This is a genomic window from Nocardioides sp. YIM 152315 (assembly GCF_029210375.1).
Classification (GTDB): Bacteria; Actinomycetota; Actinomycetes; order Propionibacteriales; family Nocardioidaceae; genus Nocardioides.
In genome coordinates this window covers 1-56,844 of record NZ_JARGER010000023.1, presented here as the reverse complement: position 1 = coordinate 56,844, position 56,844 = coordinate 1, and the positions used below count along the sequence as shown (strand labels likewise).

At 72.4% G+C, this 56,844-nt stretch carries 51 protein-coding genes; 24 read left to right on the top strand and 27 right to left on the bottom strand.

The annotated features are described in order from the left end of the window. The first annotated feature begins 19 nt into the window (after positions 1 to 19). Entirely contained in the window at positions 20 to 2,071 is a 2,052-nt protein-coding gene (locus tag PZ894_RS07195) for a VWA domain-containing protein (protein ID WP_275743812.1), read from the top strand. A gap of 181 nt (positions 2,072 to 2,252) precedes the next feature. On the opposite strand, the gene PZ894_RS07190 is transcribed toward PZ894_RS07195, so the two are convergent. Continuing rightward, positions 2,253 to 2,642: a DUF2695 domain-containing protein gene (locus PZ894_RS07190; protein ID WP_275743811.1), complete on the bottom strand. Its 390-nt coding sequence runs from the start codon at positions 2,640 to 2,642 to the stop codon at positions 2,253 to 2,255. 154 nt (positions 2,643 to 2,796) lie between these two features. Beyond that, on the bottom strand, positions 2,797 to 3,483 hold the full coding sequence (locus PZ894_RS07185) for a hypothetical protein (protein WP_275743810.1): 687 nt from the start codon (positions 3,481 to 3,483) through the stop codon (positions 2,797 to 2,799). Positions 3,484 to 3,628: 145 nt separating this feature from the next. Here PZ894_RS07185 and PZ894_RS07180 point away from each other — a divergent pair, with 145 nt between their 5' ends. From PZ894_RS07180 to PZ894_RS07160, 5 genes are all read left to right on the top strand, one after another. Beyond that, positions 3,629 to 4,411: a TSUP family transporter gene (locus PZ894_RS07180; protein WP_275743809.1), complete on the top strand. Its 783-nt coding sequence runs from the start codon at positions 3,629 to 3,631 to the stop codon at positions 4,409 to 4,411. Positions 4,412 to 4,478: 67 nt separating this feature from the next. Continuing rightward, a complete protein-coding gene (locus tag PZ894_RS07175) occupies positions 4,479 to 4,793 on the top strand; it encodes a pyridoxamine 5'-phosphate oxidase (RefSeq protein WP_275743808.1) in 315 nt (104 codons plus the stop codon). Next, on the top strand, positions 4,790 to 5,530 hold the full coding sequence (locus PZ894_RS07170; RefSeq protein WP_275743807.1) for a VOC family protein: 741 nt from the start codon (positions 4,790 to 4,792) through the stop codon (positions 5,528 to 5,530). The genes PZ894_RS07175 and PZ894_RS07170 overlap by 4 nt, the downstream gene beginning before the upstream one ends. Further along, a complete protein-coding gene (locus PZ894_RS07165) occupies positions 5,523 to 6,047 on the top strand; it encodes a DinB family protein (RefSeq protein ID WP_275743806.1) in 525 nt (174 codons plus the stop codon). Before PZ894_RS07170 ends, PZ894_RS07165 begins: the two co-directional genes overlap by 8 nt. Positions 6,048 to 6,066: 19 nt before the next feature. Then, positions 6,067 to 6,540, top strand: coding sequence for a GNAT family N-acetyltransferase (locus tag PZ894_RS07160; RefSeq protein ID WP_275743805.1), 474 nt, complete (start codon positions 6,067 to 6,069; stop codon positions 6,538 to 6,540). Here PZ894_RS07160 and PZ894_RS07155 read toward each other — a convergent pair. Beyond that, positions 6,533 to 7,378 (bottom strand): winged helix-turn-helix transcriptional regulator, encoded by an 846-nt coding sequence (locus PZ894_RS07155; RefSeq protein ID WP_275743804.1) that lies wholly within the window; start codon positions 7,376 to 7,378, stop codon positions 6,533 to 6,535. The two genes, PZ894_RS07160 and PZ894_RS07155, sit on opposite strands and share 8 nt — an antisense overlap. 54 nt (positions 7,379 to 7,432) lie before the next feature. Here PZ894_RS07155 and PZ894_RS07150 point away from each other — a divergent pair, with 54 nt between their 5' ends. Continuing rightward, complete coding sequence (locus PZ894_RS07150; protein WP_275743803.1) at positions 7,433 to 8,593, top strand: MFS transporter; 1,161 nt, start codon at positions 7,433 to 7,435, stop codon at positions 8,591 to 8,593. Position 8,594: 1 nt separating this feature from the next. On the opposite strand, the gene PZ894_RS07145 is transcribed toward PZ894_RS07150, so the two are convergent. The 3 genes from PZ894_RS07145 to msrA form a co-directional block, all read right to left on the bottom strand. Then, a complete protein-coding gene (locus PZ894_RS07145) occupies positions 8,595 to 8,978 on the bottom strand; it encodes a VOC family protein (protein ID WP_275743802.1) in 384 nt (127 codons plus the stop codon). A gap of 66 nt (positions 8,979 to 9,044) precedes the next feature. Then, complete coding sequence (locus tag PZ894_RS07140; protein ID WP_275743801.1) at positions 9,045 to 10,385, bottom strand: AarF/ABC1/UbiB kinase family protein; 1,341 nt, start codon at positions 10,383 to 10,385, stop codon at positions 9,045 to 9,047. Between the two features lie 42 nt (positions 10,386 to 10,427). Further along, on the bottom strand, positions 10,428 to 11,072 hold the full coding sequence (gene msrA / locus PZ894_RS07135; RefSeq protein ID WP_275743800.1) for a peptide-methionine (S)-S-oxide reductase MsrA: 645 nt from the start codon (positions 11,070 to 11,072) through the stop codon (positions 10,428 to 10,430). 141 nt (positions 11,073 to 11,213) lie between these two features. On the opposite strand from msrA, the gene PZ894_RS07130 reads away from it, so the two are divergent. From PZ894_RS07130 to ilvA, 3 genes are read left to right on the top strand one after another with little or no spacing between them, the layout of a single operon-like run. After that, positions 11,214 to 12,377 carry a cystathionine gamma-synthase gene (locus PZ894_RS07130; protein WP_275743799.1) on the top strand — a complete coding sequence of 388 codons (1,164 nt, stop codon included), beginning with the start codon at positions 11,214 to 11,216 and terminating at the stop codon, positions 12,375 to 12,377. A gap of 25 nt (positions 12,378 to 12,402) precedes the next feature. After that, on the top strand, positions 12,403 to 13,740 hold the full coding sequence (locus tag PZ894_RS07125; protein ID WP_275743798.1) for an AI-2E family transporter: 1,338 nt from the start codon (positions 12,403 to 12,405) through the stop codon (positions 13,738 to 13,740). Beyond that, positions 13,733 to 14,947: a threonine ammonia-lyase gene (gene ilvA / locus PZ894_RS07120; protein WP_275743797.1), complete on the top strand. Its 1,215-nt coding sequence runs from the start codon at positions 13,733 to 13,735 to the stop codon at positions 14,945 to 14,947. Before PZ894_RS07125 ends, ilvA begins: the two co-directional genes overlap by 8 nt. A gap of 51 nt (positions 14,948 to 14,998) precedes the next feature. Here the strand turns inward: ilvA and greA are convergent, their stop codons facing one another. Both greA and PZ894_RS07110 read right to left on the bottom strand, forming a co-directional pair. Continuing rightward, complete coding sequence (gene greA / locus PZ894_RS07115) at positions 14,999 to 15,508, bottom strand: transcription elongation factor GreA (protein ID WP_275743796.1); 510 nt, start codon at positions 15,506 to 15,508, stop codon at positions 14,999 to 15,001. Positions 15,509 to 15,698: 190 nt separating this feature from the next. Next, on the bottom strand, positions 15,699 to 16,097 hold the full coding sequence (locus tag PZ894_RS07110) for a DUF4307 domain-containing protein (RefSeq protein ID WP_275743795.1): 399 nt from the start codon (positions 16,095 to 16,097) through the stop codon (positions 15,699 to 15,701). 223 nt (positions 16,098 to 16,320) lie between these two features. Between PZ894_RS07110 and mca the strand changes: the two genes are divergently transcribed. The 4 genes from mca to PZ894_RS07090 all read left to right on the top strand — a co-directional run bounded on the left by mca (position 16,321) and on the right by PZ894_RS07090 (position 21,571). Continuing rightward, on the top strand, positions 16,321 to 17,172 hold the full coding sequence (mca, locus tag PZ894_RS07105) for a mycothiol conjugate amidase Mca (RefSeq protein ID WP_275743934.1): 852 nt from the start codon (positions 16,321 to 16,323) through the stop codon (positions 17,170 to 17,172). 12 nt (positions 17,173 to 17,184) lie between these two features. Then, entirely contained in the window at positions 17,185 to 17,481 is a 297-nt protein-coding gene (locus tag PZ894_RS07100) for a hypothetical protein (RefSeq protein ID WP_275743794.1), read from the top strand. Positions 17,482 to 18,087: 606 nt separating this feature from the next. Next, a complete protein-coding gene (locus PZ894_RS07095) occupies positions 18,088 to 20,058 on the top strand; it encodes a thioredoxin domain-containing protein (RefSeq protein ID WP_275743793.1) in 1,971 nt (656 codons plus the stop codon). Positions 20,059 to 20,077: 19 nt separating this feature from the next. After that, entirely contained in the window at positions 20,078 to 21,571 is a 1,494-nt protein-coding gene (locus PZ894_RS07090) for an aldehyde dehydrogenase family protein (protein ID WP_275743792.1), read from the top strand. 9 nt (positions 21,572 to 21,580) lie between these two features. Here the strand turns inward: PZ894_RS07090 and PZ894_RS07085 are convergent, their stop codons facing one another. Next, the gene (locus PZ894_RS07085) at positions 21,581 to 22,558 is read right to left on the bottom strand and encodes a DUF5937 family protein (protein ID WP_275743791.1); all 978 of its coding nucleotides are present in this window, start codon (positions 22,556 to 22,558) and stop codon (positions 21,581 to 21,583) included. Between the two features lie 56 nt (positions 22,559 to 22,614). Between PZ894_RS07085 and PZ894_RS07080 the strand changes: the two genes are divergently transcribed. Then, the gene (locus PZ894_RS07080; RefSeq protein WP_275743790.1) at positions 22,615 to 23,871 is read left to right on the top strand and encodes an MFS transporter; all 1,257 of its coding nucleotides are present in this window, start codon (positions 22,615 to 22,617) and stop codon (positions 23,869 to 23,871) included. 4 nt (positions 23,872 to 23,875) lie between these two features. Here the strand turns inward: PZ894_RS07080 and PZ894_RS07075 are convergent, their stop codons facing one another. Continuing rightward, positions 23,876 to 24,427: a YciI family protein gene (locus PZ894_RS07075; RefSeq protein WP_275743789.1), complete on the bottom strand. Its 552-nt coding sequence runs from the start codon at positions 24,425 to 24,427 to the stop codon at positions 23,876 to 23,878. Positions 24,428 to 24,456: 29 nt separating this feature from the next. Then, positions 24,457 to 25,176, bottom strand: a complete 720-nt coding sequence (locus PZ894_RS07070) for a VOC family protein (protein ID WP_275743788.1) — start codon at positions 25,174 to 25,176, stop codon at positions 24,457 to 24,459. Between the two features lie 81 nt (positions 25,177 to 25,257). Between PZ894_RS07070 and PZ894_RS07065 the strand changes: the two genes are divergently transcribed. Together PZ894_RS07065 and PZ894_RS07060 are read left to right on the top strand one after the other, a co-directional pair. Continuing rightward, complete coding sequence (locus PZ894_RS07065) at positions 25,258 to 25,752, top strand: SigE family RNA polymerase sigma factor (RefSeq protein WP_275743787.1); 495 nt, start codon at positions 25,258 to 25,260, stop codon at positions 25,750 to 25,752. Next, positions 25,749 to 26,585, top strand: coding sequence for a hypothetical protein (locus tag PZ894_RS07060; protein ID WP_275743786.1), 837 nt, complete (start codon positions 25,749 to 25,751; stop codon positions 26,583 to 26,585). The genes PZ894_RS07065 and PZ894_RS07060 overlap by 4 nt, the downstream gene beginning before the upstream one ends. 12 nt (positions 26,586 to 26,597) lie before the next feature. Here PZ894_RS07060 and PZ894_RS07055 read toward each other — a convergent pair whose 3' ends face one another. The 12 genes from PZ894_RS07055 to PZ894_RS07000 are packed head-to-tail and all read right to left on the bottom strand — an operon-like array spanning position 26,598 to position 38,975. Continuing rightward, the gene (locus PZ894_RS07055) at positions 26,598 to 27,170 is read right to left on the bottom strand and encodes a hypothetical protein (protein WP_275743785.1); all 573 of its coding nucleotides are present in this window, start codon (positions 27,168 to 27,170) and stop codon (positions 26,598 to 26,600) included. Continuing rightward, positions 27,167 to 27,754, bottom strand: coding sequence for a phage tail protein (locus tag PZ894_RS07050; protein ID WP_275743784.1), 588 nt, complete (start codon positions 27,752 to 27,754; stop codon positions 27,167 to 27,169). The genes PZ894_RS07055 and PZ894_RS07050 overlap by 4 nt, the downstream gene beginning before the upstream one ends. Continuing rightward, complete coding sequence (locus PZ894_RS07045; protein WP_275743783.1) at positions 27,751 to 29,700, bottom strand: putative baseplate assembly protein; 1,950 nt, start codon at positions 29,698 to 29,700, stop codon at positions 27,751 to 27,753. The genes PZ894_RS07050 and PZ894_RS07045 overlap by 4 nt, the downstream gene beginning before the upstream one ends. 9 nt (positions 29,701 to 29,709) lie before the next feature. Further along, the gene (locus tag PZ894_RS07040) at positions 29,710 to 30,153 is read right to left on the bottom strand and encodes a GPW/gp25 family protein (RefSeq protein WP_275743782.1); all 444 of its coding nucleotides are present in this window, start codon (positions 30,151 to 30,153) and stop codon (positions 29,710 to 29,712) included. Beyond that, positions 30,153 to 31,925 (bottom strand): phage baseplate assembly protein V, encoded by a 1,773-nt coding sequence (locus PZ894_RS07035; RefSeq protein WP_275743781.1) that lies wholly within the window; start codon positions 31,923 to 31,925, stop codon positions 30,153 to 30,155. The genes PZ894_RS07040 and PZ894_RS07035 overlap by 1 nt, the downstream gene beginning before the upstream one ends. Positions 31,926 to 31,938: 13 nt before the next feature. Continuing rightward, the gene (locus PZ894_RS07030; protein WP_275743780.1) at positions 31,939 to 32,595 is read right to left on the bottom strand and encodes a LysM peptidoglycan-binding domain-containing protein; all 657 of its coding nucleotides are present in this window, start codon (positions 32,593 to 32,595) and stop codon (positions 31,939 to 31,941) included. Continuing rightward, positions 32,595 to 35,684 carry a hypothetical protein gene (locus PZ894_RS07025; protein ID WP_275743779.1) on the bottom strand — a complete coding sequence of 1,030 codons (3,090 nt, stop codon included), beginning with the start codon at positions 35,682 to 35,684 and terminating at the stop codon, positions 32,595 to 32,597. Before PZ894_RS07025 ends, PZ894_RS07030 begins: the two co-directional genes overlap by 1 nt. After that, the gene (locus PZ894_RS07020) at positions 35,681 to 36,160 is read right to left on the bottom strand and encodes a phage tail protein (RefSeq protein ID WP_275743778.1); all 480 of its coding nucleotides are present in this window, start codon (positions 36,158 to 36,160) and stop codon (positions 35,681 to 35,683) included. The genes PZ894_RS07025 and PZ894_RS07020 overlap by 4 nt, the downstream gene beginning before the upstream one ends. After that, the gene (locus tag PZ894_RS07015; protein ID WP_275743777.1) at positions 36,147 to 36,326 is read right to left on the bottom strand and encodes a DUF6760 family protein; all 180 of its coding nucleotides are present in this window, start codon (positions 36,324 to 36,326) and stop codon (positions 36,147 to 36,149) included. Before PZ894_RS07015 ends, PZ894_RS07020 begins: the two co-directional genes overlap by 14 nt. 42 nt (positions 36,327 to 36,368) lie before the next feature. Further along, the gene (locus PZ894_RS07010; protein WP_275743776.1) at positions 36,369 to 36,872 is read right to left on the bottom strand and encodes a hypothetical protein; all 504 of its coding nucleotides are present in this window, start codon (positions 36,870 to 36,872) and stop codon (positions 36,369 to 36,371) included. Further along, positions 36,869 to 37,351 carry a phage tail protein gene (locus PZ894_RS07005; protein ID WP_275743775.1) on the bottom strand — a complete coding sequence of 161 codons (483 nt, stop codon included), beginning with the start codon at positions 37,349 to 37,351 and terminating at the stop codon, positions 36,869 to 36,871. Before PZ894_RS07005 ends, PZ894_RS07010 begins: the two co-directional genes overlap by 4 nt. A gap of 49 nt (positions 37,352 to 37,400) precedes the next feature. Further along, positions 37,401 to 38,975 (bottom strand): phage tail sheath subtilisin-like domain-containing protein, encoded by a 1,575-nt coding sequence (locus PZ894_RS07000; RefSeq protein ID WP_275743774.1) that lies wholly within the window; start codon positions 38,973 to 38,975, stop codon positions 37,401 to 37,403. A gap of 158 nt (positions 38,976 to 39,133) precedes the next feature. On the opposite strand from PZ894_RS07000, the gene PZ894_RS06995 reads away from it, so the two are divergent. Next, positions 39,134 to 40,123, top strand: coding sequence for a helix-turn-helix domain-containing protein (locus tag PZ894_RS06995; protein ID WP_275743773.1), 990 nt, complete (start codon positions 39,134 to 39,136; stop codon positions 40,121 to 40,123). 34 nt (positions 40,124 to 40,157) lie between these two features. Here PZ894_RS06995 and PZ894_RS06990 read toward each other — a convergent pair whose 3' ends face one another. From PZ894_RS06990 to PZ894_RS06980, 3 genes are read right to left on the bottom strand one after another with little or no spacing between them, the layout of a single operon-like run. Then, complete coding sequence (locus PZ894_RS06990; protein ID WP_275743772.1) at positions 40,158 to 40,547, bottom strand: DUF4280 domain-containing protein; 390 nt, start codon at positions 40,545 to 40,547, stop codon at positions 40,158 to 40,160. A gap of 24 nt (positions 40,548 to 40,571) precedes the next feature. Further along, positions 40,572 to 41,063, bottom strand: a complete 492-nt coding sequence (locus PZ894_RS06985; protein ID WP_275743771.1) for a septum formation family protein — start codon at positions 41,061 to 41,063, stop codon at positions 40,572 to 40,574. Further along, positions 41,056 to 41,619: a DUF4255 domain-containing protein gene (locus PZ894_RS06980; RefSeq protein ID WP_275743770.1), complete on the bottom strand. Its 564-nt coding sequence runs from the start codon at positions 41,617 to 41,619 to the stop codon at positions 41,056 to 41,058. Before PZ894_RS06980 ends, PZ894_RS06985 begins: the two co-directional genes overlap by 8 nt. 148 nt (positions 41,620 to 41,767) lie before the next feature. On the opposite strand from PZ894_RS06980, the gene PZ894_RS06975 reads away from it, so the two are divergent. The 3 genes from PZ894_RS06975 to PZ894_RS06965 are packed head-to-tail and all read left to right on the top strand — an operon-like array spanning position 41,768 to position 52,628. Then, complete coding sequence (locus PZ894_RS06975) at positions 41,768 to 44,131, top strand: carboxypeptidase-like regulatory domain-containing protein (protein WP_275743769.1); 2,364 nt, start codon at positions 41,768 to 41,770, stop codon at positions 44,129 to 44,131. Beyond that, the gene (locus PZ894_RS06970; RefSeq protein ID WP_275743768.1) at positions 44,131 to 46,701 is read left to right on the top strand and encodes a carboxypeptidase regulatory-like domain-containing protein; all 2,571 of its coding nucleotides are present in this window, start codon (positions 44,131 to 44,133) and stop codon (positions 46,699 to 46,701) included. The genes PZ894_RS06975 and PZ894_RS06970 overlap by 1 nt, the downstream gene beginning before the upstream one ends. Then, positions 46,698 to 52,628 carry a carboxypeptidase regulatory-like domain-containing protein gene (locus PZ894_RS06965; protein WP_275743767.1) on the top strand — a complete coding sequence of 1,977 codons (5,931 nt, stop codon included), beginning with the start codon at positions 46,698 to 46,700 and terminating at the stop codon, positions 52,626 to 52,628. The genes PZ894_RS06970 and PZ894_RS06965 overlap by 4 nt, the downstream gene beginning before the upstream one ends. A 3-nt stretch (positions 52,629 to 52,631) precedes the next feature. Here the strand turns inward: PZ894_RS06965 and PZ894_RS06960 are convergent, their stop codons facing one another. Further along, entirely contained in the window at positions 52,632 to 53,387 is a 756-nt protein-coding gene (locus tag PZ894_RS06960) for a hemolysin III family protein (protein WP_275743766.1), read from the bottom strand. A 117-nt stretch (positions 53,388 to 53,504) separates the two neighbouring features. Here PZ894_RS06960 and PZ894_RS06955 point away from each other — a divergent pair, with 117 nt between their 5' ends. The 3 genes from PZ894_RS06955 to PZ894_RS06945 all read left to right on the top strand — a co-directional run bounded on the left by PZ894_RS06955 (position 53,505) and on the right by PZ894_RS06945 (position 56,794). Continuing rightward, positions 53,505 to 54,275 carry an isoprenyl transferase gene (locus PZ894_RS06955; protein ID WP_275743765.1) on the top strand — a complete coding sequence of 257 codons (771 nt, stop codon included), beginning with the start codon at positions 53,505 to 53,507 and terminating at the stop codon, positions 54,273 to 54,275. Between the two features lie 390 nt (positions 54,276 to 54,665). Next, complete coding sequence (locus PZ894_RS06950; RefSeq protein ID WP_275743933.1) at positions 54,666 to 55,943, top strand: PhoH family protein; 1,278 nt, start codon at positions 54,666 to 54,668, stop codon at positions 55,941 to 55,943. 182 nt (positions 55,944 to 56,125) lie between these two features. Beyond that, a complete protein-coding gene (locus PZ894_RS06945) occupies positions 56,126 to 56,794 on the top strand; it encodes a lytic transglycosylase domain-containing protein (RefSeq protein WP_275743764.1) in 669 nt (222 codons plus the stop codon). The last annotated feature ends 50 nt before the right edge of the window (positions 56,795 to 56,844 follow it).

Here is a 56,844-nt window from a genome sequence, read left to right as displayed (position 1 = left end):
AGCTGGAGCGAGGTGACGGATGAAGGACCGCACCCGCTTCAAGCGCTACGAGGGCGGCGACCCGCTCGCGCCGCCCGTCGACCTGGCCGAGGCGCTGGACGCCATCGGCGAGGACGTGATGGCGGGCTACTCGCCCGAGCGGGCGATGCGCGAGTTCCTGCGCCGCGGCGGTCGTGACCAGAGCGGGCTCGACGACCTGGCCCGCCGGGTCGCCGAGCGCCGGTGCGAGCTGACCCAGCGGCACAACCTCGACGGCACGCTGCAGGAGATCAAGGAGCTGCTCGACCGCGCGGTGCTCGAGGAGCGCAAGCAGCTCGCGCGCGACGCGATGATGGACGACGGCGACCGCGCCCTGCGGGAGATGCAGTTGGAGAACCTGCCGCCGAACACCGCCGCCGCGGTCAGTGAGCTCTCGTCGTACGACTGGCAGAGCCGCGAGGCCCGCGAGGACTACGAGAAGATCAAGGACCTGCTCGGCCGGGAGATGCTCGACCAGCGGTTCGCCGGCATGAAGCAGGCGCTCGAGAACGCCAGCGACGAGGACCGGGCCGCCGTCAACGAGATGCTCGGCGACCTCAACGAGCTGCTCGAGAAGCATCGACTGGGCGAGGACACGCAGGAGGACTTCGACGAGTTCATGGCGAAGCACGGGGACTTCTTCCCCGAGAACCCGCAGAACATCGACGAGCTCCTCGCGTCGCTCGCCGAGCGGTCGGCTGCTGCCCAGCGGATGCTCAACTCGATGTCGCCCGAGCAGCGCCAGGAGCTGATGGAGCTCTCCGCGCAGGCGTTCGGGTCGCCGCAGCTGATGGACCAGCTCGGCCGGCTCGACGACAACCTCCAGGCGCTGCGGCCCGACCTCGACTGGGGCGGCTCGGAGCAGATGTCGGGCGAGGAGGGCCTCGGCCTGGGCGACGGCACCGGTGTCTTCCAGGACCTCGCCGACCTCGACCGACTCACCGAGCAGCTGTCGCAGTCGTACGGCGGGGCGCGGATGGACGACCTCGACCTCGACACGCTCGCGCGTCAGCTCGGCGACGACGCCGCCGTCGACGCCCGCACCCTGCGGGAGCTCGAGAAGGCACTGCGCGACTCCGGCTACCTCCAGCGCGGCTCCGACGGGCAGTACCGACTCTCACCGAAGGCGATGCGCCGCCTCGGCAAGGCCCTGCTCCGCGACGTCGCCGAGCGGATGTCCGGCCGCCAGGGCGACCGCGAGCTCCAGCGAGCGGGTGCCGCGGGGGACCTCTCCGGGGCGACGCGGGCCTGGGAGTTCGGAGACACCGAGCCCTGGCACGTGCCGCGCACGATGCTCAACGGGGTGCTCCGCCGAGCGGCTGCCCTTCGAGACGCCTCGTCCCTCGGCTCCTCAGGAACCGCCCCTGTGCCGATGCTCAGTGTTGAAGACATCGAGGTGCAGGAGACTGAGGCGCGCACCCAGGCGGCGGTGGCGCTGCTCGTCGACACGTCGTTCTCGATGGCGATGGACGGCCGGTGGGTGCCGATGAAGCGCACCGCGCTGGCGTTGCACACGCTGATCCGCTCGCGCTTCCGGGGCGACGACCTGCAGCTGATCGGCTTCGGCCGGCACGCCGAGGTCATGGAGATCGAGCAGCTCACCGCGCTGGACGCGATGTGGGACAAGGGCACCAACCTCCACCACGCCCTGCTGCTCGCCAACCGACACTTCCGCAAGCACCCGAACGCCCAGCCGGTGCTGCTGATCGTCACCGACGGTGAGCCCACCTCACACCTCGAGCCCGACGGCCAGGTCTACTTCTCCTACCCGCCGCACCCGTTGACGGTGGCTTACGCCGTCCGCGAGCTCGACAACGCCGGACGACTCGGCGCGCAGACGACCTTCTTCCGGCTCGGCGAGGACCCGGGGCTGGCGCGGTTCGTCGACCAGATGGCGCAGCGGGTCGACGGCCGGGTGGTCGCTCCCGAGCTCGACGACCTCGGCGCGGCCGTGGTCGGCTCCTACCTCGGCGCGCGTGGCCGGGGTGGACCGTGGGGCGGCGGTGGCTACGGCGACTGGTTCGGCGGCCGCGGCTTCTGGGTCGGCGACTGAGCACTCGGCCGAGCTGCGGTCGTGCCGTGGCCACCGGGGTGGCGGTTCATCAAGGGATGCTGGCGAAACCGCGCCTCCCGCGGCGACTTCGCCGCGGGAGGCGCGGTTCGACCTTCATCCCGTGATGAAGCTGCGGTCGATGACCCCTCCAGATCGTCGCCGGTCGGGAGGTGCCCATCGGTCACTGGGGTCGCCGCCTCTCCCAGTTGGCGCACGGCCGCGTCGAGGTGCGGCCGACGCCGGCGCAGTCGGGCAGCTCGGTGGGCGGCTCGAGGTCGTCGGTGTGGACGTCACGCACCATCAGCTCGCGCACCAGGGCGTAGCCGTTGAGGAGGATCTCGCAGTCGCAGAAGCCGCCCACGCTCCCGAGTCGCCGCTCGAGCCCGGTCGCGGTCGGCGAGCGGAGCTCGCGGAAGCGCTGCGCCCACCTCAGGCTGGTGTCGCAGCCGTGGCTCTCGACCATGCGGGCGACGTAGCACGCCACGCACTCGTGCGCGGAGGGCTCGCTGCGCGGGTCGGCGATCACTCGCAGGTAGAGCTCGGCCTCGTCGGCGACGGACATGTCGGTCATGGGTCCTGTCTAGCCGCCGCCACCGACATCCAGCCCTGGCCGTAAGTGCGCGCGGCACGTTCCCGCGCCGCGCGCACCCACCGTCCGCACGCACGGACGGCCCCGGACCGATGGGTCCGGGGCCGTCGACGACGTGAGCTGACGGTGGGGTGGGTCAGCTCACGGTCCTGAGGGCGAGCCGGGTGAACTCGACCGACTTGGGGATCGACGGCGCGGTCGCGTCCATCGACATGGCGTTCGCGAAGACGACGTACTTGCCGTCGCGGACGAAGAGGGTGTTCATGACCGACGTGGAGGGCTGGCCGGAGATGGTGCAGGTGGACCGGAACTGGTAGCCGTACCGCTCGTCGCCCAGCTTGAAGGCGATCTTCTTCATCGACGACTTGCAGTCGGGCAGCTGCCCGCCGCCGTTGCCGCCGCCACCACCGGGGTTCGTGACGGGGCACTTCTTGGTGTACTTGTCATAGCCGTGCACGTAGGCGATCGCCGCCTTGGCGTTCGGGAACTTCATCGCGGTGGCGGAGACGCTCGGCCGCTCGCCGGTCATCTCGAAGGCCGACGGGTCGGCCACCACGGCGGGATCGCTGTAGTCGGGGGAGTACGACGCGGACGTCTGGCTCGCGCCCTTGACGACCTTCTGCTGACCGCACTTCTTGCCCGGGCCGTAGACCTTGCTGGAGGACTCCGAGCTGGTGCCGACGTGGGGGTAGATCTTGGCAGTCGCGTCGACCGAGGGCACCTTCGCGGCGCCGGCCGCGGTGGCGGACGTCGCGAGGGCGGGAACGGTGACGGCGGTGACGACGAGCGCGATCAGCGCCCGGTTCATCCAGCGACGGGACATGGTTTCTCTCTCTCGTAGGTCCGGGTCTGCTCCGGAAGTGAGGGGGCCGGGATCTCCCGACGCGGAGCACTCTGCCGACCTCGACTTGAGGATCACTGGGACCTGACTGGGAGGCCCGCCGACCGGTCGTCGGAGAATGGCGGTGATGGATGACCTCTCCACGACCGTGCTCGCCCTGCTCGCGCTGGCCGCGCTCACGGCGGGCTTCGTCGACGCGGTCGTCGGCGGTGGCGGGCTGATCCAGCTGCCCGCGCTGCTCGTCGGGATGCCCAACGCCGCCCCGGTGCAGGTGCTCGCGACCAACAAGGTGGCGTCGATCTCGGGGACGACCGTGAGCGCGGTGACCTACTACCGCCGGGTCCGCCCCGATCCGCGCACGTTCCTGCCGCTGATGGCGCTGGCGTTCGTCGGCTCCGCCCTCGGCGCGCTGGTGGCGAGCCAGATCCCGCGCTCGGCGTTCGAGCCGATCGTCCTGGTGGCGCTCGTCGTGGTCGGCGCGTACGTCCTCGTCAACCCGCGGCTCGGCGCGCAGACCCTGCTGCGGTTCCACGGCCGTCGGCACCTGGCGGCGGCGATGGGCACGGGGCTCGCGATCGGCTTCTACGACGGTGCGCTCGGCCCCGGCACCGGCAGCTTCTTCGTCATCGCGCTCGTCGGCCTGATGGGCTACAGCTTCCTCGAGGCGTCGGCGAAGGCGCGGCTCGCGAACTGGGCGACCAACCTGGCCTCGATCCTGGTCTTCGCGCCGCAGGGCGCGATCGTCTGGAAGGTCGCGATCGTCATGGGGGCATGCAACATCGTGGGCGGGTACGTCGGCGCGCGCACCGCCGTCGCCCGCGGCACCCGCTTCGTCCGGGTCCTCTTCATCGTCGTGGTGTCGGCGTTCATCGTGCGCATCGGCGGCGACGTGCTCGGGCTGTGGGGATGACGAGGGGCGGCGACATCCCGTTCGAAACCCGGGTGGCACGCGAGCGCTGGATCGATAGCCTCTCGGCATGAGTGTTGTCGTCGACCTCGCCGACCTGCCGGAGCGGCTGCAGGAGTTCGACCGCGGCTACCTGCTCTCCTCCCGCGACGGCCTGGTCAAGGCGGTCTCGGTGCGGGCGGCGCGGGACGACGGCACGCTGCGGATCTCCACGCCCGGCCGCGGCTCGGTCGCCAACGTCGGCGCCAATCCGAAGGTGACGCTGCTCTTCCCGCCGCTGGACAACCCGGGCATGACGCTCCTCGTCGACGGCATCTCCGCAGCCGACGGCGACGACGTCGTTGTGACGCCCACCGGCGCCGTCCTGCACAAGCCCGTCCCGTGAGCACGACTCCCTTCTGGGTCAGTGCCTTCCTCGACGTCGCTCCGGGCGCGTTCGACCGCGGCGTGGAGTTCTGGCGTGGCGTGACCGGCTACGCCGTCTCCGACCCGCGCGGCGAGCGCGACCACTTCGTGACGCTGGCGCCGCCCGACGGCGACGACTACCTGCGCCTCCAGCACCTGGCCGACGGGCCGGGCGGGCTCCACCTCGACCTGCACGTCGAGAACCCGACCATCGCGGCCGAGGCGGCCGTCGAGCTCGGGGCGCACGTGCTGATGAGGCACGAGGACGGGTACGTCGTGGTGCGGTCGCCCGGCGGCTTCGTGTTCTGCTTCGTCCGGGCCCAGGCGTCCCGCGGTCCGGCCGCCGCGACCTGGCCGGACGGCCACCGGTCACGGGTCGACCAGGTGTGCCTCGACATCGCGCCGTCGGCGTACGACGTCGAGGTGGCGTTCTGGCCGTCCCTGACCGGCTGGGACCACGACCCCGACGTCTCGCGGGAGTTCGCCCGGCTCCATCCGCCGGGCTCCATGCCGCTGCTCTGGCTGGTCCAGCGGCTCGACGACGAGCGGTCGCCGGTGAGCGCCCACCTCGACCTGTCGACGGACGACCACGAGGCGGAGATCGCGCGGCACGTCGAGCTCGGCGCGACCGTCGTCTCCACCCACGACCACTGGACCGTGCTGACCGACCCGGTCGGCACGACGTACTGCATCACGAGGAGGACTCCCGTTGACTGACCCCACGACCCGTGTCGACCCGCCGACCCGGGGCGACGAGCGCACGCTGTTGCTCGCCTTCCTCGACTATCACCGCCGGACGCTGCGGATGAAGGCCGGCGGGCTCGACGCGACGCAGCTGGCCACGGCGCTGCCGCCCTCGGAGATGACGCTCGGCGGCATGGTCAAGCACCTGGGGCTGGTCGAGGACAACTGGCTCCGCGAGGTGTTCCTCGGTGAGGAGCCGAGCGAGCCGTGGCGGTCGATCGACTGGGGCGCCGACTACGACTGGGACTGGCACAGCGCCCGCGACGACAGTCCGGAGCAGATCTGGGCGCTGTACGACGAGATGGTCTCGGGCGCCGACGCGATCATCGCGGACGCGGCCCTCGACGACCTGTCGGCGAAGTCGTCGCGGGGCACCGGCGAGCCGTTCAGCCTGCGCTGGATCCTGCTGCACCTCATCGAGGAGTACGCCCGGCACAACGGCCACGCGGACCTGATCCGCGAGTCCATCGACGGCGAGACGGGGGAGTGACGGCCCCGTGATCCGGGCGATGACCGAGGCCGACTGGCCGCAGGTCTGGGAGTTCTTCGACGAGATCGTGCGGGCCGGCGAGACCTACGCCTACCCGGCGGACCTCACCTCCGAGCAGGCGCGCGCGCTGTGGACGATGTCGCCGCCCGGGCAGACCGTCGTCCTCGAGGGCGCCGACCGGATCCTCGGCAGCGCCACCATGGGGCCGAACCGCCCCGGCCGGGGCAGCCACGTCGGCACCGCCTCGTTCATGGTCTCGCCGGACGCGCGCGGCCGCGGCGTGGGTCGGGCGTTGGGGGAGTACGTCGTGCAGTGGCACCGCGACCAGGGTTTCCGCGCGATCCAGTTCAACGCCGTCGTGGAGACCAACACCGCCGCCGTACGCCTCTGGCAGGCGCTGGGCTTCGAGATCGTGGGCACGGTGCCCGAGGCGTTCGACTCCCGCACGCACGGCCCGGTCGGCCTGCACGTGATGCACCTGCGGCTCAGCTGAGCGAGCGCACCAGGGCCAACGCGTCCTCGACGCTGCCGGTCACGTCCCGGATCGGGAAGAGCGTCCCGCGGACGATCCGGTCGGCGTCGACGACGAGGGTCAGCCGCTTGAGCCGGGTGGCGCCGGAATGCCGGAACGTCGGCAGCCGCAGCGCGGTCGCGAGCTCGAGGTCGGCGTCGGAGACCAGGGGGAACTGGATCCCGTTCGCCTCTGCGAACGTCGCCTGTTCCTCCGGCCGCTGGGTGCTGACGCCGACGACGGCCGCGCCGACCGCCGCGAACTCGTCGATCCGGTCGCGGTAGGTGCACGACTCCAAGGAACACCCCGGGCCGCCCGGCACGGCTTCGATCGCCGGCAGCGCGGTCCCCGGGTAGCAGTAGACGACCGTGCACGCCTGGGACGCGGGGTACGCCGCGGCCGCGATCGGGTCGGCGCGCAGCGACGGGACGCGCGTGCCGACGAGGGCCGCGACCCGGTGCGTCTCTGCGCCGTCGGCATCCGCGATCGCGGTCGTCGTGCCGTCGCCGAGCACCCAGGTGTCGCCCCACTCCTGCAGGGCGGCGAGCACCGGGAGGGCGGCGTGGCCGCGCGCGGCGAGCCGGTACTCGTAGCGGTCCGGGCGGTCCTGGTAGCGCACCTTCTCCAGCACCTCGGCCTCGACGAGCGAGGCCAGCCGCTGGGCGAGCACCTTGCGCGAGATGCCGCTGTCGGCGAGCAGCCGCTCGAACCGGCCGTGTCCGCGCGCGACGTCGCGGAGCACCAGCACCGACCACGCGTCCCCGAGGACGCCGAGGGCGTGGGCGACCCCGCAGTCGTCATCGGGGATGCGCGGGGGCATGCCGACATCCTAGGGTGAGTTTCCAAAAGAAACTGACTTGGACGGGAGGGCGGCGTGCGAGACCTGCCCCGGGTGGTGTGGGCGCTGGCGGCAGCGCGGTTCGTGAGCTCGATGAGCTCCTTCGTGATGCTGTTCCTGACGCTCTACCTGACCGGCCCGCGCGACCTGCCGATCGCGGGCGCCGGCCTGGTCGCCGGCGCCTCGGGTCTCGGGTACCTGGTCGGCAACTTCACGGGCGGTCGCTGGGGCGACCGGCACGGCCACCGCCGGGTGCTGCTCGTCGCGTCGACGGCGGCCGGCCTCGGCTTGGTGACCGTGCCGTGGCTGCCCGTGTGGGTGCTGGTGCTCGGCCTGCCAACGCTGTCCTACCTGTCCGCGACCGCCGGCGTCTCGACCGGGGCGCTGGTGGCGCTGGCGATGCCGCGCGGCGACCGGCGGACCGCGGTCGCGATCGGTCGGGCGGCGTCGAACGCCGGCTTCGTGATCGGCCCGCCGCTCGGCGCGCTGGTCGTGGCGCACAGCTATGCCGCGCTGTTCTGGATCGACGGCACGCTCACGGTGCTCGTGGCCTGGGCGGTCTGCGCAGGCCTGCCGCGCGACGAGCCGCTCGCGGTCGACCGGAGCGGGCCCGGCCTGTGGCGCGCACTGCGGGCGGACCGGGCCCTGGTGACGCTGCTGACCGCGGTCGTGCTGGTCGACCTCGTCTACCGACAGCTCTACACGACGCTGCCGGTGCACCTGCGCGACGAGGGTCAGCCGGTCGGGCTCTACACGGCGCTGATCGCGGTCGGGTCCGGGCTGATCCTGCTGCTGGAGGTCCCGGTCGCGATGGCGCTGCGCCGATGCTCGTCGTACCCGATCATCGCCGTGGGCTACACGCTGGTCGGCATCGGGACGGCGATGTTCGGGCTGCCCGTCACCGCCGTCGGCGCGGTGCTCGCGATGGTCGTGCTCACCGCCGGCGAGATCCTCTACAAGACGACCGCGACCGCGCACGTGCTGGACGCGGCGCCGGACCACCTCGTCGGGCAGTACCAGGGTCTCTACGCCGGCGCCTCGACGAGCGGCACGCTGCTCGCCGGTCCGGTGGGCGGCGTCGTGTACGCCGTGGCGCCGGGCGCGCTGTGGCCGCTGTGCGGCGCGCTCTGCGTAGCCGCGGCGGTCCTCGTCCTGGGGTCCGCGCGGCGTCAGTCGCCGGTCGACGCCGCGGTCTGACTCAGCTCGGCTGGTGCAGGCAGAGGACGTTCCCGTCGGGGTCGAGGAACCACGCCGCCTTCATCTGGCCGTCGTCGAAGACGTGCTTGACGGTCTTCAGGTCCGGCAGGTCGTAGTCCTCGAACGCCACTCCGCGGGACTCGAGGTCGGCGATCTCCGACTCGATGTCGCGCACCTCGAAGCTCATGGCGGTGTTCGGCGACGGGTGCACCTCCGGGAACGGTCGGAGGACGACGTGCGAGCCGCCGGCGAGGCCGAACATCAGCTCACCGCCGGGGCTCTCGCCGTCGTAGGGAAGCCCGAGACGCTTCTCGTAGAAGTCCTGCGCACGCGCGGCGTCCCCGGTGGGGAGCATCACCGCGACCACACTGTCGGTCAGTGACATGGCAACCTCCTGGGCCACCTTCCAGCGTGCTCCCGGGCGTCGTCCGGTGACAATCGTCAGATCGGGTCAGCCCGCGTCGTCGGTGAAGCCCGGGAGCGCGTCGGTGAGGATCTGCCGGAACGGCGCCTCGCACTCCAGCTGGCAGAGCACGCCGACACCGGCGAGCCACGTGCGGTGGATGAGCAGGTACGACGGCGGCAGGTTGAGCTTCATGCCGACCGTGTACGCCGGGCTCCGGGGGTCGTTGATGCGGGCGAACTGCCGGCGCATCCAGGCCCGGCTGAAGCGGAACCGGTCGACGCGGGTCGGCTCCACGAACGGCGCGAGGTAGTCGAGCACCTGGCCGGCGTCGACCGAGATCCGCTCCTTGACGAAGCCTTCCTGGCGCAGCCCGTCGAGGAGCCGCTCCTCGTCCTCGTCGGCGGCGATGCGCAGCAGGCGGCCCATCGCCGCGGGCAGCCCGCGGCCGGGCAGGCGGGCGACCGCGCCGAAGTCGAGGACGCCGAGCCCGCCTGGCTCGCCGCCCGGCCCGGGCAGGATCCGGTAGTTGCCCGGGTGCGGGTCGGCGTGCAGCATGCCGGTGCGCGTGGGGCCGGAGAAGAGGAACCGCACGAAGAGCTCGCCGTAGTGGTCCCGCTCGGCCTGGGACCCGTCGGCGATCACCGCTGCCAGGGAGGCAGGGCTCTCGAGCCACTCGGTCACGAGCGTCGTCGAGCCGACGTCGACCACGTCGGGCACCACGATCTCCGGGTCGTCGCGGAACGCCGCCGCGAACGTGCGCTGCGCCTCGGCCTCGAGCTGGTAGTCGAGCTCGTCGTCGGCGCGGGCCTGGAGCTCCTCGATCAGCGGCTTCAGGTCGAGGCCGGGCACGAGCGGTGCCGCCGTCCGCGCCACCCGCGAGATCGCGCGCAGGTCGGACCGCAGCGCCTCGCCGGCGCCGGGGTACTGCACCTTGACCGCCACGTCGCGGCCGTCGACCCAGCGTCCGCGGTGCACCTGGCCGATCGACGCCGCCGCGGTCGGGCCTCCGTCGAGCCAGACCAACCGCTCCTTCCAGTCCGAGCCGAGGTCACGGGCCAGGATCTCGCGCACGGTCGCCGTCGGCATCGGGGGAGCGGCGTCCTGGAGCCGGGTGAGCTGGTCGCGGTAGGGGCCGGCCAGCTCCTCGGGGAACGCCGACTCCAGCACCGACAGCATCTGGCCGAACTTCATCGCCCCGCCCTTGAGCTCGCCCAGGGTCCGGAACAGCTGCTCCGCGGTGCGCTGCTGGATCTCGGTCATCACCGCCTCGGCGGGCCGCCCGCCGATCCGCTTGCCGAGCCCGATCGCGCTGCGGCCGGCGTACCCGATGGGCAGCGCGGCGAGCCTCGCCGTGCGCGCCACGGCCTTGCGGGGCAGCTCGCTCATGCGCCGATTGTCCCAAACGGCTCCCAGCGCGCGGCACTCACGTCAGGCGGGGAACCTCACCCCGGTGTTGGCGTGGCAGCGGTAGCCGTGCGGGTTCTTCGCGAGGTACTGCTGGTGGTGGTCCTCGGCGTAGTAGTAGGGCGTGTCGGCCGCGGGCCGGATCTCGGTGGTGATGTCGCCGAGACGGCGGCGCTTCAGCTCGTCCCCGTAGGTCTGCGTGAGCTCGCGGGCGACCTGCTCCTGCCCGGGGGTCGTGTAGTAGATGGCCGAGCGGTACTGGGTGCCGACGTCGTTGCCCTGGCGGTAGCCCTGGGTCGGGTCGTGCACCTCGAAGAAGGTCTTCACCAGGTCGGCGTACGAGACCTGCGCGGGGTCGAAGACGATCCGCACGGCCTCGGTGTGGTTGGTCCTGCCGGAGCAGACCTCCTCGTACGACGGGTGGGGCGTGGTGCCCCCGGCGTACCCGACCGACGTCGACCAGACGCCCGGGACCTGCCAGTAGATCTCCTCGGCGCCCCAGAAGCAGCCGAGGCCGAAGAGGGCCACCTCGTAGCCCTCGGGGACCTCGTCGGTGATCACCGGGGCGTCGAGCACGCGGTGCCGGTCGGACAGGGGGAAGTCGCGCTGGCTGCGGCCGGGCAGGGTCTGCTCGGGGGCGACCATCTCGGCCTTGCGGGTGAGGAACACGGGGTCTCCTTCTCTCGGAGGGATCTTGCACAGTCTGTAACACCGGCGGTGGCCGTGGCGTTCCCGCAGCTGGCGGCGGTCGAGGAGGGACGGAGCCCGTCTCGAAACGCCGCCGCGCGAACGACGGCTAGCCTCGACGACATGAGCGAGCAGCAGCACCGTCACAAGTCGGGCTTCGAGACGCGTGCGATCCACGCCGGCTACGAGCCCGACCCGACCACCGGCGCGGTGATCCCGCCGATCTACGCGACCAGCACCTACAAGCAGGACGGCGTCGGCGGCCTGCGCGGCGGCTACGAGTACAGCCGCTCGGCGAACCCGACCCGCACCGCGCTCGAGGGCAACATCGCGGCGCTCGAGGACGGGGAGCGGGGGTTCGCGTTCGCGTCCGGTCTGGCCGCCGAGGACACGCTGGTGCGCAGCGTGTGCCGGCCCGGCGACCACGTGGTGATCCCGGACGACGCGTACGGCGGCACCTTCCGGCTCTTCGACAAGGTCGAGAAGGTCTGGGGGCTGGAGCACAGCCCGGCGGCGGTCTCCGACGTCGACGAGGTCGCCGCGGCGATCCGCCCGGGAGAGACCACGCTGGTCTGGGTCGAGACGCCGACCAACCCGTTGCTCAACGTCGGCGACATCGCCGCCCTCGCCGGGGTCGCCCACGACGCCGGGGCGCTGCTGGTCGTCGACAACACCTTCGCGTCGCCGTACCTCCAGCAGCCGCTCACCCTCGGGGCCGACGTCGTCGTGCACTCGACCACGAAGTACTGCGGCGGCCACTCCGACGTCGTCGGTGGCGCCCTGGTGGTCCGCGACCTCGAGCTCGCCGAGAAGGTCGGCTTCCACCAGAACGCCATGGGTGCCGTCGCCGGACCGTTCGACTCCTGGCTCACCCTGCGTGGGCTGAAGACGCTCGCGGTGCGGATGGACCGGCACTGCGACAACGCCGAGCGGGTGGTGGACTTCCTGACGAGCCACCCGAAGGTCGGTGAGGTCATCTACCCGGGGCTCGAGACGCATCCCGGCCACGAGGTCGCGCAGCGCCAGATGAAGAGGTACGGCGGCATGGTGTCGTTCCGCGTCACCGGTGGCGAGAAGCACGCCCTCCAGGTGTGCGAGCGCACCGAGGTCTTCACGCTCGGCGAGTCGCTGGGCGGGGTCGAGTCGCTCATCGAGCACCCCGGCCGGATGACGCACGCCAGCGTGGCGGGCACCGACCTCGAGGTGCCGGCCGATCTGGTGCGGATCAGCGTCGGCATCGAGACCGCCGACGACCTCGTCGCCGACCTCGAGCGTGCCCTGGGCTGACGATCCTGCGGGATAGGTTGTCGCCGTGAGCAACGACGCTGACGAGCCCGACGACGCCGGCCGCCGCCGACTCCCGCTGATCCATCTGCGGCACCGTGCCGACGAGGAGCAGCAGGAGGGCGAGGAGGGCATCGCCGCGCGGCTGGCTCACCAGTGGGCGCTGCGGCGCGACGAGCGCCAGGCCCAGCTGGAGCTGCCCGTCGCGGTGGCGCCGCGGGCGGCGTTCGACGGGCCGCAGGTCCCGAAGGGCGTCGACCTCGCCGCGGCGTGGTCGTGGCGCTTCCTGGTGATCGTCGCGGCCGCGGCGGTGCTCTTCCTCGCGATCGGCTTCCTCTCGGTCGTGGTCCTGCCGGTCGTGATCGCCCTGCTGATCACCGCACTGGTGATCCCGATCGTCGACGGGATGGTCCGACTCGGGCTGCCCCGCGGGCTGTCGGCGTTGGCGGTGGTCATCGCCGGCATCGGACTGGTGGGCCTGCTGCTCACCCTCGCGGGCCAGCAGATCGCGAACGGCGCCAACGACCTCGCCGACCAGACGGTCGCCGGGCTCGACGAGATCAGGACGTGGCTCAAGGACGGTCCGCTCAACGCCAGCGACTCCCAGATCAACGACTACATCGCCCGGGCGCAGGACGCGATCACCGAACGGTCGCGTGAGGGCGAGATCGTCGGGCGGATCAGCGAGGTGGGCAGCGCGGTCGGGCACGTGTTCGCGGGCTTCTTCATCGTGCTGTTCTCGACGTACTTCTTCCTCGCCGACGGCGAGCGGATCTGGGCCTGGCTGGTGCGGATCGCCCCGCGGTCGGCGCGCGGGCGGGTCGACAGCTCGGGCCGGGTGGCCTGGATCTCGCTGACCCAGTTCGTCCGGGCGACGGTGATCGTCGCCCTCGTCGACGCGATCGGCATCGCCGTCGGCGCCGCGATCATCGGGGTGCCCTTCGTGCTGGCGATCGGCGTGCTGGTGTTCCTCGGCGCGTTCGTCCCGCTGGTCGGTGCGACGGTGGCCGGTGCGGTCGCGGTCCTGGTCGCCCTGGTCGCCAACGGGCCGATCACGGCCCTCGTGATGCTCGCCATCATCATCGGCGTGCAGCAGCTCGAGGCGCACGTGCTCCAGCCGTTCCTGATGGGCCGGTGGGTCTCGGTGCACCCGCTCGCGGTGATCCTCGCGATCGCGACGGGCGTGCTCGTCGCCGGTGTCGCCGGGGCCCTGGTCGCCGTACCGATCGCCGCCGCGCTCAACGCGGTCGTCCAGCACCTCGCCGCCAACACCGCCCCCGGCGACGATCCGGTCGAGGAGCTCGACGAGGACTACGAGGAGACCGGAGAGACCGTGGACGTCCCGGAGGAGGCGCGCGATGAGTGAGGTCCCGACCGTCGACCTGGCCGACATCCGCGCCGCCAGGGAGGTGCTCGCCGGGGTCGCCATCGAGACGCCGATGGAGGAGTCGCGGTGGCTCTCCGCGCTCGCCGGCGGCCCGGTCTCGCTGAAGTGCGAGAACCTCCAGCGCACCGGCTCGTTCAAGGCCCGCGGCGCCTACGTGCGCATCTCGCGCCTCTCGGCGGAGGAGCGCGCACACGGCGTCGTCGCGGCCTCGGCCGGCAACCACGCCCAGGGCGTCGCGCTCGCCGCCCAGCTGCTCGGCATCAAGGCGACGGTCTTCATGCCGGAGGGCGCGCCGATCCCGAAGGAGAAGGCGACGCGCGGGTACGGCGCCGAGGTGGTCTTCCACGGGCGCTACCTCGAGGACGCGCTGCGGGAGGCGCAGGCCTTCGCCGAGCGCACCGGGGCGGTGCTCATCCACCCCTTCGACCACGTGGACATCGTCGCCGGACAGGGCACGGCCGGCCTGGAGATCCTCGAGCAATGCCCGGACGTCGAGACCGTGCTCGTGCCGACCGGCGGCGGGGGACTCCTCGCCGGCATCGCGTTGGCGGTCAAGGCGCTCAGGCCCGGCGTCCGGGTGGTGGGGGTGCAGGCGGCGGGCGCCGCGGCGTACCCCGGCTCGCTCGAGCACGGCGCCCCGGTGCCGCTGGAGTCGATGAGCACGATGGCCGACGGCATCGCCGTCGGGCGGCCGGGCGACATCACGTTCGCGGCCGTGCGCGACCACGTCGACGAGATCCTCACCGTCAGCGAGGACGCCCTGGCCCGCGCCGTGCTGGCCACGCTCGAGCGCGCCAAGCTCGTCGTCGAGCCGGCCGGCGCCGCCGCGGTGGCCGCGCTGCTCGAGCAGCCCGATGCGTTCCGTACGCCGGCCGTGGCGGTGCTCTCGGGCGGCAACATCGACCCGCTGCTGCTGGGCAAGGTGATCCGGCACGGCATGGCCGCCGCCGAGCGCTATCTCAACCTGCGGGTACTGATCCCCGACGTGCCCGGCGGGCTGGCGCAGCTGCTCGGGGAGGTCAGCGGGGTCAGTGCCAACGTGCTCGAGGTCGCCCACGAGCGGATCTCGCCCACCCTCCACGTCGACGAGGTGGAGGTGCACCTGCAGCTCGAGACCCGCGGCGCGCCGCACACCGAGCAGCTGCTCACGCGGCTGCGCGAGCGCGGCTACCGCGTCTACGAATAGTGCTGACCCGCCAGAAACTTTCCGGCGGGTCAGCGTGGAGGTGGTGGCGGGTCAGCCGGTGAAGGGCACCGCGTCGACGATCACGACCTCGAGGGTCTTGCCGTTGGGCGCCTCGTAGGAGACCGTGTCGCCCTTGTTGGCGCCGATGATGGCCGCGCCCAGGGGCGACTGCGGGGAGTAGACCTTGAGACCGCCGGCGGCGTCCTCCATCTCGCGGGCGCCGAGGAGGAAGGTCTCGGCCTCGTCGTCGTCATCGCCGACGAACTTGTAGGTGACCTTCATGCCCGGCTCGACGACGCCGTCGTCGGGCGGGGTCTCGCCGACCTCTGCGCGGCGGAGCATGTCCTCGAGCTGGCGGATCCGGCCCTCGAGCTTGCCCTGCTCCTCGCGCGCGGCGTGGTAGCCGCCGTTCTCCTTGAGGTCGCCCTCGTCTCGGGCGGCACTGATCCGGGCGATGACCTCCTGGCGGCGGGGACCCTTGAGGTCCTCCAGCTCCTGCGTGAGCTTGTCGTAGGCGTCCTGGGTCAGCCAGACCTTGCCCTGCTCTGCTGCCTGCGTCATCGGATAACTCCTGCTTGCTTCGAGGTACGACGGATCGGGTCCGCCATTCGTCGGTGGTGCCACGCTCCGGGTGACGTCAAACGACACTGCGCGACTGCGCCGGACCGTACGACGACGGCCCTGCGGGGAGCGTCAGACCGTCGAGTCTAACAACCGACCGGTCGCCGCGCAGGTCGACCGGTGACGTGGGTCACCGCGGCCTCTTCTGGTCCGGAGTAGTGCAGCCGAGCAGCTCCACGGAGGTCGCGCGGCGCTCGGTGCGCACGTCCTGCTCGCTCGTGCCGTCCGTCGGAGTGAACACCAGCTCGCCGACCACGCTGTGGTCCTCGGCGAACGCGCGCAGCGTGCACGACGCCTCGACGTCGTCGTCGGCGAGGCGCACCTCGACGGTCGCGATCGCGTGGTGCTCGTCGACCACGTCGTAGCCGACCAGGTCCGAGCGCGCGTCCGGTGTCGACTGGTCCCAGATCGTCCAGCCCAGCCAGCCCAGGAACGCGGCGGCGACCACCACGCTGAGCCCGATGAGGGCCTGCCGCCGGCGCGGCGACGGCGCGCCGTACCGGTCGGCGAGGTCGGTCGGCGCGGGCACGCGCAAATGCTGCCATTGAGGGGGTGACACTCGCCCACCGGCCTGCTGCGCGCCGCCCATCACGCACGCTGGCCGCGTTGTCGTCGGTCAACGGGACTCCGTCCCGCCTCCCTCCTCCGCCTTGCCAGCGCGCGCGCTGGACGACGCTCGCGACGGCCGGTGTGCGCGCGGCACCCCCTACGATTGCCCGGTGACTCAGCACCCCCGCGCCGGCTTCCGGCTGATGCACGTCCACGCGCACCCCGACGACGAGTCGAGCAAGGGTGCGGCGAGCACGGCGATGTACGTCGCGCAGGGCGTCGACGTCCACGTGGCCACGTGCACCGGCGGCGAGCGCGGCTCGATCCTCAACCCGAAGATGGACCGGCCCGAGATCCTCGAGAACATCAGCGAGATCCGTCGGCAGGAGATGGAGCGGGCCCGCGACATCCTCGGCGTCCGGCAGGACTGGCTGGGCTTCGTCGACTCCGGCTGGCCGGAGGGCGACCCCAAGCCGCCGCTGCCCGAGGGCTGCTTCGCGCTCGTGCCGCTGGAGGAGGCGGCCGCGCCGCTGGTGAAGCTGATCCGCGAGTTCCGCCCACACGTGATGACGACGTACGACGAGCGCGGGGGCTACCCGCACCCCGACCACATCATGTGCCACCGGGTCAGCGTCGAGGCCTTCCACGCGGCCGCCGACCCCGACCGCTACCCCGAGCTCGGCGAGCCGTGGGAGGTGCTCAAGCTCTACTACCACCACTCCTTCAACCGTCCGCGGATGATGGCGATCGACGAGGCGATGCGTGCGCACGGGCTCGAGTCGCCGTACGCCGAGCGCCTCAAGGAGTGGAAGCCCGAGCCCGAGTGGGACGCGCGCATCACGACCCGGGTGCCGTGCTCGGACTACTTCGGGGTGCGCGACCAGGCGCTGCTGGCGCACGCGACGCAGATCGACCCCGACGGCTTCTGGTTCGCGATCCCGCGAGAGGTGCAGGCCGAGGTCTGGCCGACCGAGGACTTCGAGCTGGTCGAGAGCCGCGTCACGACCCACAACCCCGAGGCCGACCTCTTCGCGGGCATCACCGCACCCTCCTGAGACACTGTCCCCATGCAGGTGCTGACCGCAGTCCCCCAGGTCCTCTTGTTCGTCGTGGCGCTCGCCGACGAGGCGCCGGAGGCCGAGGACGTCAAGGCGGGCTGGCTCGCGTTCGCGATCTTCATCGGCCTGATCCTCGCGGTCGCGTTCCTCGGCTTCAGCCTGGTCAAGCAGCTGCGCAAGGTCGACGCCGCCGAGGACGCCGGGCTCTACGACCCGTCCGACCGGAAGCCCGTCCCGCAGCCGACCGTCGAGCAGCCCTCCGCCGAGCCGGAGCGCACCGACGACACCGCCCAGAACGGATCCTGAGCCTGGACTCAGCCCGGGTCGGCGCGGCTCTCGGCAGGGCCTCGAGCTCCGTCGCCAGCCGCTGTTGGTGTCGACGCTCACCGATCGTGTCAGGCTTCGCGCCAGAAGCGCTGCCGGGCCCGCGACGTTGATGACGGCGCTCCGGCCATTGCCGTCGAGGGATCCGACGGCCATCGGGGACTGGTCGATGGCGGCCGCTTCAAGGCCGACCGCACGTGGTGCCGGGTGCTTGTCGTGGGGCGGGATGACACTGCGCCGGCTGGTCGGTCGCAGGGCGAGTCCTGATCCGCGGTGAGCAGGCAACCGTTCGCCACACGGGAAAGGTTGCTGGCGCACCGCCGGGCGGAGCGGTGCCCCGGGCGCGGTGAGCACGCAACCATTGGCCATACGGGAAGGGTGGCTGGCGCACCGCTGGGCGGAGCGGTGCCCCGGGCGCGGTGAGCACGCAACCATTGGCCGCACGAAAAGGGTGGCTCACGCACCGCCGGTCATCGTCGACACCCGCAGGCAGGACGCGTAAACGCTCCTCGCACCTCTCACTCAGCGGACCGATGGGCCTGCTTCATGTGACAGTCAGGCCCGTCAACGCCGGGCTAGCGTGGGATCGTGGCCAACCGACTTGCGTCCGCGACCAGCCCCTACCTGCTCCAGCACGCCGGGAATCCGGTGGCGTGGTGGGAGTGGGAGCCGGCCGCGTTCGAGGAGGCGAGGCGCCGCAACGTCCCGATCCTGCTGAGCGTCGGGTACGCCGCCTGCCACTGGTGCCACGTCATGGCGCACGAGTCGTTCGAGGACGACGCGACCGCGGCCTACCTCAACGAGCACTTCGTGAGCATCAAGGTCGACCGCGAGGAGCGGCCCGACGTCGACGCGGTCTACATGCAGGCGACGACGTCGATGACCGGCCACGGAGGGTGGCCGATGACGGTCGTGCTCGACCACGACGCCAACCCGTTCTTCGCCGGCACCTACTTCCCCGACCAGCCTCGGCACGGGCAGCCGTCGTTCCGGCAGGTGCTGGAGGCGCTCCACGACGCGTGGACCGACCGCGGCGACGAGGTGTCCCGGGTCGCGGAGACGCTGCGCGAGCACCTGTCCTCCCAGACCCTCGCCACGGGTGCGTCGGACCAGGAGTGGCCCGAGCTGCTCGAGCGCGGAGTGCTCGTGCTGGCGCGCGAGTTCGACCAGCAGTCGGCGGGCTTCGGGGGCGCGCCGAAGTTCCCGCCGTCGATGGTGCTCGAGTACCTGCTGCGGATCTCGGGCGGCTCCGGCGCCCGGACCGAGGCCCGGCGGATGCTCGACGCGACGCTCGAGGCGATGGCGCGCGGGGGCATCTACGACCAGCTCGGCGGCGGCTTCGCGCGCTACTCCGTCGACCGCGACTGGGTGGTGCCGCACTTCGAGAAGATGCTCTACGACAACGCGCTGCTGCTGCGCGTCTACGCCGAGTGGGGGACCGAGCTGGGCGAACGCGTAGCTCGCGGCGTCGCCGACTTCCTGCTCGCCGAGCTGCGCACCGCGGAGGGTGGCTTCGCCTCCGCGCTGGACGCCGACTCCGAGGGGGAGGAGGGCGTCTACTACGTCTGGACGCCGGCGCAGCTGACCGAGGCGCTCGGGAGCGACGACGGCGCCTGGGCCGCGGCGCTGCTGTCGGTGACCGACGCCGGGACCTTCGAGCGCGGCACGTCGACGCTCCAGCTTCGCGCCGATCCCGACGACGCGGAGCGCTGGGACGACGTACGACGGCGCCTGCTGGAGGCGCGCGCGCAGCGGGTGCGCCCGGCCCGCGACGACAAGGTGGTCGCCGCCTGGAACGGGCTGGTGATGAGCGGCCTGTGCCGCGCCGGTTACGTCGACGCCGCGCGTGCGGCGGGCGAGCTCGTCTGGCGTGTGCACGTGGTCGACGGCCGTCTGCGCCGCGTCTCTCGCGACGGCGTCGTCGGCGCCCCGGCCGGCGTCCTCGAGGACCACGGCTGCGTCGCTGCGGGCTTCCTCGACCTGCTGCAGGTCACCGGCGACCCCGTCTGGCTCGAGCGCGCGCGGCACCTCCTCGACACGGCCCTCGACCACTTCGCCGCGCCGGACGGCGGCTTCTTCGACACCGCCGACGACGCCGAGGAGCTGGTCGCCCGCCCGCGCGACCCGTCCGACAACGCATCGCCCTCGGGGCTGTCGTCGATGGTCGACGCGCTGTCGACGTACGCCGCGATCACCGGCTCGGGTCGGCATCGCGATGCCGCGGAGGCGGCGCTGGCGACGGTGGCGGCGATCGCGGAGAAGGCGCCGCGCTTCGCCGGCTGGTCGATGGCCGCCGCCGTCGCGATGGCAGGCGGGCCGGTCGAGGTGGCGATCGTCGGTGCGCAGTCGCAGGAGCGCACCGCCCTCGAGCTGCGCGCGCGACAGCACCCCGGAGCGGTCGTAGTGGTCGCCGACGAGGAGACCGGCCGGATCCCGCTGCTGGCGGGCCGGACGCCCGTCGACGGCGCGCCCGCGGCGTACGTGTGCCGCGACTTCGCCTGCGAGCGCCCCGTGACCACGGTGGACCAGCTGGACGAGGCCCTGTCGCGCCGACGGTGACAGCACTACTGTGCGCGTCATGACGCAGGCGCCTCCACGACCGAAGTCCGGCTCGACGTTCGAGTCGCTGAACCCCGCGACCAGGGAGGTCGTCGGCACCCACCCGATCCAGACCGAGGACGAGGTGCGCGCCGCGGTCGCCCGCGCGCGGGACGAGGCCGGGTGGTGGGGTGCGCTGACCTTCGACCAGCGCAAGCAGCACCTCAACGCCTGGAAGACGGCGATGACCCAGCGGCTCCCGGAGCTCGCCGACCTCGTGCACCGCGAGATGGGCAAGCCCGAGCCCGACGCCGTACTCGAGGCGGGCCTCGCGATCGAGCACATCGCCTGGGCCGCGGGTCACGCGAAGAAGGTGCTCGGCCGGCGCCGCATCTCCTCCGGGATGCTGATGGTCAACCAGTCGGCCACCGTGGAGTTCAAGCCGCTCGGGGTCGTCGGGGTGATCGGCCCGTGGAACTACCCGGTCTTCACGCCACTCGGCTCGATCGCCTACGCGCTGGCCGCCGGAAACGCCGTGGTCTTCAAGCCGAGCGAGTTCACGCCGGGTGTGGGCGCGTGGATGGTGCAGGTCTTCCAGGACGTCGTCGGTCGGCCGGTCCTGCAGCTGGTCACCGGCCTCGGCGAGACCGGCGCGGCGCTGTGCGGGGCGGGTGTCGACAAGGTGGCGTTCACCGGGTCGACGGCGACCGGGAAGAAGGTGATGGCCGCCTGCGCCGAGACGCTGACGCCCGTCGTCATCGAGGCCGGTGGCAAGGACTCGGTCATCGTCGACGCGGACGCCGACGTCGAGGCGGCCGCCGATGCCGCGCTGTGGGGAGCGTGCGCCAACGCCGGGCAGACCTGCATCGGCGTCGAGCGCGTCTACGTGCACGAGAGGGTCTACGACGAGTTCGTCGCGACGATCACCGCCAAGGCACGTGGCATCGACGCATCGGCCGACGGGAAGGTCGGCCCGATCACGATGCCCAGCCAGGTCGACGTGATCCGCAGCCACGTCGAGGACGCGCTGGCGCGCGGCGGACGCGCGGTCGTCGGGGGCGCCGACGCCGTGGGCGAGCGCTTCGTGCAGCCGACGATCCTGGTCGACGTCCCCGAGGACTCGCTGGCGGTGCAGGAGGAGACCTTCGGCCCGACCGTGACGATCGCCAGGGTGCGCGACATGGACGAGGCCGTCGAGCTGACCAACGCGACCCGCTACGGCCTCGGCAACACCGTCTTCAGCAGGTCGAACGGCGTCGCGATCGCGTCGCGGGTGCGCTCGGGGATGTCCGCGATCAACGGCGTGATCAGCTTCGCCGGCATCCCGAGCCTGCCCTTCGGCGGCGTCGGCGACTCCGGGTTCGGCCGGATCCACGGCGCCGAGGGGCTGAAGGAGTTCACGTACGCCAAGGCGATCGCGCGCCAGCGGTTCAAGCCGATGATCGAGCTGACCTCCTTCGAGCGGACGGCCAAGGCCGAGAGGCAGTTCGCCCGCGTCGTCGGCCTGCTGCACGGGCGCGGCAGGAGGAGCTGAGGCCCCGCGTCAGGTGGCGGCACGCACCAGCTCGTCGCCGAGGTCGGAGCGCAGGTAGAGCACCGACCTGCCGTGGCGGGCCGAGCTGAGCAGCCCGGCGTCGCGCATGGCGCGCAGGTGCTGGTTGGCCGCGCTCGTAGTGACGCCGAGACGGATCGCGAGCTCGGTCGACGAGGCGGGCGAGTCGAGCACGGCGAGGAGACGTGCGCGGACCTCGCCGACCAGGCCAGCGAGGGCCCGCGGCGCCGTGGGACGGTCGCTCTCCCAGAGCGTGCCGGCGCCGCGCGCGCCGTACATGATCAGCGGCGGCTCGTCCGGTGAGATCGGCACCGTGGCATTGCGGGTGAAGAGCGACGGCACGAGCGTCAGGCCCTCGCCCGCGGTGCTGCGACGGAAGCCGACCTTCGTGGACATGTGGACGTGCACGACGTCGTCGAAGAGGCGGACCCGGGGCGACAGATCGGCGAACATCGCGGCCAGCCCCTCGCGGGCGATCGTGCGGCCGCGGAAGACGATGTCGGCCTCCAGCACGGCCCGCATCCGCGGCCACCACGGCTCGAAGCACGCCGTCCAGTACGCCGCGAGCGCGGTCGTCATGCGTCGCAGCACCCGGTCGCGGCGGCCCGCGAGCACGGGCGGCCGGGTCGCGGCGTCGGGGTGCACCTCGGCGAGGTCGTCGCGCAGGACGTCGAGCGGCGTCCCGGCCAGCGCCGCGAGCTCGTCGTCGAAGCGGGTGAGCGGCGACCACGGCCTGGGGGTGAGGAAGTCCGGCGTCCACAGGTTGTCGTTGGTGAGGGCCAGCAGCATCTCGCCGTCGAGGTCGGCGCGGACCGACTCGGTGAGCTGGAGCCAGGGGAGCTGGAGCGGGTACCGGCCGGGCTCGCGCCAGGTGCGCAGCGAGAGCGCGAGCTCGGTCATCGGGGAGAGTGCGAACCGCACCTCGCCGAGGTCGGCCCCGGCCAGCTCGTACTCGATCATCCCGACCATGAAGCAGGACGCTACATCGTTGGTGGTGCCCGGCACTGCCGTGGGAGAACTCTCCCGTGCTCGATCGTCTCCGCCGCCTGCTCGCCCCGTCCGATCCCGTCGAACGCGCCCTGACGGCCGCCACCATGGCGGCGTCTCTCGCCACCGGTCTCTTCTACAGCGTCAGCGCCCTCTACTTCACGCGCGTGATCGGGCTCGAGGCGACGACCGTGGGCGTCGGCCTGACGATCGCCGGTGCCGTGGGCGTGCTGATGTCGTTCGCGGGTGGGTACGCCGCGGATCGGGTCGGCGCCGACCGGCTCCAGCTGTGGGCGAACGTCGTGCAGGGCCTGGCGTTCTTGGCCTACGTCGCAGCCGACGGCGTGGTCGGCTTCGTGCTCGTCGCCTGCGTGGCCGTGGGCAGCCGCAGCCTGCAGGGGACGGCGAAGGCGACCGTCCAGGCGCGCTGGTTCACCGGAGCCGAGCGGGTCGCGATCCGCGCCCGACTGCGGGTGATCACCAACGTGTTCATCGGCCTCGGCACCGTGCTCGCGGGAGCCGCGCTCCTGGTGGACACCGCGACGGCCTACCAGGTGACGATGCTCGCCGTGGGCGCCTTCTCCCTGCTCGCGACGGTCCCGCTGGCGGGGCTGCGTCGCCGAGCCGTTGGGTTCGGTCAGCGGATGGACGCGCACCTCGAGGTCGACCGCGTCGTCGGCCCGTCGCCACTGCGCGACCGCACCTACCTGGGCGTCGTCGGCCTGAACTCGGTCATCGCCATGCAGTTCGGCATGACCTCGGTCGGCGTGCCACTGTGGATCGTCACCCGCACCGAGGCCCCAGAGGTCGTCGTGTCGGTGCTCCTGGTGCTCAACACGGTCATCGTCGCGCTCTTCCAGGTGCGTGCCGCGCGGGGCACCCACGACGTGCTGGTCGCCGGTCGCGCGGTTCGCCGCGGGAGCCTCCTCCTCGCCGCCGGGTGCCTTCTCTACGGTGCGGCCGGCAGCGCCGGAGCCGTGCTGGCCGTCGTGGTGCTCGTCGCCGCGGAGGTCCTCGGCTCGTGGGCGGAGGTCTGGTGCGAGGCCGGCGCCTGGGGGCTCGCCTTCGAGCTTGCGGACCCGGTCAGCGCCGGGCGCTACCAGGGGCTCTCGCAGACCGGCTACTCCGTGGCCAGCATGGTGGCCCCCGCGCTCGTCACGGCGACGGCGGTCGACCACGGCCTGCCGGGCTGGCTCTTCCTGGCCGCGCTGTTCGCGGCCGCCGGGGCCGGGGTCGCGGCGATCTCGCGCGCGGCGGCGGCCCGTCGTACGTCGGAGGTCGCGCTGGTCGCCTGATCGCTCAGGCCGCCGGACGGCCGCCGGGCTGCCACCGGTGGACCTCGATCCCGACGTAGCGGTCGGCCGGCAGGACCTCGCGCGCGGTGTCGGCGTCGGGTGCCTCGATCAGCGCCGCCGCGCCGAGCACCCGCGTCGCGTCGTCGGAGAGCAGCGGTCCGAAGAGGATCAGGTCGTCCCGGCGAGGGGGCGCGCTGCTGGTCGGCTCCGGTGCCGGGGTGAAGCCGAGGACCAGGAAGCGGCTCGCCTCGCGGTGCAGGTCGGGGAAGTCCCACATGGTCCGGCCCAGCTCGTTGTGCCAGCGGCGGATCATCACGTCCCGGTAGGCGCCCGCCTGGTAGCCCGGCTCGTCGAACGCGAAGTCGCGTGCGGCCGCCGTCGTCGGCAGCCCCAGTACGTGCACGCTCCCCGTGAGCGTCTCGTCATCGCAGAACGTCGGTCCCCGCGCGATCATCGTCTCCGCGAAGCCGTCCATGTAGGTCCAGTGCTCCTCGACCATGGCCGTCCGCAGACCGGTCGATCCCGGCCGGTCCCGGTGGTAGCAGAAGAACTCCATGCCCCGAACCTCTCGCCGACGTGGTGGGCTCAGCCGCGCGAGGGCAGCAGGCAGAACTCGTTGCCGGACGGGTCCGCGAAGTGACGCCACGGCAGGTCGCCCCAGTCGAAGTGCAGCTCGCGGCCGCCGCGACCCGCGATCTCGAGGGCCAGGGCGTCGGCGTCGTCGTCGGGCTCCAGGCGGAGGTCGAGGTGCATCCGGTTCTTCGCCGGCCCCTTCGGCACCACCTCGGCGCACAGCTCGAGCAGCGGACCGCGGCGCGACGGGTGCTGGAGGCTACGGGGGCCGGACCCCTCGACGGACACCCACCCCGTGAGCCACTGCCAGAAGTCGTGCTCCCGGTCGGGGTCTGCGACGTCGAGCGGCAGCGTCGCGATCGGCCCGGTCTCGGCGTACGCCGCGCGATCCTGCACCACGCAGAACGGGTTTCCCTCGGGATCTGCGAGCACCTCCCACGCCACCTGCCCCTGACCGATGTCGGCGCGGCGGGCGCCCAGCGCGAGCAGGCGCTCCACGGTCGACTCGACCGCCGCACCGCCCCGGAGGTCGAGGTGGAGACGCTGTGGCTCGAGGGGTGGCTCGGGCACACGCTGGAAGCACAGGTCGAGCACGGGCCCGTCCGGGACCGCGAGGCGGGTCTCGAAGCCGGCGAGCTCGTCGGTCAGCGTCTCGGAGCCGAGCGCGGCCTCCCAGAACCGGCCGAGTGCCTGCGGGTCCGTGGCGTCGACGACGACGTTCTCGAGGTACACGACGTCAGCGTAGACCGCGCCGGATCGACGATCTTCCGCGATCGGGTGAACCCCCCGAGGGTCTCGCGGAGTATGAACGGCATGCAGCGGGCGCATCGGGACGCGGAGTTCACCGAGTTCTACGTCGCCCGCGTGCGGGCGCTGCGCCGCGTGGCGTACGTCGTGACGCGAGACTGGCACGCGGCAGAGGACGTGACCCAGCGGGCGCTGGTGAAGGTCTACCGGGCCTGGTCGCGGATCGACGGAACGGGGCTGGAGGCCTACGCGCGCCGGGCGGTGGTGAACGAGTCGCTGACCTGGGTGCGACGGCGCCCGCGGGACGTCGTGGTCGGGTCGCTGCCCGACGTCCCGGCTGCCGAGCCGGTGGCGCCCCTGGACCTCGACGCGGCGCTGGCCACGCTGCCCGCCCAGCAGCGCGCGGTGATCGCGCTGCGCTTCGTCGACGACCGATCGGTCGCGGAGACCGCGGCCGCCCTCGGCCTCGCCGAGGGCACCGTCAAGAGCCACACCGCCAAGGCCATCGCCACGCTGCGCCGGCACGTGCCGTCACTCACCGACACGAAGAGGACCCCATGACCGAGCACGACCTGTCCACGATGCTGCGCGACCACCTCGCCGACGAGCCGCCGCTTCGGCAGTCCGGCGCCGACGTCATCCGCACCGCCCGTCGGGAGTCCCGCCGGCGCCGCGCCCTCGAAGCCGGCGCCGGCGTGCTCGCGGTCGCCGCCCTCGCCGCGACCGGCCTCGGCGTCGGCGAGCAGCTCAGGGGCGAGGACTCCTCGACGCCGGTCGCCCAGGAGGCGACGCCACCGCTCGCCCGGACCATGGAGAGATCCGCGAGCGCAGCGTTCACGCCGTACGTCGGACCGCTCGGCGACCCGACCTGGACGGTCAAGAGCCTGCTCGGGGACACCGTCGACCCGGGCGACCCGGCGGCCCAGCACTACCTGCTGAGCTATCGCCCCTCGGGGGGACCGTCGGTCCAGGTCAACCTCACGGTCGGTGGCTACGCGCCGGCGGACTTCGACACCTACGACTTCGCGTCCAGCTGTGACCACCAGCTGGCCCAGGGGCTGGCCGCGACCTGCGAGATGTCCGCGCTCGACGACGGCTCGCTGCTCATGACGACCGTCGCGCCGCGCGCCCGCATCGGCTCCGACGCGCCGCGGATGCTCACCCTCGACGAGGCCGCGTCGCGTCCGCCCGGCTCCGTGCTGTGGGTCCGGGTCGTCGGGCTCAGCACCCGCGACGGCATCGCCGTCGACGCGTCCGAGTACGTCCGCGCGGCCGACGCCGACAGCGCGGACTGGCAGGTCCCGCTCGACGTGCTCGAGGGTCTCGCCCTCGACCAGACCCTTCGCGACGCCGACCTCGCCCACGAGCCGATGCCCGCGGTCACGGGGGAGTGACCGGGCCGACCGCTACCGGGTCGCCACGAAGTAGACGACCAGCGCAACCAGCAGCAGCAACGTCGTACCACCGAGGATCCAGACCCACAGCGGCGTCCTCGTCGGCTCGGGCTCGGGCGGGGGAGGGGGCGGCGGGGTGACGACCACCGGCTCGGGCGCGGGCGGGTGCATCAGCCCGCCGCAGCGCACGCAGAGCTCGGCGGAGAGCAGGTTGCTCTCGGCGCAGTGCGGGCAGGCGAGCGAGCCGACGGTCACGCGACCGGACGTGCCCGGCAGGCGGCGCAGCGAGTCGACAGCCGTGGCGCCGACGTCGAGGACGACCTTGTTCGGCGTCCAGAAGAGCGGGTAGTCGCACTGGGCGCAGAAGTCCGCGGCGTCGCGTCGGGTCAGCGCCACCGTCGCGGCCGTGCCGCACTCCGGGCAGGTGACGTGCTCCGTGCTGGCCGGTCCGGGCGGCGGTACGGCGAGGGGCGGTTCGAGCGCCTCCTGGAGCGGGGCGTCGGGATCGGTCAGGGGCATGCCGGGATCCGGCCGCTCCGGCTCACCACCGGAGAGCGCGTGCCTGCCGGTCAACGTCTCGCTCACGCCGGCCACTCCTCCTCGCTCGTCCACACCCGGTCGGGTCCGACGTACAGCTCCGCGCGCACGTGGGCGGGCACCTCGTCCCGGACCACGTCGACGAAGTCGTCGAGCTCCAGCTGCCCGGTCGACCGCACCCGCATCACCACCCAGGAGGTGTCGTCGGGAGCCTCGCCCGCGCGCCAGATGCCGCCGCCCTCCTCGACCTCGACCGGACCCTCGCTGATCAGCTCCAGGTAGGACCTGAGACCACGAGCAGTGCCACGCCACGTCAGCGTCTTCGCCGCGCTGGACACGATACGACGTTGCAGCTCCTCCGGCTGGGAATCGTCGATGGTCTCGACGCCGATCCACGACGCCAGGTAGGGCAGCATCGGCTGCGGCGCGACGCTCGCGTCGGCAGCGTGCTCGACGTTGTCGGCGTCCTCGAGCAGCGAGGCGCCGAGCTCCTGGAAGATCGACACGAAGCGCCGGAAGAAGTCCTGGTCGAGCATCGCGACCGGCAGCTGGTCGAGCATCCACGTGGGCGACCGCTGCGGCCGCAGCTGCCCGGCCGGCGCGACGGCGGCGCTGACCCGTTCGACGGTCATCGGACCACCACCTGGTGGCCGGCGGAGAGGAAGAGCGACTGCTTGTCGAGCCGGATCACGTCCTTGCCCCCGCCGAGGCGACGGCCGGTGCGCAGGTCGTACTCGAAGAGGAGCACCTCCTCGACCCGCTCGACGCCGTCGATCCCCTCCAGCAGCTGCGTCACCACCGCGAGGTTGACGTCCGCGTCGAACGGCCAGCCGGTGCCGTCGGAGCCGCCGACCAGCGGGTTGAGGAATCGGGACAGCCCGTCCATCGCGCGCTGCCGCACCAGGGCCGCCGGTCGACCGGGAGCGCCGTGCAGCAGCGCGACCACCGAGACCCCTTGGTAGTACGGCGTGCTCACCTCGACCGACGTGCCGACCAGCCGGTGCTCGTCGAGCGTCTCGGAGATCGTCGACATCAGGTAGGGCGAGATCGCGAAGTCGTCCAGCCGCTGGGTCGTCGGGTCCGTGCGCACCTGCGGGACCACGAGGAGCTGGACGGCGCCGTTGCCGCGACCGGCGGGCCGACAGCGGACCCGCGCGACCTCGATCGAGGACTCGATGGTCAGCCGCTCGAAGTCGCGGGCGGTGACCGCGCGCTGGCCGGTCCGGAGCGTGAGTGGGCCGCGGACCTTCGCCTCGGCGACGGTCTCCGCGTCGACTCCGCCCGAGGCGGCCGCGAGGTTGACGACGCCGTTCACGAACGGCACCGCCGAGCGCAGCATCGTCAGCGTGCGGGCCCCGACGTTGCCGCGGGAGCCGCCGCCGTGGCGGTAGCCCGCGGTCTCGACGAACGCGCCGTCGCGGGGGATCGCGCCGTGCTGCCGCACGGAGCCGTCGGGGTAGCGGATGCGGGGTCCGAAGTGCACGACGCCGGTGCCGCTGTCCCAGACGAAGTGCTGGTCCGTGGGGCCGGAGGCCGAGAAGTCGTCGACCTCCTGCCACTCGTCGACCCGCTCGCCGTCGACGACGCGGACGGTCTCGTCCGAGCGGCGCGGGAGCACCGGGAAGCGGCTGGTCTGGAAACGCTGTCCGGGTGCGCCGCTGCTGCGGCCCAGGGTCTCGCCGCCCATCGTCTCCGCGTGCTCGGCCGGCACCGTGCCGCCCAGGGCGGAGACCTCGATGCCCCGGACCCGGGGGGAGTTGCGGTACGTCGGCTGCCCGCTGCCCGGCGTCAGCAGCCGGGCCCGCAGCCAGTAGGCGGACTCGTTGGCCACCGTCAGCGGGACGTGCTCGACCGGGACGAGCAGCACGACCTCCCCGGGCCGGTTGAGGCCACCCGTGGAGTCCTCGTGGATGCGGGTCGGCAGCCAGCCCTCGCCGTTCCACACCTCCCAGACCAGCGGCGGGCGCCGCGGGTCGACGCCGATCCCCTCGGCGCGGGCCTCGACCTGCAGGCGCAGCACCATGCCGGCGAGGCTCTGCCGGAAGCCGAGGTAGAAGGCGTCCCCGGGCGTCAGCACGTCCGAGGGGAAGCACTGCGCGCCGTCGCTGCCGAAGCGCAGGTCCTCCCAGACGTCGACGATCTGCTCGCTCGCGGCGGCCGACGACTTCGCGGCGACCAGGTCGGGGGGCGCGATGACGAGGTCGCCGGCCGTGCTGAAGACGACGGAGTCGGTCTCGGTTGCGCTCGTCGCGGTCATCACCTGGGTGTTCGCCGGGACGAGCACCGGCTGGTCGAGCACGGCCGAGAGCCAGAACGTCAGGTCCGTGCGCGCCACCGACGGCGGGAACGGCTCGATGCCGACGAGGTTGAGGAAGTGGACGTAGAGGCGGTCCGGCACCTGGTTGACGCGGTAGAGCACCATCTCGCTCATCCACGCGAACAGCTCGATCAGCGCCACGCCCGGATCGGAGACGTTGTGGTTGGTCCACTCGGGGCAGTAGCGCGGGATCAGTCGCTTGGCCTCGTCGACGATGTCCTGGAACGTCCGGTCGTCGAGGGCGGGGGTGGGCAGCGGCATCGGTGCGTCCTACTCGGCGTCGTGGGGGATCACGTAGAAGGGATAGACGAGGTTGCGGCGGTCGTTGGTGGCGCGCACCCGGTAGCCGATGAGGATGCGGATCAGGGCGTGGTTGTCCGGGTCCGGCTCGGGTCGGACCTCGTCGACCACGATCCGGGGCTCCCACTGGGCCAGGGCGTCACGGACCGCCTCCGCGATCAGTCCGAGCAGGTTGCCGGTCACCGGCTCGAAGAGCAGGTCCCAGATCCGGCAGCCGAACTGCGGCCGCATCAGGCGCTCTCCGGGCGCGGTCATCAGCACGATCTGGATCGAGCGGTCCAGGTCGGGCGTGCCGTCGGAGAGCGCGATCGCCCCGGTGTGGTCGACGCCCACCGGCCAGAGCAGGCCGCGGCCGATGAAGGACGAGTCCGGCTGCTCCGGTTCGTCGTACCTGCGGATGGGTGCCTCGGCCATCAGTTGATCGCCACCAGTGCGCCCTTGAGCGCCAGCGGTCCGCTGGCCTCGACGGTGGCCGACCCCTGGGCCTTGACCCCCACGATCGCGCCCTCGGCCTTGAGGTTGACGCTGGCCTTGAGCTGTACGTCGGTCGCGCCGTCCACCTTGACCGCGCCGCTGGTCGCCTTGATCGACACGTTGGCCCCCTCGATCGTGACGTCGCCGTTGGCGGCGAGCTCGATCGTCGCGCCGGCGCCGTTGTCGAGCTTGATCGGCTTGCCGTCCATCGAGACGTCCAGCCTGTCCTCGCCGAGCCGGATCAGGTTCCCGGTCACCTTGTTGCGGATGAGGATGTGGCTCTCCGAGGGGGACTGACCGTCGGCGAGCTCGACCAGGTGGCCCAGGCGCGAGGTGATGCGGCGGTACTTGATCGCGCCGTTGTCCACGAACGGCTGGACGCCGGTGGTCGGCAGCGTCTTCTGGCTGCTGAAGAGCCCGCCGAGGATCAGTGGTCGGCGGGTGTCGCCCTGCTCGAACCCGACGAGGACCTCGTCGCCCACCTCCGGCTGGAAGACCAGCCCCCGCTGGTCGCCGCCGCCCAGCGTGACGATCCGCGCCCACCACGACTCGACGTCGCCGCCCATCGAGGTGAACTTCACCTTCGCCCGGCCCAGGGTGTCGGGGTCGGACACGTTGGTGACCTGGGCGGAGACCAGCGCGCCCATCACCGGCCCCGGTGACGTCGCGGGCGCGCCGAGCAGGTCGACGAGGTCGCTCGGGCGGATCGGACCGGCCGTGAAGTGGGTGTGGAACCCGGTCGAGTCGTAGACGTGCTCGACCCGGGTCACGACGTACCCGCCCGCGGTGGCGCCGGTGTTGGCGACCTCGACCGTGCTGCACGGGACGATCCGGTGGTCGACGAAGCAGGTGCCCCGGGCCACCACGGCCGCCGACGCCGACTGCGCCAGGAGCGACTCGCCGAGGTCCGTGGCCTCGGCCTGGGTGTGCGGGGTGAGCGCGGCGACGGCGACGCTCCCGGTCGCGGAGCGTGAGCGTCCGGGGTACTTCGACACGAAGGTCGACTCGGGCTCGTTCGGCGTGGCCGCCTCGCCCGTCACGGCCGCCTGCTGGGACTCGTCCCACCCGGTCACGCTCACCCTGGCCGGGTTGAGCGCCGATGCGCGCGCCGAGAACCGCACGAGGTTGGTCCCGAGCGTGAGCGAGACGGTGCCGCTGCTCGTGCCGGCCTTGACGACGTGCAGGTCGTTGCCGTCGACGTACCACACCATGCCGCAGCGCGCGGTCATCCAGTCGAGGTAGGCGAGGCTCGTCCCCGCCTGCAGCAGGTAGGGGTGCACCTCGCCCGTCTCCGTGACGCGACTGGACGTCAGGCCCGCCTCGGACGCCAGCGTGGTGATCACGTCGGAGTACTTCTGCTGCAGGAACGAGCGGTTCTTGGTCGCCTGGCCGAGCCGGTACGCCTTGTCGTCGACCGTCACGCTGAGCTCGGTCGTCGGGCCCGCCGAGGTCAGCTCCTGGTCGACGCTCACGCCCGTCACCTCGCCGGAGAAGAGCGCGGGCCCGCTCGGCGGCTTGATCGTGACGGCGGTGCCGACGTCGAAGCTCGGCAGCGAGGTCAGGGTGAAGCCCGCCTCGAGGAAGCGCAGCGTGGCCCGGCCGACGAGGTTCACTCCACGGTCGACGGACACCGAGACCAGGCCGTCCAGCATCGCCGCAGACGCGGGCTGCCCGTTGATCTCGATCTTCGGAGCGACGGAGATCGTGCTCATGGAGCTCATGGGATCAACCCTCCAGCCGCGGGATCGTCAGCATCGTCCCCGGCCGGACCGCGAGCGGATCCTCCAGGCTGTTGGCCGACGCGAGCAGCCGCCATCGCGTGGAGTCGCCGTAGTAGCGCGCGCTGATCCGGTCGAGGGTCTCGCCGGGCTGGACCCGGTGCACGCGGTGCGGCCTCGGGGTGCCGGACGTCGGGTTCTGCGGACCGAAGGCCTGGGACGGCTCGTACTGGCGCAGCTCCAGCTCCATGCCGGCCCGCAGCGGGACACCGGTCGAGGAGAAGTAGGTGAAGTTGAGCCGCAGTCCCTGCACGACCGCCTTGAACGAGTGCAGGTCGCCCCAGTGCATCGTGACCGTCGGCGGCCGCACGTTGCTGGTCGTCTCGTCGGAACCCGGCAACGACGGGTCGACGTCCATCAGACCCACGATCTTGCCGGTGTGTGTGGTGACCGGTGTGCCGTCGGAGGTGGTGTCGAAGACCAGGTCGACCCGGAGCCACGCGGAGTTGGCGCCGACGTACCGCAGCGTGGGCACGCCCTGGCCGGGCATCGGGTTCGAGGCCCAGTTGTTGCGCCGTCCGACCGTGATCGTCTCGGGGTTGTAGAGGCACGGCACCCGTTCGCCGCCCTCGATCTCCAGGAACGCCTTCTCGAGCTCGGGCATCAGAAGGCCCCCCAGCTCTGTCGGCGGCCCCGTCGTTCGAGCTCCTCGACGACACGACGCTCGATCCGCTCGACCACGGCGTCGACGACGGCGTCGAGGGAGACGCCCGGCGGCATCGGGGTCGGCGGTCCGGCGACGTCGTCCATGTCGGGGTCCACGCGGTTGTCGGCGACCCGGACGATCGGGGCCTGGTAGGGCGAGGGGACGTGGCTGAGGTCCGGAGATCCCGGCCCGCCCGATGCTCCCGATGGCGGAGGGGGTGGCGCGGGCAGGGACGAGTACGTCGACATGGCTCCTCCTGGTGCGAGCGAACGCCGGATGACCGAGGTGTCCGAGGTGTCCGAGGCGGCGAAGAGGTGCGCCGTCGCGTCCAGCAACGAGCCCGCCCACGGACTGCGGCCCGCGATCGGCTCGTCGGGCACCCGCGGCCGGATCCGATCTCCCTCCGACGACCCGGCGGCGGGTCCGACCGCCGTCGGGGGGCTCGGTGGCGGTCGGTGCTGGGCGACGCTGACCCGCGGCGGCGCCACGGTGAAACGGCGCAGGTCGATCGACGTCGGTGTGCGACCGAGGCCCACGCGGGGTCTGCCCGCTGGCACGGCGGCGGGACTCGGGGCCGGAACGGGGGCGCTGCCGGGGGCGCTGCCGGAGGCGGTGCCGGGGGAGGAGGGGCCGATCGGCCCGGTGCCCTGCCCGGCCCGTGTCGGTCCGCCACGTCCTCGGGACCCGGCCGATCTCCATGCTCCGCGTGCACCAGGTGTGGACGCGGGGCCGGCTGTCGTGGGATCGGCTGTCGTGGGAGTGGGGCTGGGATCGACGCCGGTGCTGCGGCGCAGCCCGCCCGTGGCGTGACCTGTCGGGGCCGCAGGTCCCGCACTCCCCGCGGTCCGCCGCGCCGGCGCCCCCAGCGTGCTCCCGAGCGCGCTCGCCACGGCGCTGGCCACCGTGCCGGCCACGCCAGAGGAGGCGCCGGTCACCGGGGCGGGCGCGGGGCTGCCGGCGGGACGGATCGGCTCGGGCACGCCGAAGCCGCTGGCGAGCGCGCGGCCGCGGCGGGAGCCGTGCGCACTCGTGCGCCGGATGGCGAGCAGCTCCGGCATGGCGAGATCGTGACCGGCGACTCCGGGAGCGGCGACGTGCGCGCCGATCCGGCTGACCGGGTAGGCGCCGCCTGTCGTCACCCCTGACACCGAGGACGACGTGGAGACCGACGGCACCGGCCCGGGCTCGACACCGACCCGCCCGAAAGTTTCCGACGGGTCAGCGTCGCCCTCGTGTCGCCGGGGTGCGGAGACCGACGGGGTCTGCGTCCGACCGGATGCCGCAGCAGCGAGCGGCGCCGCGCGCCGCGCCTCCTCCGGTCGGACGGGCGTGGCCGGGCGCCACAGCCTGCGGAGGCCCGGCGTCGATCCCGACCTTGGGGTCGGCTGGGAAGTCGGCTGGGAAGTCGGCTCGGAAGTCGGCAGGGAAGTCGGCTGGGAAGTCGGCTGCGGGGTCGGACTCGACGGTGCGGCGGCGACGGCACGGAGCACGGTCGGCGTGGGAGCTGCGGGAGTGGCGGCGACCGGTGGGGGCGTGCTCGTCGCGGGGGCCGTCGCACCGGTGGGGGCGCCGGCGGAAGCGGCGCGGGTCGCGCCGATCGTGGGCGAGGACGCGGCCGGTCGTGGTGCTGCGGCGGGCCGGACGTGCGAACGGCCGGCCTGCCGCAGGAGGAGGCTGCCGGCCGACCAGGCGTGGCGACGCACGGCCGCCGGGGCGTCGACGCTGCCGGCGATCAGGCTCGGCGCGCTCGGCGCGACGACAGCCGGACCGCGCAGGCCGGTCTCCAGCCGGGTCACGCCGGCGTTCGTCGGACGGGCCCGTTCGGCAGTCGACAGGGGCGCGAGCACGGGCGCGGTGGCAGCAGCCATGGGGACGGCGGCGGCCCGCGTGGGTGTTGCCGCGGAGCCCGTCGGGCGGTCGCCGGGGCCGGCCGCCGGGGTGCGGCGCACCACCGCGCCGAACCGGGAGCGCGCCGCGCCCAGCTGCCAGGTCGCGCGCGAGGCGCGCCGCAGCGCCGGCGGGCCGGCCGGTGCCGGTCGGGGGTCGTCCGTCGGTGCGGTCGGTGCGGTCGGTGCGGTGGGTGCGGTCGGTGCCGTTGGTGCGGTGCCGTCCGCCGACGGGGGCGCGACGACGGGGCCTGGGCCGGGGCCGGGTGCCTGCCGAGGTGCTGCGCCGGTGGGGACCGTCGGAGGGTCGGCGGCCGCCGGCGCGGAGGCCGCGTCGGGTGTCACCTGCCGGGTGGAGCGGGAGGCCCGCCGCGCGACCGGCATCGGCGCGGTCGCCGACGCGTGGGGTGGCGCGCCCTCGGCCCGACCGGCCGCCGGAGCCGACGGCGGTCCTGACGACGGAGTCGACGGCGGGGTTGCCGAGGCGGCCCGGCGAGCGGCCGTGCTGGCGCTCAGCTTGGCCCGGTCCGCCTGGGTGAGCATCGGGCCGACGGCGGCGACCTCCGCGAGCCGGCGCACCCGGGCGACCTCGCCGCGCAGCCCGCCGACGATGCCGCCGGGCGTCCAGGTCGACTCCTCGGGGATCGACCGCGCGGCCCGCGGGAGCCCGCGTTCGGGCAGCCGGCGGATCTCGACGGCGCGCGCCGGCGCCAGCCATGCCGGCGGAGTCGCCGCAGGCGCCGTTGACGGACCAGGGGCCGCGGACGACGCAGGGGACGGATCAGCCGCGGCAGGCGGCACGACGGCCGGAGCCGGGCCCGCAGGCACCACGGCGTCCGACCGACGCACGCGAGCGGGCGCGTCGGCGGTCGCGCCGCGGACGGCGGGATCGTCCGGCCGGGTGACGGGGGTCCACCAGCGCGGCGGAGCGGAGCTCGCGGCGATGCCGCGCGGGTCCGGCCCGACCAGGGCCCGGCGGATGTCGACGGGTCGAGAGGTCGCGGCCGCGAACCGTTCGACCGACGACGCCAGGCTGCCGATCCGGGTCGGCAGCCCTCGACCGAACGGCGGACCCGGCAGCCGAAGTCGGCGCGCGACGTCGCGTCCCAGCCGCGCCTCGTGGGCACCGCCGGCGGTGTCGGGAGAGAGAAGATCGGTCATGACGTCTGGGTGACCGCCCGGAACCCGTGGTGCGCGATCTCGAGCTCCTCCTCGAGGGGGTCGAGCCGGCCGACCGAGAAGTCCGGGCCCTGCCACCGCACCGGGAACACGTCGATGAACTCCCAGGCACGCAGGCGGTTGCCGAGGGCGTCGACGACCGTGACGGCTCCGGTCGACTTGGTCAGCTTGTTCTGGTTGCCGGCGAAGCCCTCGCCCGAGGACTTGCTGAACCACTCGAACAAGGCGTCACTGTCGGTCACACCGCGCCGGAAGACCAGGTGCGGCCAGCTCATCCGGCCCGGCACCTTGTGGACGAAGCCGTTCTGGCCACCCTCCGCGATGTGGTCCAGCTGCACCGAGACGTTGAGGCCGGTGACCTCCTTGAAGACGCCGAGCTCGACGCCGTCGAGCTCGAAGAGGAACCGGGTCGCGACGGGCAGGTCACCACCGAGCGGGGTGGTCTCACTGCTGGCCATACTCACGCACCGCCTGCCATGCTCGATCGTTCAACGAGACCACGGCCCGCACCATCCGCACCCGGTCCATGTGCTCGAGGTCCAGCAGGTCGTCGAGCCGCCAGTGCAGGTGGTAGGCCAGGAACGCGATCTCCTGCCAGAGCGCCTCGGCGGGGTAACGCATCATCGCGGCCTCACCCCGCCTCGCTGGCGCCCAGTCGTGCGCTCATCAGTTCGCCTTGCGCGGGATCTCCTCGACCGCTCGCCGCAGGGTCGGTCGCGGCTCCGGCTCCCGGTCGGGGCCGGCGTCGGCCGGCTCCGCTGCCGCGTCGGACTCCGGCTCCGCCGCGGCGGACGGATCCGGGTCCGACGGCGAGGCGACCCCCAGGAGGGCCGAGGAGGTCTGCGCGCTCACCAGCGCGTCGTACTCCTCCTGGCTGCCGAAGTTGATGACCCCGTAGAAGTCCTGGAGGAATGCCAGGTCGACGGCGAAGAGGCCCTCGATCTCGTGAGGGGTCACCATCGGCAGGTCGCCGAGCCGCTCCACGACCCGCGTCAGCACCAGGATGGTGAGCCGCGGGTCGTCCGGACCCTCGACGCGCGGGTCACGGAGCGGCTCGAGCTCGTCGCGCGCCGTCGCGAGGCGCATCGTGCCCGTGCGGTGCACCTGACCCGCGCTGTCGACGTACCCGCGCGGCAGCGTGAACTCGTAGGACGTCTGGAGTGAGTTCACTTGACTCGGGCGAGGCTCTCGACGGTCAGCGTGATGGTCTCCTTGACCGGCTCGTTCGACTCGACGCTGAGCTGGTCGGTCGCGATCTTGCTCGGCCACCCGTTGGTGAAGTTGAACCGAGCGATCTCCGCGTTGGTCGAGTCGTACATGACGATCGACCCGTTCTTGCGGTTGTTGGACCGGTCGCTGAGCAGGATGCCCTTGTCGCGGATGTCGTTGAACCAGCCCCACATCTTGTCCTGGGTCATGTCGGGGGGTGCCATCCGGGTCAGGCTGAGGTCCGGCGGCTTGTTGGCCTTGCCGAGGGTCTTGACGATCTGCACCTTGCCGCTCGCGCCGGCCTGCTCCATCGTCACCACCTCCATCTCGATGTCGAGGCCGGAGACGCTGGACAGGACGCTGACGACACCGCCGTCGATCTCGAGGAAGAAGTTCTGGGAGACGATCGGGTCGTTGTTGATGAGGTCTGCATTGGGCATGGTTGGCTCCGTTCAGTGCGAGGGTCGCAGGGGGTGGCGAGCGTCGGCGCTAGTTCGCCGACTGCTTCTTCTGGCTGATCCGGAAGACCACGAACTCCGCGGGCTTCACCGGTGCGATGCCGACCTCGACCACGAGCAGGCCGGCGTCGATCGACTCGGGCGGGTTGGTCTCCGCGTCGCACTTGACGTAGAACGCCTCGTCCACGCTGGCGCCGAAGAGGGCGCCGGCCGACCAGAGGCCGCGGAGGAAGGCGTTCAGCGTGCGCTTGACGCCCTCCCAGAGCGTCACGTCGTTGGGCTCGAAGACGGCCCACTGGGTGCCGGTGAGGATCGTCGCCTCGACCATGTTGAACAGGCGCCGGACGTTGATGTACTGCCAGTCGGTGTCCGAGGCGAGGGTGCGCGCGCCCCAGATCCGGATGCCGCGGGTGCCGAACGGACGGATGCAGTTGATGCCGATCGGGTTGAGCAGCGACTGCTCGTTCTGGGTGACGCTGCGCTCGATGTCGAGCACTCCACGCATGGTGTCGTTGGCCGGCGCCTTCCACACGCCGCGGGTGTCGTCGGTGCGCGCCCACACGCCGGCGACGTGTCCGGACGGCGGGATCAGGATCTCGCTGTTGCCGTTGACCCCGATCGGGTTCTCGACCTTGATCCAGGGGTAGTAGAGCGCGGCGTACGCCGAGTCGTACATCGCGACGTCGCTGCGCCACTCCTTGATCTGCTGCGGCGACATCCCCGGAGGTGCGTCCAGCACCGCCATCCGGTTGCCGTTCTGCTCGCAGTGCGAGATCAGCGCGGTCTGCACGGCCTTCCAGAGCCCGAGGTCGACGGTGCCGTCCTCGCCGGTGGCCGCGGTGACCAGGTCGGGGACGACGACCACGGTGACGTCCTCGGCGACCGCCAGCCCGTTGATGCCGTTGCGCGCCGACTCGGAGCCGGCGAACTTGCGGCCGTTGACCGGCACCGGGACCGGCGCGGCCTTCTCGAGGGAGTAGCTGCCGGGCCGGACCAGCTCGAGCTGGGAGCCGAGGTCGACGTCGTCGTCGAGCTGCAGGTCGATCTTGATCTTCGTCGAGGTGGCGTTGACGGCCGTCGCGACGTTCGAGTCGCCGGCGCCGAAGCCGAGGCCCGAGAAGGTCTCGACGGCCTCGCCGCCCTCGAGGACGGTGATCGTGAAGGTGGAGGGACCGTCGGCCGCGTCGTCCCCGCCGTCGTCGGTGGTCACCTGGAGCGTGATGTCGGCGTCGGCCTCGAGGCTCTCGACCGCCACCGGCAGACCGAGCGCCCGGTCGGCGGCCGGCAGCGCGAGGCGAGCGGGCTGCCCGGCCGGCTCGGTGTTCGGGACCCGGCAGATGTAGGCGACGCTGCCGCCGTTGGCGAAGTAGCCGTACACGGACAGCGGGAGCACGCAGCCCTCGGCGAAGCCGCCGTAGAGACTCTCGAACTGCGACCAGCTCGTCACCAGACGGGGGGCCAGACCCTGCGGGTCATTGGGGTCGTCGGTCGGGGCGGTCGCCGTGAACCCGACGAAGGCGGTCACCGCGGTCGGGGCGGCGGACAGGACCTTCTGGGAGGTGGGCACCTCTTCGACGTAGACGCCAGGTGCGGTGTATGTGGGCATCGTCTTCATCCGCTCTCGCGACAGGTGGCAGGACGTTCGCACACTGCTCCCAACCACCCGGGTCCGCAATGAGAACGGTGACACATAGTCCGAAATGACTATGCCAGTGGCAGGTTGGTAGGTTGACGCTTTGCCCGCCGGCTCGCGACCATGGGTCCATGGCCAACCGCCCCGCACGGCGGCTCGAGCTCCGGGACGGCGACCGGGCCCGGCTGCTGGTGATGACGCGCAGCCCGACGGTGCGCGCCGGCCTCGCGCGGCGCGCCCGCATCGTGCTGCTCGCCGCCGACGGGCTCTCCAACACCGACATCGCCGACAAGGTCGGGGTGTCGCGCCCGACCGTGCTGGAGTGGCGCCATCGGTACGCCGAGCGCGGGCTCGACGGGCTCGCGGACCTGGCGCGTCCGGGCCGTCGGCCGCATGCCTCGGCCACCGACGTGCTGCGGGCGACGCTGGTGCCGCCGCCGCGCAGGCTGGGGGTCACGCACTGGTCGTCGCGTCTCCTCGGGCGCGAGCTCGGGGTCGGACGCAGCACCGTCGTCCGCGGCTGGCACACCTACGGGTTGCAGCCGATACGTGGCGGCTACCGGTTCGCCACCTCTCCGCCGCTCGTCGGGCGGGTGACGTCGATCCTCGCGCTGCGCCTCGGTGCGCGGGAGCGGTTCGCCGTGCTGGACGTGCGTGACAACGCGTGGACGAGGGATCGTGCCGACGCCGGGGTCGCCGCCGCTGCGCTGGCCGACCTCGAGCACGCCCTGCTGCGCGGGCCCGCTCCGGTGCGCGACGATCCGGCCGGGGACCTCGCCACCTTCCTCGACCACGTCAACTCCTCGCGCGCGCACTGGCCCACCGGCGCCCAGCTGCACCTGGTCACCGAGGGGTACGGCCAGGTGGCGGCCACCGGTCTGCGTGAGGCGTTGGGCGCACGGTCGCGGATCGCGGGCCTGCACGCCGTACGTGAACCCACGCGGTGGGCCGACCTGGTCGCCGCGTGGCTGTGGATGATCTCGCCCGTCGATCCGGACCCAGGGCCCCTGCTGGCGCTCGAGCGAGGCTGCCGGCGGATGGACCCCGGCTCGGCGTTCGCGTGGTGCTACGCCCCTGGGCGCGCCGTGAAGGCAGCATCGACCCGCCCAACCGTCAACTGAGATTCCGGCCAGCTGGGCGAGGCTGGGGTGTCGGTCAGGTCGCCATGGTCTTCGTGGCGCCGGGCATGGTGAGCTGGATGACGCCGCCGTACGCACACGCGCAGGTCGAGCCGGAGACCAGTGCCGGCATCCCGCCGACGACCGTCCGCGGCGCCCCCGGGAGCCACGGAGCGGGCGTGACGGGCACGCACGGCATCGGCGTGAGCACACCGAGCGCGGCCGAGGTCGCCGCCGCGACCGTCGGGTTCGCGACGCTGGTGCACATCCCGAAGGGTGGGATGTTGGCGATCGGCGCCATGTCGGTGATCACCGCGGCGGGGCGCCCTTCGACCGTGACCCGGGACGTGCCGGTCGCGACCAGCGTCGCCGGAGCCATCCCGAACGTGCAGGTCATCATCGCTCCCGTGACTGCAGATTGACCCATCGCATCCTCCTCAGCGGCGCCCGTTCACCGCTTCGATCCCTTGGCCGATCCTTGCAGCGGCTCGCCCGCTCCCGTCACGAAGCAGATGACGCTGCGGTCGTCGTCGTCCCAACTGCGGGCCGACGGCACCAGGTAGGTGTAGAAGAGCTTCGAGTCGAGGTAGTCGATGCCGACGTAGTCGCGGTAGGCGCCGGCGCAGGCGCCGTCCGCGAACTTGTTGAGCGCGTCGTCGCCCGGATAGGTGTCCGGAGCCGCTTCGTCGAGGGGCTGGTACTCGACGACCGCGTAGGCCTCCTGGGTGTGCTCGTCGGAGCAGTCGAGCTCGGCGAGCTCGCTCAGCTGGGCCTTGACCTTGGTCTGTCCCTCGAAGCACTGACCCGGCTCGATCGAGAACACCGAGACCCCGTCGCTGTCGTCGCCGTCGAAGAAGCTGCAGCCTGCGAGCAGCGGCGCCGCCAGCGTCGCGGCGGCGAGCGCGACCGTCGTACGGCGTCGAGTGGACTCAGGCTCAGGCATGCACGTCGTCCATCCGCGCGACCATCGCGCTGACCCGCTCGACCGGAGGAGCCTCGAGCTCCCAGTCGTAGCTGTCCGCGGCCACCGTGGCCAACAGGCAGAACGAGGCCTTGAGCGAACCGCCGCACGCGCTCCAGATCTCGCGCACCCGGTTGGCCGGATCGCCCAGGGACAGGCGGACCGACGAGTTCACGCCGGCGGGCAGGAGGTCGGGGGACAGCAGGTCGACGCCGGCGAGGATGCTGGCGACGTCGCCGAGGAGCTGGTGCTCGTCGCGTGGGCTGCCCGCCCACGCGCTGACCAGGTAGCCGAGCTGCATCATCGGCAGGGGACGCCGCCGCTGCGACCGGCCGTCCTCGGGGACGCGCGTGGTCGGCCCCGACGGCTGGGTGCTGCGCTCGACGTCGTAGAGGAAGAGGTTCACGGTGATCCGCGAGAGCTGTGCGGACCACGTCGAGCTCGGCGGCTCGAAGGTGACGTCGCCCATCTCGTCGGGCAGGGGGAGCCGGGTGCGCAGCAGCCGCTCCAAGCCCGAGTCCACATGGCTGATGAACACCCGATCGAGTCTGGCACGCGGCGGGCCACCGCACAGGAAATCGGGGACATCCAAGCAAATGCCACGACTTTTGTCGTTTCGCCACGGAGAACGTCCCCCATTCTTAGGATCGATTGGATCGAATGGTCAGGGATGCCGGGAGGCCGTCGTGCGGGTTGCCACCGAGCACCGACTGGTCACCGCCCACCCGGGCGAGACCGTCGAGGTTCGGATCGACGTCGTCAACACCGGCGAGCTCATCGAGGGCGTGACCGCCCACCTCATCGGGCTGCCCGACGGCCAGATCGGCGTGGAGCCGCAGCTCCTGCCGCTCTTCCCCGACGCGCAGGGTCAGATCACGCTCTCGATCGGCGTGCCGACCCACCAGCCCGCCGGCATGCACCCGCTCTCGATCGCGGTCGTCTCGCACGGCGCCGGGGCACCGACCCAGCACGTCGACGTCGACCTCTCGGTGTCCGCGCGCCCCGACGTCCGTCTCGGTGCGGAGCCGCAGGCGATCCGCTCGAAGCGCGCCGGGCGCTTCGTGCTCACCGTCGAGAACACCGGCAACGTCGCCCTCGACGCCGACCTGTCGGCGGTCCAGGAGGACCGGCGGACCCGCACCCGCTTCACCCCCGACAAGGTGTCCGTCGAGCCCGGCATGGCGACGCCGGTGATCCTCAACGTCAAGGGCCCCCGGATGTTCACCGGCTCCGAGGTCGACCGGATGGTGGCGGTCGGGCTCGTCGCCCGGCGCGCGCACACCATCCCGGCGATGGACGAGGCGGAGGAGGGTCCCGCCCTCGAGCGGCAGACCGTGGTGCGGCTGCGGCAGAAGCCGCTGATCAGCAGGGGCCTGCTCACCGCCTTGATCCTGCTGGCGATCGTGTCCCTGTGGGCCGCGATCTTCCTGCTCGGGCTCACCCAGGTGCTCGGCGGCGACCCGATGACGAAGGCCGCGCCGACGTCGTTCTTCCCGCCGTCCATCGTCAACGAGTCCGACGGCGGCACCGGCACCGGCACTGACACAGGCACGGGTACTGGCACTGGCACTGGCACGGGCTCCGACAGTGCCAAGCCGGTGGGGGCGATGCCGAAGACCGGGCTGCTCCCGGCCGGGGTCGGCGGCGAGATCACCGGCGTGGTCACCGCGGCCAGCAGCCACCTGCCTGCCGGCCGGATCACGGTGCAGGCCTTCCGGCAGGGGCCCGAGAAGCTGAAGAAGGTGAGCTCGGCGGCCACCCAGGCCGACGGCACCTACCGGCTCGCCGGGCTCTTCCCGACCGGCTACCGCCTGAAGTTCAGCGCCAGCGGCTACGACGCGGTCTGGTACTCCTCCGAGGCCCCGACCAACGCGGTGTCGTCGAAGGCGGCGGCGACTCCGGTCGAGGTCGACGCGCAGGGCGAGGTCTCCGACATCGGCGTGGAGATCGTCGGACACGATGCGAGCATCTCGGGCTCGATCGATCCGGGGGACTCGCTCGCCACGGTGCAGACGACCGTGGTGGTGCGGATGACCGGCGCCTTCGGCGACGCCGACGAGGTCGCGCGCACCGTGGCGAACGGCACCGCCTACAAGCTGACCGGCCTGCCGGCGCCCGCGACCTACGAGCTGAGCTTCACGGCGCCCGGCTACCAGGCCACGAAGGTGGTGACCTCGGTCGGCGGCGGCGAGACGCGGCTCCAGCCGACGGTCGTGCTCGATGCCGGTGTCGGCCAGATCAGCGGCGTCGTGACCGATGACGGTGAGCGGTTGGGCAACGTCACGGTCAGCACGAGCGTCGCCGGCCAGGAGATCTCGGTCATGACCCCGACCTCCGGGCAGGTGGGCGCCTACACCCTCACCGACCTGCCGACCCCCGGCACCTACGTGCTCACCTTCTCCGCCCCCGACCACGGTTCGAAGGCCGTGATCGTGGGTCTCGAGGCCGGCAAGAGCGAGACCCGCGACATCAGCCTGCGCGCCGGGACGGGCAGCGTCGTCGGCGTCGTGCGGGACGGCGACGGCAATCGCCTGGGCGGCGTCTCCGTGGTGGTGGGCGGCGCCACGTCCGCGGGCGGGAGCGTCGATGTCGACTCGCTCCCGTCGACCACCACCCTCACCGACGACCCGGTCGGCAGCTTCTCGATCAGCGGCCTGCAGGCGCCCGGCGACTACACGCTGACCTTCGTCCGCGAGGGGTACGCGTCGGAGACGCTGCCCCTCAACCTGACGAAGAACGGCCCACCACAGCAGGTCAAGGCGTTCCTCGGCACCCGCTTCGGCGGCGCACGCGGCACCGTCACCGGACCCGACGGCACGGCGTACGTCGGCGCGACGGTGACGGCGACCAACGGCACCCGGTCGTGGACGACCACCACCAGCTCTCCTGGGCCGACGTTGCCGGACGGCGGCTACCTCTTCAGTGACCTCCCGCCCGGCACCTACAGCCTGACGGTGACCAACGACGGCGTCCGTCAGCTCACCGGGATGGTGACCGTCCGCGCCGGGCACGTCGAGCCGCTGGACTTCACGCTGCAGGCGGCCGGCTGATGTACGTCGAGATCAGTCCGCGGCGCCTCACGGCCGTGCCCGGTCTCGCCCAGGCACTCACGATCACGATCAGCAACACCAGCGACGTGATCGCCGGCTTCACCGTGCGGATCCTGGGCGCCGACCCGAGCTGGGTGGAGCTCGAGGAGACCGAGCTCTCGCTCTTCCCCGACGAGACCCGCGCCGTCGTCGCCCAGCTCCGGGTGCCGGAGGGCATGGTCGCCGGCGAGCGCCGGATCGCGGTGCAGGTCCGCGAGCTCACGCCGCCGGAGTCGACCAGCATCGAGGACGTCGTCCTGGTCGTGCCGGAGGCGCGCTCCGTGCAGGTGCGCGTCGACCCGATGACGCAGACCGCCGGCAAGAGGGCGCGGTACGGCCTGCTGATCGACAACACGGGCAACACGCCCATCACGAGCAGGCTCACCGGCACCGATGCGGAGGGCCAGGTCCGCTTCGAGTTCGAGCCGCCGAGCCTGGACCTCCCGCCGGGCGAGCACGCGGTCGTCGAGCTCAGGGCCAGGGCCAAGCGCCCGCTCGTCGGAGGGCCGCTGGTGCGGGTGCTCGACATCGGGCTCGAGGACCCGCCGGCGACGTCGGGGACCGCAGCGGCGCCCCCGTCGGTCGACCAGAAGCTGTCGGTCGGCCGCTCGACCAAGCACCCCGCCGCCCCGTCGGTCCGGTCCGACGACCCGCCGCTGGTGAGCGCGACGTTCCTGCAGAAGGCGGTCGTCACCCGCGGTCCCCTGTCGCTGCTCGGGCTGCTGTTCGCGCTCTCGGTCTTCGCCGTCGTGATCACGCTCGCGCTGTCCCGGATCGTCGGCCAGTCCGTCGCCGACCGCAACCTCGCCCTCGAGATCGCCCAAGCGCGCAACGCCGCCGCGACATCCGGTGGCAGCGGCCTCTCGGGCACCGTCCGGCTGCTCACCTCGGGCGACGCCGTCCGTGGCGTCGCCGTCGACGTCTACCCCGCGGGTGACACCTCGAAGCCGATCGCGACCACGTCCACCGACAAGGCCGGGGCCTGGGAGGTCGCCGACCTGCCCGCCGGGGACTACAAGGTCACCTTCCTCGGCGCCGGTTTCGTGCAGCTCTGGTACCCGCAGGCGCTGTCCGCGGACAACGCCGAGACGGTGACGCTCGACACCAACACCAGGCGGACCGGGCTCGACGTCTCCCTCGGCGGCGTGCCGGCATCGGTCGCCGGAAGCGTCGTCGGCGCCGACGTCGCCGGCGCCACGCTCGCCCTCACGCTGCCGCTCGCGGGTGCCGGCGACGACGGCGCGGTGGTCCAGACGGTGCCGATTGGCTCGGATGGCACCTTCGAGCTCACCGACGTCCCGTCCCCGAACGTCTACGACCTCGTGGTGAGCAAGACCGGGTTCGCCACCTCGACCCAGCAGATCGACGTCGCAGCCGGCGAGGAGCGCACCGGGATCGAGGTGACCCTGCGCAAGGGCGACGGGTTGATCGACGGCGTCGTCGGCTCGTCGGCCGGACCGCTGGGCGGGGTCACCATCGTCGCGACGTCCGGCCAGTCGGAGGTGACCACCCTGTCGCTCACCGGCGCGGACGAGGGCAGCTTCACGATCCGGAGCCTGCCCACGCCGGGCAGCTACACGATCGCGGCGAGCAAGGCGGGCTACGCCTCGCAGACGATCACCGTCTCTCTCGCGCGCGGTCAGCACCTGACCGGGATGGCACTGACCCTCGGCAAGTCGTCGGGATCGCTGTCCGGAAGCGTCTCCCTGATGCCCGACGGCAATCCGCTCCCGGGGGTGGCGGTCACCGTGACCGACGGCGAGAACACGACCGTCACCGCGACCCAGGGCTCCGACGACATCGGGGCCTGGACCGTCGGCGGCCTCGCGATCCCGGGCACCTACACCGTCTCCTTCTCGCGCTCGGACCTCGAGACGCAGACCCTCGGGGTCTCCCTCGACGCCGCCGGCAACATCTCGAGCGGCAACCAGGGCGCGACCGTCACCAGAGCCGGGATCACCGTGGCGATGCAGCCGTCGACCGCGGTGCTCCACGGCACCATCCGCCAGCCGGTCTCCGCCGGCTCCGCGGACCGGCCGCCGGTGGGCGAGGTCACCGTCCAGCTGACGTCGGGCACCACGTCGTACTCCGTGATCACCGCGTCGGTGCCCAGCGCCAAGGCCGGCCAGTACCGCATCGAGGGCATCCCACCGGGGACCTACACCGTCAGCGTCAGCCGCAACGGCGTGAGCCCCACCTCCGAGATCATCGAGCTCGTGGCCGGCCAGGACCGGCCGTACAGCCCACTGCTCGCTGCCGCCGCGTCGATCTCCGGCACCGTCGTCCTGAACGGCCAGCGGGTGCCCGCCGGATGGTACGTCGACCTCTTCCGTGCCTCGACCTATCCGGAGGATCCCTACCGCACGGTCCGGACCGCCGCCGACGGCACGTTCTCGTTCCCCGACGTCGACGCGCCCGAGGTCTACATCGTGGAGGTGCGGCCGACCAGGGGCAGCAGCCCGTCGGGCTCGCGCACCGTCCAGCTCGCCGCCAGCGACCAGCGCACGATCACCGTGCGGGCCGAGCCATGAGCCAGGCTTCCCGCGGCCCGGAGCCGGCACCCGGACTGACCGTCTCGCCGGGTCTGCGCACGGCCGCCGGCTCGCCGCTACCGGTCGAGGTCACGGTGACCAACACGGCCGCGGCCCCGCGGGTGCTCGCCGTCGGTGCCATCGGCGTCGACGGCGGCTGGCTGCCCCCGCTGACCCGCACCGAACCGCTGGCGCCCGGGCAGAGCGCCCTGCTCACCGTGCTCCTCTCGCCGCCGATCGGCACCGTGCCCGGGCAGTACCCCTTCGCGTTCACGGCGCAGGCGCTGGACCCGGACACCGGTCGCCCGAGCGGGGCGCCGGCGACCATGCTCGACAGCTCGCTGGTCGTCAACCCACGCAACCAGCTCACGCTCGAGCTCGACCCGCGCACCGTGTCGATGATCGCCTCCCGACGAGTGCGGCTGACGCTGCGCAACAGCGGCGACTCGACGGCCCGGGTGCGGCTGGAGACGCGGGCCTCACCGCGCTTGGGGGTGCGCCTGCGCGCCCAGGACCTTGCCGTCGAACCCGGAGCAACCCGCGTCGTCAAGGGCCGCGTCTCGGTGTCACGGGGTCGGCTGTTCGGCGGAGTCGAGCACCACACCTACACGGTGAGCGCGCGCGGCACCGAGACCGTGCGCCACGTCGAGGGCTCGGTCACCCAGCGTCCGGCGATCGGCCTGGGCTGGCTCAAGCTCGTCGCCCTGCTCGCCGTGCTCTCGATCTGGATCGCGGCCGCCGTCGTCTTCATCCCGCGGCTGGCCGACCGGATCGGCAGTCCGGAGCAGGACACCACGGCGGTCAACAAGCCGGACAAGCCGGCCGACGAGCAGGAGGGGGCCGGCGACCAGGGCGACGGCGACGGCGGCGACGGCGGCTCCGGCGGAGATGCCGGTGGGGGCGACAGCGGAGACGGCGGCGGAGGGGGCTCGGGCACCACGGCCGCGCCCGCCGGCGCCGAGGACGACGGCGACATCTCGCTGTCCGGCACGGTCGCGGGTGACCGGCCCGGCGGGGTGGTCGTCAGCCTGTCACCGACCTCGCTGGTCGAGGAGGCCGCCCAGGAGGGAGGCGGCGTCGGCGTACCGAGCTCCGAGCTCGGCAGCACCGGGATGTCCCTCGCCTCGTCGTTCCTCAACCAGGCGCTCCCGGAGACCCCACCCGACCGGACGGCGAGGACGACCGGCGACGGGTCGTGGGCGTTCACCGACGTCCCGGCACTGGGCTACTACCTGCTCACGTTCCGCAAACCCGGCTTCCAGACCCGCTCCTTCGTCATCGACGCGTCGAGCGAGGCGGCGGGCGAGCCGCTCGAGGTCGAGATGGCCGCCGGCGAGGGGCGCATGTCCGGGACGGTCCGAGGCCCCCGCGGCGCGGTCGGCGCCGCGACCGTCACCATCACCGACGGCACCACCACGATGACCACGAGCACGAACTCCAAGGGGGGCGTGGGGCACTGGTCGGTCCGCGGGCTCTCCACCCCGGGGACGTACGTCGTCTCCGCCTCCCTGCCGGGGCTGTCGAGCGAGTCCGAGCTCGTCGAACTCGCCGCGGGCGGCAGCGCCGTCGCCGACCTGGAGCTGCGGCACGGTGTCGGCACCCTGGCCGGCAAGGTCCGCGCGACGAACCAGCAGGGCAAGCTCGCCGGTGCCGGCGGCGTCCAGGTCACCGTCACCGGCGCGGACGGGAAGGTGCGCACCGCGACCACCCTGACCCGGGGGGAGAAGCCCGAGGAGGGCAGCAGCGCCCGGGTCAGCGCGGGGCTCGTCGGCACCTACAAGGTCCCCGGGCTCACCGTTCCCGGGACGTACGTCGTGACGTTCAGCGGAGCCGGGCTGCAGCCTTACACCAGCGAGGTGACCTTCAAGCGCGGCCAGCCCGCGGCCTCGATCGACACCGACCTGGTGTCGTCGACCGGATCGATCGCCGGGAAGATCAGCGGCGCGGACGGCAAGGGCATCGTCGGCGCGGGCCTCACCCTCGTCGGCGGCGACAACACCTACAAGACGATGTCGACCTCGGACCCCGAGGGCAGCTACCTGCTCAACGGCATCACGCCGGGCACCTACACGCTCGGGATCCAGTACTTCGGGTTCCTCACCGACTACGTGACGGTCAAGGTGCGGGCGGGGCACACCACCCCGCTGAACCGCGCCATCCAGGAGCTGAAGAACGGTGTCCTCGCCGGACGCGCGAAGATCCAGGGCCGGGTCGTCGACGCGACGACCGGGACCGCGGTCAGCTGTGCCGGATCCGCCGACAACTGCGTCGTGGCGAGCACGGTCGAGAGCGCGGTCGTCACCGATGACGACGACAACGACCCCGGCACGACGTACTCCACCAAGTTCCTGCCCGGTGACATGTTCACGCTGCCGGACGACACCCGCGGCCTGCTGCCCGGACTGCACACGGTGCGGGTGGCGGCGCCGCACTACGAGTCGGCCACCACCCGGGTGCAGGTGCCGAGCGAGGGCACCGTCAACGTCGGGACGCTCGGGCTCTACCCGGCGCCCAAGATCGTCGGCACGATCACGACGGTGATCGGGGTGCCCAGCGGCCCGACCTGCGTCTGGGCCGTGCCCGCCGGTCAGCCGGCGCCCGACACGCCGTGTGCCACCGCGGCGAACACGACCTGCCAGCACACGACGGCCACCTTCGACCTCGCGAGCACCGGCCCCGAGCCCGTCTGCGCGTTCGTCAACGGCCGCGGCGACTACTCGCTCGAGCTCTTCGAGCACGGCTCCTACACCGTCTACGTGCAGCCGTCCGACCCGGAGTACCTCCAGGCCGGCGCCAACACCCTGGTCCTCGGCGTCGGGGACACCAAGAGCTACAGCGTCCAGATCCACCGCCTCGGCCGGATCACCGTGACCACCAAGGAGCCCGGCACCTCCGGGAGCCTGGTCCCGGCTGCGGACGTCGCCGTCGAGGTCTCCCCGGATCCGGGCACCACCTGGCCGCTGACCAACGGTGCCGGCCAGACCACGATCACCGGGCTGACCGACCGGACCTACACGTTCTCGGCGAGCCACGGCGACCGCTCGGACCAGCGCACCCAACGGGTCGGGCTCGACCAGGAGCTGACACTCGACCTCATCCTCACCCATCCGATCGGCAACGTGGTCGGGCAGGTGACCGCCAACATCGACGGGGCGCCCCTCGACATCGACGACGCGGCCGTCAAGGTCACCGCACCCGCCGACTACTCCGGGGGCTCCACGGTGCTCGGCACGGCCTCGATGACCACCGACGCGGACGGCTGCTTCGCCATCCAGCCGGCGCCGGAGGACATCACGGGTACGCCGACCACACCGGCCGCGGGCGACTGCGACGGCCCCTGGACCTCGGCGTCGCTGTCGCGCACGACCTTCCTCTCCGACGCGGCGTCGTCGATCGAGATCACCCGCGACGGATACGAGCGGCTGCTCGTGACGAACCGGCAGCTGGCCTCCCCGGGGCTGAACTCCTTCAGCATGGATCCGGTGCCGATCGACGGCAACCAGCTGGTCGTCCACACCGACCCGGCCGCGAGCGCGATCGCCTGGGGCAGCGTCCGCTTCACTGTGGCCATCACCGGTGGCGGCAACCAGGTGTCGGTGACCGCGACGCAGGTCGGTGAACCCGAAGCGGGCACCGCCGTCCTGACCTGGAGCGACACCCGGCTGCCCGTGGGTCGGGCCCGACCCGGCACCTACACGATCACCGCCTCGGCCGACGGCTACCAGACCGCGTCGCAGGGGGTCGTCTGCGCGGTCGGCGCCGCCGCCTGCGTGTGGGACGACGAGCCCCTGACGCTGGTCAAGCAGGGCGGGCTGACCATCTCGGCAGTCGACAGCGTCGGACCCGTCAACGGCGCCGAGTTCACCCTGATCAAGGACGGCACGACCATCCGGTCGCAGACCGCCTCCGCCGGCACCAACTCGGTCACGTTCCTCGGGCTGGAGCCCTATGCGACCGACTACCAGGTGCGCATCCGCGCCGCCGGCCACGAGTTCGGTCTCGCCGGCGACGGCGGTGACCTGCCGACGACGTGCGGTACGACGTACACGATCCCGGCCGGCGACACCATCGCCTGCGCCGCCACCCTCACGAGGCTGGCCACCATCAGCGGCACGGTGCGCGGCATCGGCGCCAAGCCTCCCGCGACCGCGCCCTTCCGTGGCCTGGCGTCGGCGCAGGTCACCATCACGCGCTGCACCGACACGACCACGGTGCCCGGCTACTGCAGCGACGTCGACGAGGACGAGCGGTTCGTCGGGACGGCGGATGCGAACGGCGTCTTCGCCGTCACCGGCACCGCGAGCGACGCGGGCCTGCGCAACGGAGACTGGCTGGTCGAGGCCGCCGCACCCGGGTTCCACGCCACGACCAACCCCGGGGGCGCCCTGCCCGGCGTGCTCGTGGCCGGTCTGGCCGGCGATCGCAGCGTCGCGATCTCGCTCTACGTCGACCTGGTCACCGTCAACGTCAACCTCACCGACCAGTCCAACCGCGCGGTGTCGGACGCCTCGGTCCGGCTGCTGACGCCCAACGGGATCACCGAGGTCGCCGTCGCCACGGACCCCGAGGACGACGGCATCTACACGCTGGCGAACATCGTGCCCACGTCGTACCTGATCAGCGTCGCGAAGGACGGCTACATCGGCGGCACCACCGAGGTCACCTTCGCCGAGGGCGTCAGCCCCACGACCCGCTACGTCTCGATCGTCCGCGGCGCGAGCGCGATCGACGGCATCGTGGGAGGGGACGACGTCACCGGCGGTGTCAACGGCGTCCGGGTCCGGGTGTGCGCGGACGAGACCTGCAGCGCCGGCCCGGTCGACGGCACCGACGCCGCCGCGCTCGTCGGCACCACGCCGATGACAGCGGGGACCGCGGGATCGTTCGGGTTCGCCACCGTCCCGAACGGGACCTTCTGGCTGGTGCTCGACAAGCACGGCTACGACACCCAGGCGATCGGCCCGCTGCAGTTCCGCTACGACCAGGCCGGGTTCCGGGGGCAGGCACCGACGCTCGTGGCGGTCACCCGCGACGTCTCGATCACCCTGCTGCCCAACGCCGCCGACAACGACCTGACCGGCGCCACCGTCACGTTGACCGGCGGCGACGGGACCGTGCACACCGTCACTCCGCTCGCCGAGGACGACGACGGCGGGTACGTCGCGTCGTTCTTGGATGTCCGGCGTGGTTGCTGGACGGTCGGGGTCACCCTGCCCACCGGCCACCACGGCGATGTCGGGGCGCTCGAGGACGTCGCGCCCACCGACGACGAGATCACCTGCGCCGCGGACCGGCTGGTCGTCTCCGGTGACGAAGCCGACGACACCGGCACCACGGCGAGCGTGGACGTCGACGAGGCGAAGCTGACCTTCGCGGTGGCCGCCACGACGAAGTTCGGGCACGTGGCGCCGAGCTTCGACGTCACCGTGTCCCGCGCCGGCGTCGCCTCGCCGTACTTCCACAGCGCCAGCTTCGCGGTCGGCTCCGCCGAGATGTGGGTGCCGACCGGCATCGGCTACCAGGTCGACGTGACGCGAGTCCCCGCCGACCCGTTCTGGCCGGCGACCGGATCGGGCCCCTTCCCGGTCACCGTCGCCGGCGTCAGCCAGACGGTGACCATGAACGAGCAGGCCGCCACCCTCGCCATCACGGTGACCGGTGCGTCGGCGACCAGTGTCGCGACGCTGCTGATCGAGCCGCTGGCCGGCAACACCGAGGCGCTGCCCGCCGACGCGCCGACGAGCACGACCGGCACGACGGCGGCCTTCGAGCTCCCGGCCGGTGGGTGGCAGGTCACCGCGACCCTCGAGGGGGAGACCGACGTCAAGACCGTCACCGTCGACGACCCGCACGCCTACACCCTCGCGCTCGAGCCGCCGCCGCCCGACCCGCCGGACGAGCCCGCGGACCCCGAGGCCGGCGGCTGAGCGTCAGCGCAAGGAGTACGTCGCGAGCGAGACGCCCACGTAGTGGGAGACGAACGCGAGGATCGTGAAGGTGTGGAACACCTCGTGGAAGCCGAACCAGCGCGGCCACGGGTTGGGCCGCTTGAAGCCGTAGACGACGCCACCGAAGGTGTAGAGCGCGCCGCCGACGAGGATCATCACGAACGTCGCGACGCCGATGCCCAGGCCGAGCCGGGTGGCGCCGTCGAGGAACGACGGGATGAAGAAGACCGCGGCCCAGCCGAGCGCGATGTAGATCGGCACGTAGAGCCAGCGCGGGGCGTCGGTCCAGAAGATCCGGAAGCCGACGCCGAGCACGGCTCCTCCCCACACGGTCGCCAGCAGCACCACGCGCGGGGTGCCGTCGAGGAGCAGGAGGCTGAACGGGGTGTAGGAGCCCGCGATCAGCAGGAAGATGTTGGAGTGGTCGAAGCGGCGCAGGAAGGCCCAGACCCGCGGCGACCAGGAGCCGGTGTGGTAGACGGCCGACACGGTGAACAGCACCAGCGCCGACCCCGTGAAGAGTGCGGAGCCGACGCGGGTCATCGCGGTCGGCGAGAGGCAGATCAGCACGATGCCGGCCGCCAGCGTCAGCGGCGCGATCGCGAGGTGGAGCCAGCCGCGCAGCCGCGGCTTGATCTCGGCGGTGAGGTCGGCCCTGAAGTCGGCGACGGCCTCGCGAGCGTGGTCGAGCCCCACCCGCATCGCCTGGTTCATGGCCTGGTTCATGGCCTGGTTCATGGAACAGACCGTACCCGGGGTACGGGCGCGGAAACCGCGGACGCGGTGCACGTCACCACCACGGCGGGTTCGCCCTTCCGCCCGCGGATCACCGTCGGCGCTCGCTACCATCGACAGGTGGACTGGAAGCGGGGCGTGCGACGGGTGCTCTACCCGGCGTACGAGGCCCGCATGCTGCGCCGGATGCCCGTCAGCATCCCGCAGCACGTCGGGGTGATGCTCGACGGCAACCGCCGCTGGGCGAAGGCCGTGGGCCGCGACACCGCACACGGGCACCGTGCCGGGGCCGCCAACATCGAGCCCCTGCTGGGCTGGTGCGACGAGGTCGGCATCGAGGTGGTCACGCTGTGGCTGCTCTCGACCGACAACCTCAACCGACCCGAGCGTGAGCTGCTGCCGCTGCTGGAGATCATCGGCGAGGCGGTCGCGTCGCTCGCCGACCAGCAGAAGTGGCGGATCCACCCCGTGGGCGCGCTCGACCTGCTGCCGGCCGAGATCGCGGAGAAGCTCAAGGCGGCCGAGGAGGCGACGCGCGACGTCGACGGGATGCTCGTCAACGTCGCCGTCGGGTACGGCGGCCGCCGGGAGATCGCGGACGCCGTCCGCTCGCTCCTCCACGAGTCCGCCGCGAAGGGGATGTCGCTGGAGGAGCTCGCCACCGTGATCGATGTCGAGCACATCGCGGAGCACCTCTACACCAAGGGCCAGCCGGACCCCGACCTGGTGATCCGCACCTCGGGCGAGCAGCGACTCGGTGGCTTCCTGCTGTGGCAGTCGGCGAAGTCGGAGTTCTACTTCTGCGAGGCCTACTGGCCCGAGTTCCGGCGGGTCGACTTCCTGCGGGCGATCCGGGCGTACGCCCTGCGCGACCGGCGCTTCGGGGCGTAGCCCCGGGGTCACCCAGCCTTCACCCTTCGTTCGGGCGTGTCGGCCCGGATCGCGTGGAGGCGCGGCGTACTTTCGCAGGTATCGGGGAGTGGGGAAGCTCCCCGTATCGGGAGGCCCGTTCGTGAGCATTCACGACTGCACAGCGCATCAGCCGGGGGGAGCTCCTCAGCGGTGCGTGACCGGGAGCCGGCACTCCGGCGCTCGGGTCCGTTCCGGTCCGCACACGTGAGCCGACGGCCGGTGCGGAGTGCCCGCCGGCCTGCTGAAGGGGTGTCATCAGTGCCCACCCAGGCCCAGAAGTCACAGCGCTCCGCCTCCACCCGGCCCCGCCCGACCCAGTCCGGCACCACGCGGTCAAGCACGACATCGCCCACCGTCCGCACCTACGTCCTGGACACGAGCGTGCTGCTGGCCGACCCGGGCGCACTGAGACGCTTCGCGGAGCACGAGGTCGTGCTCCCCGTCGTGGTGATCACCGAGCTGGAGGGCAAGCGCCACCACCCCGAGCTGGGCTTCTTCGCCCGTACGGCGCTGCGGATGCTCGACGAGCTGCGGATCACCCACGGCCGGCTCGACGAGCCGGTGCCGGTCGGCGAGGAGGGCGGCACGATCCGCGTCGAGCTCAACCACACCGACCCGGAGTCGCTCCCGTCGGGCTTCCGCCTCGGCGACAACGACACGCGCATCCTGGCGGTGGCGCGCAACCTCGCCGACGAGGGTCACGCGGTCACGCTCGTGTCCAAGGACCTCCCGCTGCGGATCAAGGCCTCCGCGGTCGGTCTCGACGCCGAGGAGTACCGCGCGGAGGCCATCAGCGACTCCGACACCGGCTACTCCGGCATGGCCGAGCTGGAGGTCGCCGCCGCCGACCTCGACGAGCTGTACGACGACGGCGTGCTCGACCTCGAGGCGGCGCGGGAGCTGCCGTGCCACCACGGGCTGGTGCTGCTCTCCGAGCGCGGCACGGCCCTGGGCCGGGTCGGGCCCGACAAGCACGTGCACCTCGTGCGCGGCGACCGTGAGGCGTTCGGCATCCACGGCCGGTCCGCCGAGCAGCGGATCGCCCTCGAGATGCTGCTCGACCCCGAGGTCGGCATCGTCTCCCTGGGTGGACGCGCCGGCACCGGCAAGTCCGCGCTCGCCCTGTGCGCCGGGCTGGAGGCGGTCATGGAGCGTCGCCAGCACCAGCGCGTCGTCGTCTTCCGGCCGCTGTTCGCGGTCGGCGGCCAGGAGCTCGGCTACCTGCCGGGCTCGGAGTCGGAGAAGATGTCGCCGTGGGCGCAGGCGGTCTTCGACACGCTCGGCGCGATCACGACGCGCGACGTCATCGACGAGGTCCTCGACCGCGGCATGCTCGAGGTGCTGCCGCTCACGCACATCCGCGGTCGCTCGCTGCACGACGCGTTCGTCATCGTCGACGAGGCCCAGTCGCTGGAACGCAACGTGCTGCTGACCGTGCTGTCGCGGATCGGTGCGAACTCCAAGGTCGTGCTCACCCACGACGTCGCCCAGCGCGACAACCTCCGGGTCGGCCGGCACGACGGCGTGGTGGCGGTGGTCGAGAAGCTCAAGGGCCACCCGCTCTTCGCCCACGTCACGCTGACGCGCTCGGAGCGCTCGCCGATCGCGGCGCTCGTGACCGAGATGCTGGAGAACGTCACGCTGTGACCGTCCCGGGACTCCTGGAGCCCCTGTGACTGCTGTGGCGGGGAGGGTGCCGGACGGGCCACTTCCCCGGGCGGATTGCGTCGTTCGGTTTGCCACGACCTTCTCCGTCAGGCAGGGTGACGCGAGTCGTCCCGCCGTTGAGTGGGCCCGCCCCCGAGTCGCCAACCCGAGCAGACGAGCCCTTGTCGAAGCGCGCCAAGTACGTCCCGAAGCACCGGAACGTCCCCGAACCGACCCTGCGTGACGCGCCCCGGAGGGCGCTGCGCACCGGCCTGGTGATGACCTCGGTCGCGGCTGCGGTCACCGGCGTCTCCGTCGCCGGCGGCGTACTCGGATCGTCGGCGCCGGTGCCGACGGTCGCGCAGGACCTGGGCGGCAGCATCACCGGTGGCGCATCCGACGGCGACGGCGCAGCGGCGGCCGCCGCCGACGTCGACCGCGACGTCGTCTCCCGCTCGGCCGACCGGGACCGCCGGCCCGACCCCGCCAAGGTCAGCGCCCTCTCGGTCGACAGCGGCCCGGCGCGCACGGCGTCGGTCGACGTCACCGACGGCGACCCCCACGACATCGCCCGGGCCCTGCTCCCGCAGTTCGGCTTCTCGAGCGACCAGTTCGGCTGCCTCGACTCGCTGTGGACCCGCGAGAGCAACTGGAACCCCGCGGCCCACAACCCCTCCTCCGGCGCGCACGGCATCCCCCAGGCGCTGCCCGGCTCCAAGATGGCCACCGCCGGCCCGGACTGGGAGTCCAACCCGGTGACCCAGATCAGGTGGGGGCTCGGCTACATCCAGGACCGCTACGGCAGCCCCTGCGGTGCCTGGGGCCACTCGGAGTCGCACGGCTGGTACTGACGCCGGCCCGCGCCCGACGCGGGTCGCTGACGCGGGGGGACGCGCCGTGG

Coding starts and splice junctions, on each gene's coding strand:
- greA (WP_275743796.1), bottom strand. CDS start 15,508: ATGACGCAGGCAGCAGAGCAGGGCAAGGTCTGGCTGACCCAGGACGCC.
- PZ894_RS06965 (WP_275743767.1), top strand. CDS start 46,698: ATGAGCCAGGCTTCCCGCGGCCCGGAGCCGGCACCCGGACTGACCGTC.
- PZ894_RS06990 (WP_275743772.1), bottom strand. CDS start 40,547: ATGGGTCAATCTGCAGTCACGGGAGCGATGATGACCTGCACGTTCGGG.
- PZ894_RS07065 (WP_275743787.1), top strand. CDS start 25,258: ATGCAGCGGGCGCATCGGGACGCGGAGTTCACCGAGTTCTACGTCGCC.
- PZ894_RS07195 (WP_275743812.1), top strand. CDS start 20: ATGAAGGACCGCACCCGCTTCAAGCGCTACGAGGGCGGCGACCCGCTC.
- PZ894_RS07160 (WP_275743805.1), top strand. CDS start 6,067: ATGACCGAGGCCGACTGGCCGCAGGTCTGGGAGTTCTTCGACGAGATC.
- PZ894_RS07005 (WP_275743775.1), bottom strand. CDS start 37,351: ATGCCCAATGCAGACCTCATCAACAACGACCCGATCGTCTCCCAGAAC.
- PZ894_RS06960 (WP_275743766.1), bottom strand. CDS start 53,387: ATGAACCAGGCCATGAACCAGGCCATGAACCAGGCGATGCGGGTGGGG.
- PZ894_RS07140 (WP_275743801.1), bottom strand. CDS start 10,385: ATGAGCGAGCTGCCCCGCAAGGCCGTGGCGCGCACGGCGAGGCTCGCC.
- PZ894_RS07185 (WP_275743810.1), bottom strand. CDS start 3,483: ATGTCCCGTCGCTGGATGAACCGGGCGCTGATCGCGCTCGTCGTCACC.
- PZ894_RS07190 (WP_275743811.1), bottom strand. CDS start 2,642: ATGACCGACATGTCCGTCGCCGACGAGGCCGAGCTCTACCTGCGAGTG.
- PZ894_RS06985 (WP_275743771.1), bottom strand. CDS start 41,063: ATGCCTGAGCCTGAGTCCACTCGACGCCGTACGACGGTCGCGCTCGCC.
- PZ894_RS07175 (WP_275743808.1), top strand. CDS start 4,479: ATGAGTGTTGTCGTCGACCTCGCCGACCTGCCGGAGCGGCTGCAGGAG.
- PZ894_RS07155 (WP_275743804.1), bottom strand. CDS start 7,378: ATGCCCCCGCGCATCCCCGATGACGACTGCGGGGTCGCCCACGCCCTC.
- ilvA (WP_275743797.1), top strand. CDS start 13,733: ATGAGTGAGGTCCCGACCGTCGACCTGGCCGACATCCGCGCCGCCAGG.
- PZ894_RS07025 (WP_275743779.1), bottom strand. CDS start 35,684: ATGACCGATCTTCTCTCTCCCGACACCGCCGGCGGTGCCCACGAGGCG.
- PZ894_RS07130 (WP_275743799.1), top strand. CDS start 11,214: ATGAGCGAGCAGCAGCACCGTCACAAGTCGGGCTTCGAGACGCGTGCG.
- PZ894_RS07000 (WP_275743774.1), bottom strand. CDS start 38,975: ATGCCCACATACACCGCACCTGGCGTCTACGTCGAAGAGGTGCCCACC.
- PZ894_RS07030 (WP_275743780.1), bottom strand. CDS start 32,595: ATGCCCGAGCTCGAGAAGGCGTTCCTGGAGATCGAGGGCGGCGAACGG.
- PZ894_RS07145 (WP_275743802.1), bottom strand. CDS start 8,978: ATGTCACTGACCGACAGTGTGGTCGCGGTGATGCTCCCCACCGGGGAC.
- PZ894_RS07015 (WP_275743777.1), bottom strand. CDS start 36,326: ATGATGCGTTACCCCGCCGAGGCGCTCTGGCAGGAGATCGCGTTCCTG.
- PZ894_RS07060 (WP_275743786.1), top strand. CDS start 25,749: ATGACCGAGCACGACCTGTCCACGATGCTGCGCGACCACCTCGCCGAC.
- PZ894_RS07090 (WP_275743792.1), top strand. CDS start 20,078: ATGACGCAGGCGCCTCCACGACCGAAGTCCGGCTCGACGTTCGAGTCG.
- PZ894_RS07085 (WP_275743791.1), bottom strand. CDS start 22,558: ATGGTCGGGATGATCGAGTACGAGCTGGCCGGGGCCGACCTCGGCGAG.
- PZ894_RS07045 (WP_275743783.1), bottom strand. CDS start 29,700: ATGCCGCTGCCCACCCCCGCCCTCGACGACCGGACGTTCCAGGACATC.
- PZ894_RS07100 (WP_275743794.1), top strand. CDS start 17,185: ATGCAGGTGCTGACCGCAGTCCCCCAGGTCCTCTTGTTCGTCGTGGCG.
- PZ894_RS07180 (WP_275743809.1), top strand. CDS start 3,629: ATGGATGACCTCTCCACGACCGTGCTCGCCCTGCTCGCGCTGGCCGCG.
- PZ894_RS07035 (WP_275743781.1), bottom strand. CDS start 31,925: ATGAGCACGATCTCCGTCGCTCCGAAGATCGAGATCAACGGGCAGCCC.
- PZ894_RS06995 (WP_275743773.1), top strand. CDS start 39,134: ATGGCCAACCGCCCCGCACGGCGGCTCGAGCTCCGGGACGGCGACCGG.
- PZ894_RS07050 (WP_275743784.1), bottom strand. CDS start 27,754: ATGACCGTCGAACGGGTCAGCGCCGCCGTCGCGCCGGCCGGGCAGCTG.
- PZ894_RS07040 (WP_275743782.1), bottom strand. CDS start 30,153: ATGGCCGAGGCACCCATCCGCAGGTACGACGAACCGGAGCAGCCGGAC.
- PZ894_RS07020 (WP_275743778.1), bottom strand. CDS start 36,160: ATGGCCAGCAGTGAGACCACCCCGCTCGGTGGTGACCTGCCCGTCGCG.
- PZ894_RS07075 (WP_275743789.1), bottom strand. CDS start 24,427: ATGGAGTTCTTCTGCTACCACCGGGACCGGCCGGGATCGACCGGTCTG.
- PZ894_RS06970 (WP_275743768.1), top strand. CDS start 44,131: ATGTACGTCGAGATCAGTCCGCGGCGCCTCACGGCCGTGCCCGGTCTC.
- mca (WP_275743934.1), top strand. CDS start 16,321: ATGCACGTCCACGCGCACCCCGACGACGAGTCGAGCAAGGGTGCGGCG.